Source organism: Georgenia subflava (assembly GCF_009193155.1).
Taxonomy (GTDB): Bacteria; Actinomycetota; Actinomycetes; order Actinomycetales; family Actinomycetaceae; genus Georgenia; species Georgenia subflava.
Genome location: NZ_VUKD01000005.1, coordinates 114,406 through 170,941, shown reverse-complemented (window position 1 = coordinate 170,941; position 56,536 = coordinate 114,406). Strand labels below are relative to the sequence as shown.

The 56,536-nt window shown below is 73.7% G+C and carries 51 protein-coding genes, 1 tRNA gene and 3 pseudogenes (2 of these 55 running past the window's edge); 35 read left to right on the top strand and 20 right to left on the bottom strand.

Annotated elements, in window-relative coordinates:
- Both GD748_RS16730 and GD748_RS16725 read right to left on the bottom strand, forming a co-directional pair.
- Positions 1-483, bottom strand: the 5' portion of a protein-coding gene (locus tag GD748_RS16730; RefSeq protein ID WP_152196370.1) for an Rv3235 family protein. Its footprint begins 51 nt before the window's first position; only the first 483 of its 534 coding nucleotides appear in the window; its start codon is at positions 481-483; its stop codon lies off the left edge, out of view.
- Positions 480-1,454: a LysM peptidoglycan-binding domain-containing protein gene (locus GD748_RS16725; protein ID WP_152196369.1), complete on the bottom strand. Its 975-nt coding sequence runs from the start codon at positions 1,452-1,454 to the stop codon at positions 480-482. The genes GD748_RS16730 and GD748_RS16725 overlap by 4 nt, the downstream gene beginning before the upstream one ends.
- Positions 1,455-1,623: 169 nt before the next feature.
- On the opposite strand from GD748_RS16725, the gene GD748_RS16720 reads away from it, so the two are divergent.
- Positions 1,624-2,145, top strand: a complete 522-nt coding sequence (locus GD748_RS16720; protein WP_152196368.1) for a hypothetical protein — start codon at positions 1,624-1,626, stop codon at positions 2,143-2,145.
- Positions 2,146-2,150: 5 nt separating this feature from the next.
- On the opposite strand, the gene GD748_RS16715 is transcribed toward GD748_RS16720, so the two are convergent.
- Positions 2,151-2,363 carry a helix-turn-helix domain-containing protein gene (locus tag GD748_RS16715; protein WP_193312991.1) on the bottom strand — a complete coding sequence of 71 codons (213 nt, stop codon included), beginning with the start codon at positions 2,361-2,363 and terminating at the stop codon, positions 2,151-2,153.
- A gap of 126 nt (positions 2,364-2,489) precedes the next feature.
- On the opposite strand from GD748_RS16715, the gene GD748_RS16710 reads away from it, so the two are divergent.
- Genes GD748_RS16710 through GD748_RS16700 form a run of 3 tightly spaced genes read left to right on the top strand, consistent with a single transcriptional unit; the run spans position 2,490 to position 5,120 of the window.
- Positions 2,490-3,197 (top strand): hypothetical protein, encoded by a 708-nt coding sequence (locus GD748_RS16710; RefSeq protein WP_193312990.1) that lies wholly within the window; start codon positions 2,490-2,492, stop codon positions 3,195-3,197.
- A complete protein-coding gene (locus GD748_RS16705) occupies positions 3,194-4,651 on the top strand; it encodes an AAA family ATPase (protein ID WP_193312989.1) in 1,458 nt (485 codons plus the stop codon). The genes GD748_RS16710 and GD748_RS16705 overlap by 4 nt, the downstream gene beginning before the upstream one ends.
- A gap of 4 nt (positions 4,652-4,655) precedes the next feature.
- Entirely contained in the window at positions 4,656-5,120 is a 465-nt protein-coding gene (locus GD748_RS16700; protein ID WP_152196366.1) for a DUF6912 family protein, read from the top strand.
- 114 nt (positions 5,121-5,234) lie between these two features.
- On the opposite strand, the gene GD748_RS16695 is transcribed toward GD748_RS16700, so the two are convergent.
- From GD748_RS16695 to GD748_RS16685, 3 genes are all read right to left on the bottom strand, one after another.
- Positions 5,235-8,234, bottom strand: coding sequence for an AAA family ATPase (locus GD748_RS16695; protein ID WP_152196365.1), 3,000 nt, complete (start codon positions 8,232-8,234; stop codon positions 5,235-5,237).
- On the bottom strand, positions 8,234-9,445 hold the full coding sequence (locus GD748_RS16690; protein WP_152196364.1) for an exonuclease SbcCD subunit D: 1,212 nt from the start codon (positions 9,443-9,445) through the stop codon (positions 8,234-8,236). Before GD748_RS16690 ends, GD748_RS16695 begins: the two co-directional genes overlap by 1 nt.
- A 129-nt stretch (positions 9,446-9,574) precedes the next feature.
- Positions 9,575-10,144: a DnaJ family domain-containing protein gene (locus tag GD748_RS16685; RefSeq protein ID WP_152196363.1), complete on the bottom strand. Its 570-nt coding sequence runs from the start codon at positions 10,142-10,144 to the stop codon at positions 9,575-9,577.
- 95 nt (positions 10,145-10,239) lie between these two features.
- Here GD748_RS16685 and GD748_RS16680 point away from each other — a divergent pair, with 95 nt between their 5' ends.
- A complete protein-coding gene (locus tag GD748_RS16680; protein WP_152196362.1) occupies positions 10,240-10,656 on the top strand; it encodes a nucleotidyltransferase domain-containing protein in 417 nt (138 codons plus the stop codon).
- Complete coding sequence (locus tag GD748_RS20150; RefSeq protein ID WP_264372486.1) at positions 10,653-10,778, top strand: hypothetical protein; 126 nt, start codon at positions 10,653-10,655, stop codon at positions 10,776-10,778. The genes GD748_RS16680 and GD748_RS20150 overlap by 4 nt, the downstream gene beginning before the upstream one ends.
- A gap of 38 nt (positions 10,779-10,816) precedes the next feature.
- On the opposite strand, the gene hisN is transcribed toward GD748_RS20150, so the two are convergent.
- The 5 genes from hisN to GD748_RS16655 all read right to left on the bottom strand — a co-directional run bounded on the left by hisN (position 10,817) and on the right by GD748_RS16655 (position 15,016).
- Complete coding sequence (hisN, locus tag GD748_RS16675) at positions 10,817-11,623, bottom strand: histidinol-phosphatase (RefSeq protein WP_152196361.1); 807 nt, start codon at positions 11,621-11,623, stop codon at positions 10,817-10,819.
- A gap of 67 nt (positions 11,624-11,690) precedes the next feature.
- A complete protein-coding gene (locus GD748_RS16670) occupies positions 11,691-12,089 on the bottom strand; it encodes a hypothetical protein (RefSeq protein WP_152196360.1) in 399 nt (132 codons plus the stop codon).
- A 14-nt stretch (positions 12,090-12,103) separates the two neighbouring features.
- A complete protein-coding gene (rsgA, locus tag GD748_RS16665; protein ID WP_226921501.1) occupies positions 12,104-13,132 on the bottom strand; it encodes a ribosome small subunit-dependent GTPase A in 1,029 nt (342 codons plus the stop codon).
- Between the two features lie 11 nt (positions 13,133-13,143).
- On the bottom strand, positions 13,144-14,505 hold the full coding sequence (aroA, locus tag GD748_RS16660) for a 3-phosphoshikimate 1-carboxyvinyltransferase (RefSeq protein WP_152196359.1): 1,362 nt from the start codon (positions 14,503-14,505) through the stop codon (positions 13,144-13,146).
- 13 nt (positions 14,506-14,518) lie between these two features.
- Positions 14,519-15,016, bottom strand: a complete 498-nt coding sequence (locus GD748_RS16655) for a DoxX family protein (protein WP_152196358.1) — start codon at positions 15,014-15,016, stop codon at positions 14,519-14,521.
- A gap of 233 nt (positions 15,017-15,249) precedes the next feature.
- Between GD748_RS16655 and GD748_RS16650 the strand changes: the two genes are divergently transcribed.
- The 8 genes from GD748_RS16650 to GD748_RS16620 all read left to right on the top strand — a co-directional run bounded on the left by GD748_RS16650 (position 15,250) and on the right by GD748_RS16620 (position 20,347).
- Positions 15,250-15,870 carry a sigma-70 family RNA polymerase sigma factor gene (locus tag GD748_RS16650; protein WP_152196357.1) on the top strand — a complete coding sequence of 207 codons (621 nt, stop codon included), beginning with the start codon at positions 15,250-15,252 and terminating at the stop codon, positions 15,868-15,870.
- Positions 15,867-16,190: a mycothiol system anti-sigma-R factor gene (rsrA, locus tag GD748_RS16645; protein ID WP_152196356.1), complete on the top strand. Its 324-nt coding sequence runs from the start codon at positions 15,867-15,869 to the stop codon at positions 16,188-16,190. The genes GD748_RS16650 and rsrA overlap by 4 nt, the downstream gene beginning before the upstream one ends.
- A gap of 343 nt (positions 16,191-16,533) precedes the next feature.
- Positions 16,534-16,608: a 50S ribosomal protein bL37 gene (locus tag GD748_RS20280; RefSeq protein ID WP_405002699.1), complete on the top strand. Its 75-nt coding sequence runs from the start codon at positions 16,534-16,536 to the stop codon at positions 16,606-16,608.
- A 449-nt stretch (positions 16,609-17,057) separates the two neighbouring features.
- Positions 17,058-18,029 carry a zinc-binding dehydrogenase gene (locus tag GD748_RS16640; protein WP_152196355.1) on the top strand — a complete coding sequence of 324 codons (972 nt, stop codon included), beginning with the start codon at positions 17,058-17,060 and terminating at the stop codon, positions 18,027-18,029.
- A gap of 9 nt (positions 18,030-18,038) precedes the next feature.
- The gene (locus GD748_RS16635) at positions 18,039-18,857 is read left to right on the top strand and encodes a DUF4097 family beta strand repeat-containing protein (RefSeq protein WP_152196354.1); all 819 of its coding nucleotides are present in this window, start codon (positions 18,039-18,041) and stop codon (positions 18,855-18,857) included.
- Positions 18,854-19,480 (top strand): hypothetical protein, encoded by a 627-nt coding sequence (locus GD748_RS16630; RefSeq protein ID WP_152196353.1) that lies wholly within the window; start codon positions 18,854-18,856, stop codon positions 19,478-19,480. The genes GD748_RS16635 and GD748_RS16630 overlap by 4 nt, the downstream gene beginning before the upstream one ends.
- A gap of 94 nt (positions 19,481-19,574) precedes the next feature.
- On the top strand, positions 19,575-19,892 hold the full coding sequence (locus tag GD748_RS16625; RefSeq protein ID WP_152196352.1) for a DUF6457 domain-containing protein: 318 nt from the start codon (positions 19,575-19,577) through the stop codon (positions 19,890-19,892).
- On the top strand, positions 19,889-20,347 hold the full coding sequence (locus tag GD748_RS16620) for a molybdenum cofactor biosynthesis protein MoaE (protein WP_226921500.1): 459 nt from the start codon (positions 19,889-19,891) through the stop codon (positions 20,345-20,347). The genes GD748_RS16625 and GD748_RS16620 overlap by 4 nt, the downstream gene beginning before the upstream one ends.
- A gap of 15 nt (positions 20,348-20,362) precedes the next feature.
- Here GD748_RS16620 and GD748_RS16615 read toward each other — a convergent pair whose 3' ends face one another.
- The 4 genes from GD748_RS16615 to GD748_RS16600 form a co-directional block, all read right to left on the bottom strand.
- Entirely contained in the window at positions 20,363-20,665 is a 303-nt protein-coding gene (locus tag GD748_RS16615; RefSeq protein WP_152816288.1) for a MoaD/ThiS family protein, read from the bottom strand.
- A 1-nt stretch (position 20,666) separates the two neighbouring features.
- Positions 20,667-21,776: a GTP 3',8-cyclase MoaA gene (moaA, locus tag GD748_RS16610; protein WP_152196350.1), complete on the bottom strand. Its 1,110-nt coding sequence runs from the start codon at positions 21,774-21,776 to the stop codon at positions 20,667-20,669.
- 410 nt (positions 21,777-22,186) lie between these two features.
- Positions 22,187-22,783: a GDSL-type esterase/lipase family protein gene (locus GD748_RS16605; protein WP_226921498.1), complete on the bottom strand. Its 597-nt coding sequence runs from the start codon at positions 22,781-22,783 to the stop codon at positions 22,187-22,189.
- Between the two features lie 151 nt (positions 22,784-22,934).
- Positions 22,935-26,750: a multifunctional oxoglutarate decarboxylase/oxoglutarate dehydrogenase thiamine pyrophosphate-binding subunit/dihydrolipoyllysine-residue succinyltransferase subunit gene (locus tag GD748_RS16600; protein WP_152196349.1), complete on the bottom strand. Its 3,816-nt coding sequence runs from the start codon at positions 26,748-26,750 to the stop codon at positions 22,935-22,937.
- Positions 26,751-27,244: 494 nt separating this feature from the next.
- Between GD748_RS16600 and GD748_RS16595 the strand changes: the two genes are divergently transcribed.
- From GD748_RS16595 to GD748_RS16560, 8 genes and pseudogenes are all read left to right on the top strand, one after another.
- Positions 27,245-28,564 (top strand): hemolysin family protein, encoded by a 1,320-nt coding sequence (locus GD748_RS16595; protein WP_152196478.1) that lies wholly within the window; start codon positions 27,245-27,247, stop codon positions 28,562-28,564.
- Positions 28,561-29,628, top strand: coding sequence for a hemolysin family protein (locus GD748_RS16590; RefSeq protein WP_152196348.1), 1,068 nt, complete (start codon positions 28,561-28,563; stop codon positions 29,626-29,628). Before GD748_RS16595 ends, GD748_RS16590 begins: the two co-directional genes overlap by 4 nt.
- 189 nt (positions 29,629-29,817) lie before the next feature.
- A complete protein-coding gene (locus tag GD748_RS16585; RefSeq protein WP_152196347.1) occupies positions 29,818-31,314 on the top strand; it encodes a peptidoglycan DD-metalloendopeptidase family protein in 1,497 nt (498 codons plus the stop codon).
- A gap of 216 nt (positions 31,315-31,530) precedes the next feature.
- Entirely contained in the window at positions 31,531-32,298 is a 768-nt protein-coding gene (locus tag GD748_RS16580; RefSeq protein ID WP_152196346.1) for an ABC transporter ATP-binding protein, read from the top strand.
- Positions 32,291-32,983 carry an ABC transporter ATP-binding protein gene (locus tag GD748_RS16575; protein ID WP_152196345.1) on the top strand — a complete coding sequence of 231 codons (693 nt, stop codon included), beginning with the start codon at positions 32,291-32,293 and terminating at the stop codon, positions 32,981-32,983. The genes GD748_RS16580 and GD748_RS16575 overlap by 8 nt, the downstream gene beginning before the upstream one ends.
- Positions 32,984-33,042: 59 nt before the next feature.
- A complete protein-coding gene (locus GD748_RS16570) occupies positions 33,043-34,296 on the top strand; it encodes an ABC transporter substrate-binding protein (RefSeq protein ID WP_152196344.1) in 1,254 nt (417 codons plus the stop codon).
- Positions 34,297-34,368: 72 nt separating this feature from the next.
- Positions 34,369-35,238, top strand: coding sequence for a branched-chain amino acid ABC transporter permease (locus GD748_RS16565; RefSeq protein ID WP_152196343.1), 870 nt, complete (start codon positions 34,369-34,371; stop codon positions 35,236-35,238).
- A pseudogene (locus tag GD748_RS16560) lies at positions 35,235-36,233 on the top strand (branched-chain amino acid ABC transporter permease); the annotation flags it as partial. The gene GD748_RS16565 and the pseudogene GD748_RS16560, both read left to right, overlap by 4 nt.
- Positions 36,234-36,890: 657 nt before the next feature.
- Here the strand turns inward: GD748_RS16560 and GD748_RS16555 are convergent.
- Positions 36,891-38,753 carry a GAF domain-containing protein gene (locus GD748_RS16555; RefSeq protein ID WP_152196342.1) on the bottom strand — a complete coding sequence of 621 codons (1,863 nt, stop codon included), beginning with the start codon at positions 38,751-38,753 and terminating at the stop codon, positions 36,891-36,893.
- A gap of 67 nt (positions 38,754-38,820) precedes the next feature.
- Positions 38,821-39,318: pseudogene (locus GD748_RS16550) on the bottom strand (SDR family oxidoreductase); the annotation flags it as partial.
- 223 nt (positions 39,319-39,541) lie between these two features.
- On the opposite strand from GD748_RS16550, the gene GD748_RS16545 reads away from it, so the two are divergent.
- Positions 39,542-40,639 carry an IS110 family RNA-guided transposase gene (locus GD748_RS16545; protein WP_152196340.1) on the top strand — a complete coding sequence of 366 codons (1,098 nt, stop codon included), beginning with the start codon at positions 39,542-39,544 and terminating at the stop codon, positions 40,637-40,639.
- Between the two features lies 1 nt (position 40,640).
- On the opposite strand, the pseudogene GD748_RS16540 reads toward GD748_RS16545, so the two are convergent.
- A pseudogene (locus tag GD748_RS16540) lies at positions 40,641-40,919 on the bottom strand (SDR family NAD(P)-dependent oxidoreductase); the annotation flags it as partial.
- Between the two features lie 112 nt (positions 40,920-41,031).
- Here GD748_RS16540 and GD748_RS16535 point away from each other — a divergent pair.
- Positions 41,032-41,802 (top strand): glycerophosphodiester phosphodiesterase, encoded by a 771-nt coding sequence (locus tag GD748_RS16535; RefSeq protein WP_152196338.1) that lies wholly within the window; start codon positions 41,032-41,034, stop codon positions 41,800-41,802.
- Between the two features lie 34 nt (positions 41,803-41,836).
- Positions 41,837-42,409: a TetR/AcrR family transcriptional regulator gene (locus tag GD748_RS16530; RefSeq protein ID WP_152196337.1), complete on the top strand. Its 573-nt coding sequence runs from the start codon at positions 41,837-41,839 to the stop codon at positions 42,407-42,409.
- A gap of 190 nt (positions 42,410-42,599) precedes the next feature.
- Here GD748_RS16530 and GD748_RS16525 read toward each other — a convergent pair.
- Positions 42,600-42,672 (bottom strand) — tRNA-Arg (locus tag GD748_RS16525).
- A 190-nt stretch (positions 42,673-42,862) separates the two neighbouring features.
- Between GD748_RS16525 and GD748_RS19640 the strand changes: the two genes are divergently transcribed.
- From GD748_RS19640 to prmC, 10 genes are all read left to right on the top strand, one after another.
- Entirely contained in the window at positions 42,863-44,116 is a 1,254-nt protein-coding gene (locus GD748_RS19640; protein WP_193312988.1) for a hypothetical protein, read from the top strand.
- A 103-nt stretch (positions 44,117-44,219) separates the two neighbouring features.
- Complete coding sequence (gene argS / locus GD748_RS16515; protein ID WP_152196336.1) at positions 44,220-45,866, top strand: arginine--tRNA ligase; 1,647 nt, start codon at positions 44,220-44,222, stop codon at positions 45,864-45,866.
- Complete coding sequence (lysA, locus tag GD748_RS16510; RefSeq protein WP_152196335.1) at positions 45,863-47,269, top strand: diaminopimelate decarboxylase; 1,407 nt, start codon at positions 45,863-45,865, stop codon at positions 47,267-47,269. Before argS ends, lysA begins: the two co-directional genes overlap by 4 nt.
- 366 nt (positions 47,270-47,635) lie before the next feature.
- Positions 47,636-48,955 (top strand): homoserine dehydrogenase, encoded by a 1,320-nt coding sequence (locus GD748_RS16505; protein WP_226921492.1) that lies wholly within the window; start codon positions 47,636-47,638, stop codon positions 48,953-48,955.
- Entirely contained in the window at positions 48,955-50,055 is a 1,101-nt protein-coding gene (gene thrC, locus GD748_RS16500; protein ID WP_152196476.1) for a threonine synthase, read from the top strand. The genes GD748_RS16505 and thrC overlap by 1 nt, the downstream gene beginning before the upstream one ends.
- Positions 50,056-50,063: 8 nt before the next feature.
- Complete coding sequence (gene thrB / locus GD748_RS16495; protein ID WP_152196334.1) at positions 50,064-50,954, top strand: homoserine kinase; 891 nt, start codon at positions 50,064-50,066, stop codon at positions 50,952-50,954.
- 455 nt (positions 50,955-51,409) lie between these two features.
- Positions 51,410-53,395, top strand: a complete 1,986-nt coding sequence (gene rho / locus GD748_RS16490) for a transcription termination factor Rho (RefSeq protein WP_226921551.1) — start codon at positions 51,410-51,412, stop codon at positions 53,393-53,395.
- Positions 53,396-53,570: 175 nt separating this feature from the next.
- Positions 53,571-53,783, top strand: coding sequence for a 50S ribosomal protein L31 (rpmE, locus tag GD748_RS16485; RefSeq protein WP_152196332.1), 213 nt, complete (start codon positions 53,571-53,573; stop codon positions 53,781-53,783).
- A 92-nt stretch (positions 53,784-53,875) separates the two neighbouring features.
- The gene (gene prfA / locus GD748_RS16480; protein WP_152196331.1) at positions 53,876-54,970 is read left to right on the top strand and encodes a peptide chain release factor 1; all 1,095 of its coding nucleotides are present in this window, start codon (positions 53,876-53,878) and stop codon (positions 54,968-54,970) included.
- Positions 54,967-56,004, top strand: a complete 1,038-nt coding sequence (prmC, locus tag GD748_RS16475) for a peptide chain release factor N(5)-glutamine methyltransferase (protein WP_193312987.1) — start codon at positions 54,967-54,969, stop codon at positions 56,002-56,004. The genes prfA and prmC overlap by 4 nt, the downstream gene beginning before the upstream one ends.
- A 478-nt stretch (positions 56,005-56,482) precedes the next feature.
- Here prmC and GD748_RS16470 read toward each other — a convergent pair whose 3' ends face one another.
- Positions 56,483-56,536 carry the end of a VanZ family protein gene (locus GD748_RS16470; protein ID WP_226921491.1) on the bottom strand. The gene runs 375 nt beyond the window's last position, so the window shows 54 of its 429 coding nt (coding positions 376-429); its start codon lies beyond the right edge, outside the window — the gene reads right to left on this strand; its stop codon occupies positions 56,483-56,485.

The window sequence follows — 56,536 nt, the reverse complement described above, 5'->3', positions numbered from 1 at the left end:
CCGTACGGCGGCCGCGCGCATGTGCTGCCCGTCGTGGACGACCACGGCGGCCTCGACCGTGCCCGGGCCGAGCCGGCACACGTGCACCCGGCGGATCATCGCGCGGTGGGCGACGGTCGGTCGGCCCAGCACCCTGACCGCCAGCCCGGCTCGGCGTGCGAGGGAGTCGTACAGCTCTGCCGACAGCCAGCGGGCGAGCTGGGCTGCGGGTCGGATGCCGCGCAACGCCTCCACCGCGGAGCGCACCAGCGCCCCGGCCCACTGGGCCGGGTCGGGCAGGGTGTCGGCGTCGACCTCGGCGTCGGCCGGGTCGGCGTCGGCAGCCGTCGGCGGGGAAGTCGGGCCGGCGAACCTGACCCGGTCCCACGGCTGGGCGACCGACGTGCGGGGCACCTCCGCGGTGCCCACCGAGTGAGCAGGGCGCCGGGTTGCGGTCTGGGGTCGTCCGGCGACGGCGGGGCGGACCAGCGTGGTGGTGCTCATGACTTCTCCTCTGTCGGGGCCAACAGCTGCTGACCGGGGTGGATGACGTTCGGGTCCGCACCCACGAGGGCGCGGTTGGTGCGGTACCACTCCGGCCAGGCGGCGGCGACGTCGGCGTCCGCCGCATCCGGTCTGAGATGGGCTTCCGCGATGGCCCAGAGCGAGTCGCCAGGCCGGACCGTGTAGGTGGCGGGCGTGTCCCGGTCGGCCGTCCGTCGTGCTCCGGCGGACGTCGCAGAGGCCGGTGCCGTGGCGGTGGAGGGCCTTGCCGCGGGCAGGGCTTCCGGAGGCTGCGGCGCACCGGTGGCGGGCTCGCCGGTCGCAACCGGCGTGACCGTCGCAGCCGTCCGGGTCGGTAGCGGTGTCGCCGCCGCAGTCGCTGTGGCCCCCGGTGTTGCCGCTGCGGTCGCGCTGGTCTCCGGTGTCGCGCTTGCGGCAGGCGGCGCGTCGGTCGCAGTCGTCCCTGCCGTCGGTGTGGCGGGAGCCGCCGGGTGCGTCGTCGCCCCCGGCTCCGACGTCGCCGGGGCCGTGGCGACGGTGGCTCCGCCCCAGCCGAGGTCCAAGGGCAGCGGGTCCTGACCGTCGGTCGCCACGGCACCCGCCGGGCCGGCCGTGAGGGCCGCGCCCATCCCGACGGCCGCCGTCGTCAGCGCCAGGCGCCGGACCACCGGGAAGCCCCAGCGACGCAGGGCACGCTCGAGCTGGTCGGTCCGGGTGCCGACGGCCCGGCCGGCGTGCACGACGACCACGAGAGCGCAGGTGCCGGAGTACCAGGCAGCCACCGCGGCGCCGACGCCGAGCAGGACGAGGGACGCCACCTCGTCCAGCTGTCCCGCTCCGAGGTGCGCCGACGGTGCGTCGAGCAGGAACCGCGCCGCCTCGAGCGACAGGTGGCCGAGCCAGAGGCCGAGCGTTCCTGTGCCGAGCATCAAGGTGAGGGCGATGAGGGTGTGCCGTCGCGTCGTCGTCATCGACTTCTCCAATCAGACGGTTAGGTGATTGACGATGTCGGATGATGCCGTTTGATGATGAATCATGACACTAGGCGTCGCGCCCCGCGGTGTAAACCGGTGCGGCCGGGCGGTGGACAACGCCCGCGATCGTTGCGCTCGTGACAGGTGGTTGCCCTACGGTGCGGGGATGCGGTGGGAATCCCTCTTCGACGACCTGCAGAGCCAGTTCGACGCCGCCGTGCGGGCCGAGGAGGAGGATCTGGTCGCCGAGCTGGCCGAGGCGGAGGCCGGTGGCACCAGGATCGGCGACCGGTTGCGAGCACAGCTCGGGCACGACGTCAGCCTGCGGCTGCGCACCGGGCTGGACGTGCGCGGGACGATCCTCGACGCCGCCCCGCAGTGGGTGCTGGTGGGATCGGGAGAGCGCCGGACGCTGGTGCCTCTCGAGGCGGTGCACCTGGCCTGGCCGCTCGGGCCCGTCGCCCCCGAGGCGGGGCAGGTCGAACAGCGCCTGCGCATCACGCACGTGTTGCGCGGGCTGGCCCGCGAGGGGAGCCGGGTGCGGGTGACCTGTGACGCCGGTGCCTACTCCGGCCGGCTCACCCGGGTGGGCACCGACCACCTGGACCTGCGCGACGACGGCGCAGGCCAGGCGCCGGACGTGATCACGGTGGCGCTGGCGTCAGTCGTCGCGGTGGCGACGGCGTGACCGGCTCAGCCGCCCTGCTGGGTCTCGATCCGGGCACGCGTGCGCGCGTACTGCTCCTGGATGTACTCCTCGAGCGCCGAGGACTCCACGCGCCACTGGTTCCGGCCACCGACCTGGATGGCGCGCAGCTCGCCGGTGCGCACGAGCACACGCGCCTGGGCCACCGAGACCGCCAGCTCCTCGGCGACGTCGGCCAGGGTGAGGAATCGCTGCGCCATGCCGCCCATCATCCCATCATCACCGTGGATCGACCGTCACTACGCGGCACCTGTGGACAACGACGGGCACCCAACGCGGTCCACCGGCACGATGGTGGCCCGGACCGCCGACCAAGGAGGGGCTGAATGAGCCCGGACGACTCGCCCCAGGCCCGCCGGCTGCGTCGACCGACGTGGCGCGACCCGCGGCTCGGCGTCGGCGTGCTTCTCGTGGCCGGTGCGGTGGCACTCGGTACGTGGGCGGTGCGGGACGCGGCCGAGACCGTGGAGGTCTACGCCGCCCGTGACGCGCTCACACCGGGGGACGCCCTCGGCGGCGACGCGCTCGTGGTGCGCGAGGTCCGCCTCGGCGCCGGCGAGGAGCTCTACCACCTCGTCGCCGACGGTCTCCCGGAGGACTCCGTCGCCGTCCGCACGGTCGGGGCGGGGGAGCTCGTGCCCCGGACGGCCGTCGGGGATGCCGCCGACGTCGACCTGCGCCCGGTGGTGGTGCCGGCGGGGCTGTCGGTCCCCGCGGACCTGGGACCGGGCTCGGTGGTCGATCTGTGGATGACGCCGCCACCGGAGACGGGCCGAGCGGATGACGAGGGCGCGGAGGCGGCGGAGCCGCTGCTGCTGGCCGCCGACCTCGTCGTCGCCGAGCTGGTCGAGGACAGCTCGATGTTCGCCGGCGGGTCCGGCACATCGGTGGAGCTCCTGGTACCGCGTCTCGACCTGCCCGACGTGCTGGCCGCGCTCTCCGGCGAGGGGCAGCTGGTCATCGTGCCGACCTTCGCCGGTGCCGGCTCGGGCACGCCGGCCCGAGACGGGGTCTCGGCGGAGGGCGAGGCGTGAGCGTCGGTGTCCTGCTGGCGCTGACCGGCCCGGTGGAGAGCAGCCTCGTCCAGGTGCTCGACGGTTCCGGCTCCGGGGTCCGGGTCGTACGCCGGTGCGCCGACGTGCCCGAGGTCCTCGCCGCCGCGGCAGCCGGTCTCGGTGCGGTCGCCGTCCTGTCCGCCGACCTGCCCGGCGTCGACCGCACGGTCGTCTCTCGCCTGCGCGCGGCAGGGGTCCGCACCGTCCTGGTCGCCGAGGCGGTCGACGTCGATCGCTGTGCTGCCCTCGGGGCCGACGCCGTCGAGGTGCTCCCGCAACCGGTCCAGGCGCTCGCCGACGTCGTCACCGCGGTGGCTAGCGCCGTCGGAACCGGCGGCGGCGTGCCGCCCACAGGGCGTCGTGCCACCGCGGACGGAGCCGGCGACGGCGCAGGTGCGGGCCGCGCTCCCGGAGTCCGCACCGGTGAGCCCGGACCACTGCCCGTGGCACGGGGAGCAGCCACGGACCGGTCCGCGGACGGCCCCGCCGCGGACGGTCCGCCCGTGGACGTCCCGGCCGCCGCCGACACGGAGGCGCCCGCCGACGGCCCTGACGGGGGAGCGTCTGCGCCCCCGCAGCGCGGACGACTGGTCACCGTCTGGGGCCCGCCCGGCGCCCCGGGCCGCACCACCCTGGCGGTGACCCTGGCCGCCGAGCTCGCGACGCTGTCCGGCTCCGCCCTGCTGGTGGACGCCGACACGGAGGCACCCGCCATCACCCAGGTGCTCGGCATCCTGGACGACTCGTCGGCGGTCGCGGCGCTCGCACGTCACGCCGCCAACGGTCGTCTCGACCGGGCGACGCTCCGGCGGTTGTGTCCGGTCGTGGACGACACGCTCCGCGTCATGACCGGCCTGACCCGGGCCGACCGCTGGCGCGAGCTGCCGGAGGCGGCGCTCGAGGTGGTGTGGGACGTCGCGCGGGAGTCGGCGCCGTGGACGGTCGTCGACACCGGGGCGGCGCTGGAGACCGGTGCCGGTGACGGCACCTTCGGGCCCCGCCGGCACCAGGCGACGCTGTCGGCGCTCCGTGCCGCGGACGTCGTCGTGGTGGTCGGTGCCGGGGAGCCCGTCGGGATGCGACGCCTGGTGATGGCGCTCGGCGAGCTGACCGACGAGGTGCTCCTGACGCCCGGGACGGAACGCGTGGTGGTCGTCAACCGTGTCCGCGCCTCGGCAGCGGGTCCGTCGCCCGCCCGGTCGATCCACGAGGCGCTCGTGCGCTTCGCCGGGGTGGACGACGCCGTCCTCGTCCCGGACGACCGCCCGGCGCTCGACAAGGCCGTCCTGCAGGGCCGGACCCTGACGGCCGTCGCGCCCGCCTCGCCGGCCCGGCTTGCCGTCGAGCAGCTCGCCCGGCGCCTGGCCGGGGAGCGGGAACGACGGGGGCGGCGCCGCCGCACGGGTGCCTGGCCAGCAGGTGCGAGACACTGACGGCATGCGGATCTACCTGCCTGCCACTGCCGGTGACCTTCGCGGCGACGGTCTCGACCTCGACTGGGCGCACGCCGTCACGGCGGCCCTGCGTGCCGAGCTCGCCGACGAGGACGACGAGGGGCTGGAGATGACGGCGACCCTGGCCGCCGCGGACGACTCGGTGCGGCGGATCGCGTCGGACGCCTCCGTGCCCCGGCGCGTGGTCGTGGTGGCCGACCTGCCCGACGCGCTCGTCCAGGTGCCCGAGGTGCTCGGGGAGGAGCAGCTGCCTTCGGCCGTCGAGGTCGTGGGCCCGGTCCGGTGGACCGACGTGGTCGCGCTGCTCGTGGACGAGCCGGCGGCGGCGGACGACGTCCGGGCCGCGGCCGCCGGCGACGACGGTGCGCTGGACCGGTCGGCCGAGCGGGACCTGCTCTGGTACGACGTCGTCGAGCTGGACGACCTGCGCGCGGAGCTCGGCGGCTAGGCGATTCAAGCCGCCGAGGAGCCCGCGGCCGTGGTCGAGCAGAGCCGCCAGGGAGCCGCGGCCGTGGTCGTGCAGAGCCTCATGAGGGCTCTCACCGCTCTCGCCCGCCGTGGGTCACGACCGCACAGCGAGCGTCGAGGCGCCCGAGGGAAGTCGCCGGACCTCGATCCGCTCCGGGATGCGGTCCTTGAGCTCGGTCACGTGGGAGACGATCCCGACCGACCGCCCGCCCTCGCGCAGCCGCCCCAGCTCGGTCATGACGGTATCGAGCGTGGCGGGGTCGAGCGAGCCGAACCCCTCGTCGACGAAGAGGGTGCCGAGCTCGACGCCCCCCGCCTCGGAGCGCACGACGTCGGCCAGCCCGAGCGCCAGGCACAGCGAGACGTAGAACGTCTCGCCGCCCGACAGCGTGTGCGGGTCGCGCGGGGACTCGGTGACGTGGTCGCGGACCTGGAGCCCGAGGCCGGCCTTGCGCGAGCGCTGCCCACCCTCGCGCTCGTCGATGCGTTCGAGGGCGTAACGGCCGTCCGACATCAGCGACAGACGGTCGTTGGCGGCCGCGACGACGTCCTCGAAACGCCGCAGCAGCACGAAGGTCGCCAGGGTCGTGTCGAGCTCGTTGCCCTCGCCCGCGGTGGCCAGGGCCGCGGTCCGCAGGACCGGGGCCGCCTGCCGGAGCCGTTGCTCGTGCGCCGTCAGGGTGGCGAGCAGCGTGTCGGCGGCCGCCCGCACCTGCCGCGCCCGCACGCGGTGCTCGCGCGCCGCCCCGGTGGCGTCGGCGAGGACGGCCATGGCCTGCTGGTGCGCCGACTCCGCACCGGGGACGTCGGCCTTCTCGTCCCCGGACAGCGCCGCGACCGCCGGTTCGCCGAGGCCGGCTCGGACTCGGGCCGCATCGTTGTCGTGGCGTCGGACCCGCTCGGCGAGGACGCGCTGGTCATCGGCGGTGAGGATCGCCCCACGGACGGCGGCGACGTCGGCCAGGTCGGCCTCGGTGAGGGCCGCGGTCAGGCGTGCGGCGGCATCGTCGGCGGCCTCGGCCGCGCTGGTCCGCTCCTGGGCCGCCTCCAGCAGCGCGTGGGCGGTCTCGGCCCGCTGCTGCAGCTCCGCCGCTCGGTGGGTGACGGACGTGGACCCGCCGCGGCCGCGCTCGCACCGCGCCCGGTCGGCGGCGAGCTGCTGGTCCTGCTGCGCCAGCCGCGCCGTGAGGCCGGCCTGGTCGGCGCGGGCGGCTGCGAGACGTCCCGTGAGGCTCGCCGTCTCGGCGTCGTGGTCGGAGAGGTCCTGCTCGAGCTGCGCCGAGCGCAGGATGGCTGCCATCGCCGCGTCGACGGCACCTGCCGCCGTCATGCACCGCTCCTGGGCGGCCTCGACGTCCAGCCCCTCGGCCGCGGCTCGCAACGCGTGCAGCTGCTCGGTCACGGTGGTGAGCCGGGTGCGTGCCTCGCCGAGGGAACGGTCTGCCTCCTCGCGGGCCGTGGTGGCGACCTCGACGTCCTCGTCGGTCGCGTGCTCCGGCGACGGGCGGGCGGGCGCGGGGTGCTCGGGCGAGCCGCACACGGCGCAGGGCCGGCCGTCCTGCAGGGTCCCGGCCAGGGCACCGGCGATCCCGGCGACCCAGCGCCGACGCACGGTGTGCTCTGCGTCCGCCGCGGCGGCGCACCGGGCGGCAGCGGCTGCCACCGCTGTCTCGGCCGTGGCGACGTCCCTCGCGCGCTCCCGGGCTGCCCGGGCGGCCTCGAGCACGGCGTTCGCGGCTGTGGCGTCCGCCTGCGCCCCGGAGTGCCGGGCGCCGGCGTCCCGGTAGCCGCCGAGCTCGTCGTCTATCTTCGCCCGGGCGGCCGGGCGTAGCTCGAGCGCCGCCTGGTCCTCCGCCGTGCGGGCGAGCGCTCTCTCCAGGCCGGCACGGTCCGCGGCGAGCCGCTCCTGCCGTGCGGGGAGGCCGGCCTCGAGGGTGACGAGCTCGGTGACCGCACCCAGCTCGGCGGTTGCCGCGTCGCACGCTGCGCGCAGCGCGAGGGAGTCCAGCGGAGCGAGGTCTGTGTGCGTGCCGGACCGGACGGTGGCCAGAAGGGAATCGTGCTGCTGCTGGGCGCGCTCGACGCGTGCGGTGGCGCGTTCGTAGGCACCGGCGGCCCCGGTGACGGTCGCCGCGCGGCGGGCGAGCTCCAGGCGTTCGGTGTCGGACCTGATGCCGGGCTCGGCCGCGGTCAGCGTCTCCAGCTCGACGAGGAGCGCGGACCGACGTCGCAGCTGCTCGGCGAGGGCACGCTGGGCGTCGAGCCGCGACCGGGCGGAGCGTTCGGCGGCGGCCGCCGCCGTGCACCGGGCGTCCTCCTGGTCGGCCCGTTCCTCGACCTGCTTGCACACGGTCCCGGTGAGGGCGGTGAGGGTGTCGCCGTCGAGCGTCGCGGGGTCCTCGAGTGCGGGCCCCTCCTCGAGCGCGGCTGCCGACGCGAACGCGCGCGCCGCCGCGCCGATGTCGTCGGTTGCCCTGTCGAGCTCGGTGCGGGTGGTTCGAGCCATCTCGGCGAGCTGCTTCTGGAGCTTCTCGTACACCTCGGTGCCGAAGACGTCCTGCAGCACCGCCCGCCGGTCCTCCGGCCGTGCGCGCAGGAACGACGCGAACTGCCCCTGCGGGAGCACGACGGTCTGGGTGAACTGGGCCCGGTCGAGCACCACGATGCGTCCGAGCTCGCCACCGACCTCCTGCACCTGCGCGGAGACCGGCTCGCCTACGTCATCCGCGCCGCTCAGGCGCCACAGCTTGGCGCGGGCGTTCTGCGTGGTGAAGCCGCCGCCACGCTTCTTGGGCCGGAGGAACTTCGGCGAGCGCCAGACGCGGTATATCCCGGCCGCGGTGGAGAAGGTCAGCTCGACGAACGGCTCGACCTCGGGGTCGGCGTGGTCGGAGTGGAGGCGGTCGTCGGACGACTCACCGCCGGCGACCCCGCCGTACAGGGCGAACACGACGGCGTCGATGATGGTGGACTTGCCCGCCCCGGTCGGCCCCTCGAGCAGGAAGAGCCCGCCGGCCGAGAGCGCGTCGACGTCGACCGTGTGCCGGCCGGGGAAGGGACCGACGGCCTGCAGGGTGAGTCGATGGATCCGCATCAGGCGCTCCGTTCCGTTGCCAGGACCCGTTCGTACGCCTCTCGCACGACCGCGAGCTCGGCCTGCTCGGCGGGACGGCCACCGGCGGCGAGCAGGAACTGTGCGGCCACCTCGAGCGGGTCCTGCGCCGCGGTGACGGCGACCGCCCCCGCCCGCTCACGCAGCGTGGCCGGGACGTGCTGGACGACCAGGGCGTGGGGGAAGCGTGCGGCGACCCGGGCCCACATCTGCTCCGGGCGCACGTCATCGGTCACGGTGACCCGCAGCCAGTCGTCGGTGCGGTCGTCGAAGGTGCGGCCGAGGAGCTGCTCCAGCGTGCCCGTCACGTCGCCGAGCCGTCGGGCCACCGGGGTGGGGACGAGCTCGGTCCCGCGGACGCCGTCGGGTCCGAGCTCCACCAGCGCGGTCGACTTGTGGTGGCGCGCCTCGGAGAAGGAGAAGGCCAGCGGGGAGCCTGCGTAGCGCATCACCGGGTCGACGCCGTCCCGGCCCACCCGCTGCGGGCCGTGCAGGTGGCCGAGCGCCACGTAGTCGAGGCCGGACGGGTCGCCGAACACGCCGGACGGCACCTGGTCGACCCCGCCGACGCGGATGTCCCGCTCCGACTCGCTGGCGTCGCCCCCGGTGACGAACGTGTGCGCGAGCAGCACCGCCGGCACCCGGGCGCCGCCGCCGGCGCGGCGCGGGTCCAGGTCCGCCCGGACGCGGCGCAGGGCGGCGGCCGTGACGGCCTCGTGCGACCTGGCCGGGCGGACCTGGCGGCCGTGCTCGTCCCGCTCCGGCCCGGCGAGCGCCTCGCGCGTCATGTCGGGGTCGAGGTACGGAAGGGCGTAGACGAGGGCGCCGGTGGCGCCGTCGACGTCCGGCAGCGCAACCGGCCTTCCCAGATCGGCGACGGCGGATCGCACCACGAGACGGTCGCGGAAGAGGCCGGCACCGAAGCCGAGCCGGGTGGCGGAGTCGTGGTTGCCGGGGGTGAGCACCACACGGGTGGTCTCGGTGAGCCTGGTGAGCGCGTCGGAGAGTAGCTCCACCGAGGCCACTGGCGGGACCGCCCGGTCGTAGACGTCTCCCGCGACCAGCACCGCGTCCACCTTCTCGGCACGCACGAGCTCGACGAGGTGGTCGAGGAACGTGGCGTGGTGCTCCTGGAGGTCGACCCCGTGCAGGGTGCGGCCCAGGTGCCAGTCCGAGGTGTGCAGGATCCGCATGACACCGAAACTAACCGCGGGTACCGACATCGCCCGTGAGGCTGTGGAGGAGTGTCGCCCACAGCTGCCCTGTGGTCGCAACGGGCTCCCGCACGCGGCGTGATCCAGACGGTCGACCAGTGACTCGGCTCAGTCCCGGTGTGCGCGCCGCCGAAGGACTCGTCGCCACCACGGCGGCCGGGTCTTGCCCGTCGCGTTCTCGCCGCCGTCGGGGCGTGCGGGTGACGTGGCGCCGTCGGGAGGTGCGGGTGACGTGCCGCCGTCGGGTTGTGACGGGGTGGCACCGGCCGCGGCAGCGGTCCGCCCGGCACGCCAGCCGCGGACGACCGTCTCCACGTCGGCCGGGCCGACGGGCACCACCGGCCCCGACGGCGTGCGGATCCACGCGGCCACGCGCTGGTTCACCTCGCGGACCGTCTCGCGCACGGCGTCCTCCGACGGCAGGTCCCGGACGGTCTCCGGCAGGGCGGCGACCTCCTTGCGCAGCTGCAGCGCCGGCGGGAGGAGCGCGTCGGCGGGCAGGCCCTCGTCGGCGAGCTTTCGCCGGATCCACCAGTTCTCGTCGTGCGGACCGTCGACGTCGGGCAGCGGTTTGCCGGCGCCGGGGAGGTTGTCGAACTCCCCGCGCTCCTGCGCCTGGCGGACGAGCTGGTCGACCCAGTTCCCCACCGGCAAGTCGGCGGGCCTGCGCTCGGTCATACCCCGAGTGTGCCGCCCGAGCCCGACGCACCGCGACCCAATAGGCAATGCCGCTGTCCGGCGTCGGCGAGGTCTCCGAGGCTACGCTTGTGGCTATGGCCACCTCGATCGACGCCGGTCTTGCGCGGCTTCGTGCCGCTGCCGACCAGGGCGAGCTTGAACGGCTATGCATCCGCCGAGACGTCGATCTTGTCGTGCTTTTCGGTAGTGCCACGCGCCAGCCCGCGACCGCGGCGGATATCGACCTGGCCATCAGGTTCGAGCACGGCCGCACCGGCGATCCGGCGGCCGTCGTCACCGACCTGATCCATCTCACCGGCTCCGACGCGATCGACGTCATGGACCTTCGCCGTGCGGGCCCCGTGGCCCGGTTCGAGGCTCTGGGCCGGGGTGTCGAGCTGCTTTACGAGGCGGATCCGAGCATTTTTGCCGAGGCCCAGATGTTCGCCGTCCGCGACTATCTCGATACGAAGCCGCTGCGCCGCGCCCAGCTGGAGCTGATGGGCGCGTGAGCCCCAAGGACCTCCGGCCGGACGTCCTGGCAGTGCGTCTGCGCACCATGAAGGAGCTCATCGCGGACCTCGATGCTGCCGGAGAGATGTCCGTCGCCAGGTCGGGTTCGTCCGGCACGTGAGCCGGTGGCTCAGTGCCCGGTCGTCGGACGCGTAGCGGTCAGTCCTCCTGCGCGGCCAGCTGCTCGAGCACCGCGTCGTGGAGCAGGCCGTTGGTCACCACGGCGCTGCCGCCCCAGGGGCCGTCCGCGCCGTCCAGGCTCGTGAACCGTCCGCCGGCCTCGGTGACGATGGGCACGAGCGCGGCCATGTCGTACACCTCCAGCTCAGGCTCGCACGCGATGTCGACGGCGCCCTCCGCGGCGAGCATGTAGGACCAGAAGTCGCCGTACGCGCGGGTGCGCCACACCTGCTGCGCGAGCCCCAGGAACGAGCGGAGTGAGCCGCGCTCGGCCCAGCCGTCGAGCGAGGAGTAGCTCATCGAGGCGTCGGCCAGCTGCGAGACCTTCGAGACGTGGAGCTGGCGAGCCGCGGAGAGCGACCGTCCGGTCCACGCGCCCGAGCCGAGCGCCGCCCACCAGCGCCGGTTCAGCGCAGGTGCCGAGACGACGCCGAGCACCACCTCACCGTCCTCGACGAGACCGATGAGCGTGGCCCACACCGGCACGCCGCGCACGAAGTTCTTGGTCCCGTCGATGGGGTCGACGACCCACTGGCGCTGGGAGTGCCCGGTGGTCCCGAACTCCTCGCCGAGCACGGAGTCGCGCGGCCGGGTGCGGCTCAGCTGCGCCCGGACGATCTCCTCGGCGCTGCGGTCCGCGTCGGTGACGGGGCTCAGGTCGGGCTTGGTCTCCACCGTGAGGTCCTGGGCGCCGAAGCGGTGCATGGTCTGCCCGTCGACCTGGTCGGCGATGACGTGCGCCAGGCGCAGGTCGTCGGTGTGGCGGCTGGCGCCTTGCACAGTCATGACGGGCACCGTATCGCGGCCCCGCGCCGCAGCGGCGACGGCGCTCCGCCGCCCGGGCGGCACGTGCTCAGTGCGCGCCCCACACGGTCCCGACCGCGTCGAGCACGGTCACCTCCGCCTGGTCCGTGGGGCAGTCCGCCCCGGCGTCGACCTCGTCGGCGGGCACGGGGATGCCCGTGCCCGACAGCTGCTGGCCGACCGCGACGTTGCGGAGCTCGGGGAGCATGATCCGGCCGTCGGTGCCGAGCCCCGTCCCCGCGGGCCACACGACCAGCCGGAGCTCGTCGCCGTCCTCGAGGCCGACGCAGCCGGCGTCGTCGACGGCCACGGTGCCGCTCACCGCGTTGCCGGGCTCGCCGACGAGGTCGGTCGCGGTCAGGACGGTCAGGCCGCCGGCGCTCACCGAGGTGTATCCCTGCTCCGCCTCGGCGCAGCCGGCCAGGGCGAGCAGTCCGACCACCAGCACGACCCGGCAGCGTCTCACTCCGACGCACCGATCTTGGCCGCCAGCAGCCGCCGGAAGGAGGCGAGCCGAGCCCTCCCGGCCGGTCCCGCGTCCCCGCGGGCCGCCCACTCGTCCAGGGCGCAGTCGGGTGCGTCCTCGGCGTGGCTGCAGCCGCGTGGGCAGTCCGCGGCGACGGCCGAGAGGTCCGCGAAGGCCGCCAGCAGGTCGTCGGCGCCGATATGGCTCAGACCGAAGGACCGCACGCCCGGGGTGTCGATCGCCCAGCCGCCGTCCGGCAGCGCCAGCGCGACGGCCGAGGACGACGTGTGCCGGCCCCGTCCGGTGACCACGTTGACGCCGCCGGTCGCCCGTCCGGCGTCGGGCACCAGGGCGTTGACGAGGGTGGACTTGCCGACCCCGGAGTGACCGATCAGCACCGAGGTGCGCCCCGCGAGATGCTCCTGAACCGCCTCGAGCCCGCGGATCTCGTCCCCGACGATCGAGGTCACCAACGCCGGCACCGCCAGCGCCTCGTACTGGGCCAGGAAGGCGGCTGGATCGGCCAGGTCGGCCTTCGTCAGGCACAGCACCGGCTCCATGCCCGCGTCGTAGGCCGCGACCAGGCACCGGTCGACCATGCGGGGACGCGGCTCCGGGTCGGCCAGCGCGGTCACGATGAGCAGCTGGTCCGCGTTGGCGACGATCACCCGCTCCACCCCCGCGCCCTCGCCGTCCTCGGCCGAGCGGCGCAGCGCGGAGCTGCGCTCCTCGACCCGCACGATCCGGGCCAGGGTGTCCTTGCGGCCGGAGACGTCACCGACCACCCCCACCCGGTCCCCGACGACGACGGCGGAGCGGTCGCCGCGCCCGAGCTCTCGTGCCTTCATCCCCACCACGGGCGTGCCCGCGTCGGTCAGCAGCTGGTAGCGGCCGCGGTCGACGCCGGTGACCATCGCGCCGACCGCGTCGGCGTGCTCGGGACGGGTCTTCGTCCGGGGCCGGGTGCCGCGGGGGTTGGGGCGCACCCGCACCCGTGCGTCGTCGGTGCCCGTGTCGCGTGCCACCGGCAGGGCCCTCAGTCCGCCCTGACCCGCTGCGCGACCATCGCTTCCCACATGACGGGGAAGTCCGGCACGGTCTTGGCGGTGGTCGCGATGTCCACCACCTGCACGCCGGGTACACGCAGGCCGAGGATGGTCGCGAACGTCGCCATCCGGTGGTCGGCGTAGGTCTGCACGATGCCGCCGTGCAACGGCGCCGGGTCGATCTCGATGCCGTCGTCGGTCTCCCGGGCCCGGCCACCGAGCCGGGTGATCTCGGCGACGAGGGCGGCCAGGCGGTCGGTCTCGTGCCCGCGCAGGTGGGCGATGCCGCGCAGCCGTGAGGGGGTCTCGGCGAGCGCGCACAGCGCGGCGATCGTCGGGGCGAGCTCGCCCACCTCGTGCAGGTCGGCGTCCAGGCCCAGGATCGCGCCGTCGGCCGGGCCGGTGACCGCCAGGACGCCGTCGTCGCCGAGCACGACGCCGGCCCCCATCCGCGCGAGCAGGTCCCGCAGCGCGTCCCCGCCCTGGGTGGTCGTCGCCGGCCACCGGGGCACCCGCACCGTCCCGCCGGCGGCGAGCGCGGCGGCGAGGAACGGCCCGGCGTTCGACAGGTCCGGCTCGACGACGACGGTCCCGCCGGCGACCGGTCCGGGATGGACACGCCAGCGGGTGGGTGCCGTGCCGGTCTGCCCGCCCGCGGGGCCGCCGTCGGCGTCGAGCTCCTCGACGGTGACGCCGCGCTCGCGAAGGACCGCCACCGTCATGTCGATGTGGGGGAGCGACGGCAGCGTCGCGCCGGTGTGCCGCAGGTCCACCCCGAGGTCGTAGGCGGGGGCGGCGAGCAGCAGGGCCGAGACGAACTGGCTGGAGCCGGACGCGTCGACGTCGACCGAGCCGCCGGGCAGCGAGCCGGTGCCGTGGACCGTCAGCGGCAGGACGGCGGCGCCGCCCGGCCCCTCCGCGGCCTCGATCGCGGCGCCGAGGTCCCGCAGCCCCTGGACGACGGGTGCCATCGGGCGCTCGCGTGCGCGCTCGTCGCCGTCCAGGCGCACCTCGCCGTCGGCCAGGACGGCCAGGGCGGGGACGAACCGCATGACCGTGCCGGCGAGCCCGCAGTCCACGGTGGCCGGGCCGCGCAGCGGGCGTGCCGTGACCCGCAGGTCGGCCCCGTCCGCGCCGGTGGCCTCGACCTGTGTGCCCAGCGCACGCAGCGCACCGACCATGAGGTCGGCGTCGCGCGAGTGCAGCGGTGCGACGAGCTCGGTCGGGGTCTGCGCGAGCGCGGCCAGCAGCAGGTAGCGGTTCGTCAGCGACTTCGAGCCGGGCACGTCCACGACGGCGTCCAGCGGCCCGGCGGCGACCGGGGCGGACCAGGGATCTTCAGCGCGGGTCATGCCCCGAGCGTAGTCAGTCCTTGTAACGCTCCTTGAGCGCGGTGCGGGTCTCGCGCAGATCGGCCCGGTGCTCGCGGGCGTTGCCGATCCGCCAGCCCAGCGAGGGCTTGCCGGCGAGGTCGGCCGCCGCGAGGAGGAGACCGCCGCCGAGCCCGACGCCCCGCAGCAGGCCGGACAGGTAGCGCTTGCGCTCCTCCTTGTCCTTCGCGTCCCACACCGGGTTGTTGATCACGGTCATCGGGATGTTGACGATGGCCAGCGTCAGCGCGGCGGACCGCGGACGACGCCCGGTGGCCAGCAGGAGACCGGAGACGACGGAGACGGCGCCGGCGACCCTGGTCAGCATCTTCGCGTCCCCAGCCAGCGCCGGGGGCACACCCGCCTTCTCGAGGTAGCCCTGGACCTTCTTGAACCTCGCCGCGTGCTCGTCGGGATGCCGGAGCGCGTCGATCCCGTCGACCACGAAGACGGAGGCGAGCATCGGTCGGGCGAGGAGTCGTGTGGGGCTCATGTCACATTGCTACCGCAAACGCGGCGTCGGGGCGAGCGCTGGCGGGCCCCCTCCGGGGCCGTCGAGAGCGCGGGCGGGAATCAGCCGCGCGGGTCCGGAATGCATGGCCGGTCGCAGTGGTTGTACCCGTCGTGACCGTCATCGCCCTGGACCCGACCCCGCGTACCGCGACCCTGCTCGCGCCGTGGGCGCCCGACCTGCCGAAGTCGCGACGCGGACTAGGCTCGTGGGTGATGACCGAGAGCCACGAGGGAGACCTCGACCGAGCGCCCGAGGGTGAGTCCGACGCCGAACGGTCGCTGCGCTTCGAGAACGAGGCGCTGCCGTTCCTGGACCAGCTCTACGGCGCCGCGATGCGCATGACGCGCAACCCCGCGGACGCGGAGGACCTGGTGCAGGAGACCTTCGCCAAGGCCTACGCGTCCTTCCACCAGTACCGGCCGGGCACGAACCTCAAGGCGTGGCTGTACCGGATCCTGACGAACACCTTCATCAACACCTACCGCAAGAAGCAGCGGGAGCCGCTGCAGTCCGACGCCGAGCAGGTGGAGGACTGGCAGATCCACCGTGCGGCGTCGCACACCTCCTCCGGGCTGCGCTCGGCGGAGGCCGAGGCGCTGGACCTGCTGCCCGACTCGGAGATCAAGGACGCGCTGAACCAGCTCCCCGAGGACTTCCGCATCGCGGTGTACCTCGCCGACGTCGAGGGCTTCGCGTACAAGGAGATCGCCGAGATCATGGGCACACCTATCGGGACCGTGATGTCCCGGCTCCACCGCGGCCGACGACAGCTCCGCGAGCTGCTCGTCGACCACGCCCGCGAGCTGGGGATCAGGACGGAGGCCAAGGCATGACCGACGAGAACGCCCACCTCGTCGACCGGGCCGAGGAGGCGCTGCGCCGCCGCGCCCGGCCCGGCTCGGTGTGCAGCTGCGAGGAGCTGCTCGATCACCTCTTCGAGTTCCTCGACTCCGAGCTGGACGAGGACCAGTACGCTCGTTTCCGCGCGCACGCCGCCGAGTGCCCCACGTGCACCGAGGCCGCGGACGCGGAGCAGCACATCAGAGCACTCGTGCGCCGGTCGTGCGCCGAGGTGGCGCCGAGCTCGCTGCGCGTGCGCGTGCAGTCCCAGCTGACGGTGCTGCGGGTCAACGGCATCCGCACCGCCGACTGAGCGCCCCCTCTGACGCCACCGGCCGCACCAAGTCTGACGCGTCACGGGCCGCGCCTGCTCTGACGCGCCACGGGCCGCGCCTGCTTGACGTGCCACGGGCCGCGCCCGGTGCGAGGCGCCACGGGCCGCGCCCGGTGGGAGGCGCCGCTGGCCGGTCTGACGTGCCAGGGCTGCGCCCGGTGCGAGGCGCCGCCCTCGGCAGCCAGACCGGCAGGTCGAGCTCCGGGCAGCCGGGGATGGCGACCAGCGGCGCGCGCTGCGTTGGCCCGCCGATCTGTGGGACGATGGGCGGCGAGAAACGGCCGTCCGCCGGCGGCCGAGACGAGAGATCCGGGAGATCACCATGAGCAAGCGCGGTCGCAAGCGCCGGGCCCGCAAGAGCGGCGCCGCCAACCACGGCAAGCGCCCCAACGCCTGAGTCCTGCCGGGCGTACGCCCACAGGCTCGACGGGCCGGTCACCGCACGGTGGCCGGCCCGTCGGCATCCCCGGCCGACGGCCCGCCGTCGCGTTCCGCACACCGACCGTCGCGTTGTCCGCGCCGTCGTCGGGTTCCTCCCACCGACGGTCGCGTTGTCCGCGCCGACGTCGGGTTCCTCCCACCGACCGTCGCGTTGCCCGCGCCCACCGGAAACTTGACCGCCGATCTGGTCGCTATAGCGACCAGATCGGCAGTCAAACGGCCCGGCGCCTCGGTGGGCCACGCACCGTGACGGCACGGCCGAGCGCGTTCGGTGGCCGCGCATGGTCGGGGTGCCACCATGCACCGCGCCGTGATGGCACGGCCCAGCGCCGCGCATGGTCGGGGTGACAGCGCTGCGCGCCGTGCAGGGAAGGCCGAGCGCCGTGCCTGGTTAGGGTGTCGGCCATGCGCTGCGCCTACGCCCGGAGCCAGGACCCCGACGACCCGCTCGCCGGCCTCGTGGTCGGTGACCTGCCCGAGCCCGCCGCGCCCGAGGGCTGGACGAGCGTCACAGTGCGCACCGTCGCCCTCAACCACCACGACCTGTGGTCGCTGCGCGGGGTCGGTCTGCCCGGCGACCGGCTGCCGATGATCCTCGGCACCGACGCCGCCGGAGTCCTGGACGACGGCACGGAGGTCATCGTCCACTCGGTGGTACCCAGCCCCGGTTGGCAGGGCGAGGAGACCCTCGACCCCCGGCGGACGCTGCTCTCGGAGCTCCATCCCGGCACGCTCGCCGAGCGGGTCAGGGTCCCCGCCCGCAACGTGGTGCCGAAGGACCCGGCGATCTCCTGGCCCGAGGCGGCCTGCCTGCCGACGGCGTACCTGACCGCCTACCGGATGCTCTTCGACGCCGCGGCGCTGCGCCCCGGGCAGACGGTCCTGGTCCAGGGCGCCGGCGGCGGGGTCGCGACCGCCGCGACGGTCCTGGCCCGTGCGGCAGGGCTGCGCGTCTGGGTGACCTCGCGCAGCGACACCAAGCGCGCCCGCGCCCTCGAGATCGGGGCGCACGAAGCCTTCGAGACCGGGGCGCGGCTGCCGGAGCAGGTCGACGCCGTCCTCGAGACCGTCGGCGAGGCGACCTGGTCGCACTCCCTCAAGGCGCTGCGCCCGGGCGGCACCGTGGCGGTGGCCGGTGCGACGTCGGGCGCCATGCCACCCGCGGACCTCAGCCGGATCTTCTTCCGCTCGCTGCGCGTGGTCGGCACGACCATGGGCACCCGGGACCAGCTCGTCGCGCTCCAGCAGATGCTCCTCGCGACCGGCGCCCGGCCGGTCATCGACTCCGTCGTCCGCCTCGACGACGTTCCCGCGGCGCTGGGCCGGATGGCCGACGGCGACGTCGTCGGCAAGGTGGTCGTCGAGCTCGACGCGTAGGGTCGGAGCATGGCTACCCGCTCCTGGATCGTCCCCGGCCCCTCCCAGCACGACGTCGAGCACGTCGCCTCGCTGCGCGTCCAGCTCGTCGCCGGCGCCGTCACCGTCGTCGGTCACGACGCCGAGCACGTGCACGTCGAGGTCACCGAGGTCGCCGGCAACCCGCTCGAGCTCGACGTCGAGGGGGACCGGCTCACGATCGGCTACCCCTTCCTGGGCTGGGACGGCTGGGTCAAGCGGCTGCGCTCGTACCGCTCGGCCGACACCGCCCGGCTGACCGTGCACGTCCCGCGCGGCACCGCCGTCGCCGTCGCCACGGCCGTCGCCGACGCCACCGTGAGCGACCTGACCGAGGACACCTCGCTCATCACCGCCAGCGCCCACCTGCGGGTCACCGGGTGCCAGGGCGCCACCTCGTTGAAGTCCGCCTCCGGTGCCGTGGACGTCCTCGGGCACGACGGGCCGGTGCGCGTCTCCACCGCCGCCGGGCGCACCACGCTCAGCGGCGAGCTGCCGCGCGTCGAGGTCACCAGCGTCGCCGGCGCCGTCAGCGTCAGCACCACGGCACCGACCTCGATGGTCGACCTCGCCACGGTCTCCGGTGCCATGCGCGTGAACCTCCCGGCCGGTGCGGGCGTGTCGCTGACGGCGCGGGGCGTCACCGGACCGGTGCGCCTCGACGGCGTCGACCACCGTGCGGGCGGGCTGTCGGCCACCACCGTCGAGGAGCGATCCGAGGCGGGCATCTGCTTCCTCACCACCCGCACGGTCGCGGGATCGCTGGACGTCACCCGGATGCCGGCGGCCGTCACCGACGCACCGGCATGACGGCCGACGACGGCCGGCTCGCCCCCGTCGAGGGCGTCGCCGACGACACCGTCGCCTCCTTCCGGGCCCAGGTGTCCCAGGCGGCCCGCGACCGGGCGGGGAGCTGGGACGCCGTCGCCGCCGTGCTCGAGCCGCCCGACGAGCGGCTGGCCGAGCTGCTGCGCAGCGGTGAGCTGTCGACCACTTGGCGCCTGGGCGCGCGGTGGCTGGGGGAGGACGCCGAGCTGTTCACGTCCGACCTCATGAGCCTCGACGTCTACGCCCGCGGGTCACGTCGGCGCAGCGTCGCGGACGACCTCGCCCGGCTGCGCGCCGATCACGCGGAGCTCGTGGGTGCCGGCGCCGCCGTCGCCGGGCACGTCCGGGCCGTCGCGGAGCTGTGCCGGCGCGAGGCGGACGCCTGGTCCGCGGGTGACATGGCCGGTGGCAAGGAGCTGCGGGCAGCGGAGCGTGCCCTGATCGAGGAGCAGCTGGTCACGGTGCTGCCCGACCTGGCAGGGCGCCTGGCCACCGGCGCGAGCGCGAAGGTGTGGCGCACGCTGGGCCGCGTGGTCCTCGCCGTTCTGTCCGTCGAGAGCGGACGCGACTACCGCCGGGAGGTCCTCGGCGGGGACGGCGACTGACCGTCGTGCCCGCCGCCGGCTGCGCCCCGGGCACCAGGGCGCGGCTGTGCCACGATGGCCGGGGGCCCGCGCCGCGGCCCCGGAGAGGAGCAGCATGAGGGACGACGAGACCCGCAAGATGGCGGTGATGAACCGTTGGCTCGACGAGGTCTGCACCGAGCTCGGCGTGGACCGGACGCTCATGACGTCGAGCACCTCTCCGCTGCTGCGCCTGATCGGCGAGGTCGCGCACGGGCCGAGCCGCCCGGGTGCCCCGCTGACCGCCTTCCTCGTGGGGCTCGCCGCCGCCACCGCAGCGACCGACCGGGCCGGCCAGGAAGCCGCCGTCGCCGAACGTATCGACGCGGTGTCCCGTCTCGTCGAACGATGGACCGCCGAGAACGCGCCCGAGGACGAGGACGGCGGCCGGTGAGCACGCCCGACGGCTCCCGCGTCAGCCCGCCCGCCCGCCGGGTCGTGCTCGCCGAGGTCCGGACCGCGCCGGTCGACGTCGCCGAGTGCGCCGCCGCCGTCGAGGACGCGGCGGCCGGCGCCGTCGTGACGTTCGGCGGCGTGGTGCGCAACCACGACCTCGGCCGCCCGGTGACCGGTATCGAGTACGTCGGTCACCCGGGCGCCGGCGACGTCGTCAAGCAGGTCGCCGCCGACGTCGCGGTGCGCTTCCCGGTCGACGCGATCGCCGTCGTGCACCGGGTGGGAACCCTCGGGGTCGGGGACGTCGCGCTCGCGGCCGCCGTGTCCGCGGCGCACCGGGCGGAGGCGTTCGAGGCGACGGCGGAGCTCGTCGAGGAGATCAAGAAGCGGCTGCCGGTGTGGAAGCGGCAGGTCTTCCCCGACGGCAGCCACGAGTGGACCGGAAGCGCCTGATCCCGGCCCCTCGGCTCAGCCCCCGGCGAACGGAGGCAGGACGTCGACCCGCACGTCCGTCGTCGAGGCTGAGCGCAGCGGTGCGGCGAGGTCCTCCCGGACGACGTCGTCGACCAGCAGCGACGAGATCGTCAGCACCCGCGCGACCTGGGGTCCGCGCGAGGCGACGACGGCGGCACGCAGGTCCAGCGCCGTCGCGGCCGCGGGCAGGACGAGCTCCTCGGCGGGAGTGCCCGCCGCCTCCGCCGCGCCGGCGAAGTACCGCACGTGGACCGTCACCGTCGTGGTCGTCGGCGTGGTGTCGACTCCTGTGCTCAACTCATCCTCCGATGGCGCTCATGGGTCGCTGCGGCTGCAGGAACCCCTCGTCGTCGATGCCGTGGCCGGCCTTCTTGCCCCACATGGCCACCCGCCACACGTCGGCGATCTCGGCGTCCGACGCGCCGCCGCGGAGGAGGGCTCGCAGATCGGTCTCGGTGCGGGAGAACAGGCACGTGCGGACCTGGCCGTCGGCGGTGAGCCGGGTGCGGTCGCACGCACCGCAGAACGGCTGGGTCACCGAGGCGATGACACCGACGGTCCCGCCCGGGTGGCCCTCGCCCGGCTCGACCGTCCACCGCTCGGCGGGAGCCGCGCCGCGCTCGGCGGGGTCGTGCGCGCTGAGGGTGAAGCGGGCCTGCAGGAGGTCGAGGATCTCCGTCGCCGTGACCATCTCGCCGCGCTTCCACATCTCGGGCGGGCCGAGCGGCATCTGCTCGATGAAGCGCAGCTCGAAGCCGCGGCGCAGGGCGTAGGCGAGCAGCTCGGGCGCCTCGTGGTCGTTGAGGCCTCGCATGAGAACCGCGTTGATCTTCACGGGCAGCAGGCCGGCTGCCTCGGAGGCGTCGACGCCGGCGAGCACGTCGGGCAGACGGTCCCGGCGGGTCAACGTGGCGTAGGTCTCGCGGTCGAGCGAGTCGAGGGAGATGTTCACCCGCTCCAGGCCGGCGGCGGCGAGCCCGGCGGCGCGGCGCTGCAGGCCCAGCCCGTTGGTCGTCAGCGACGTCTCGGGGACCAGGCCCTGGTCGGTGCGCAGGGCGGTGGTGGCGGCGACGATCTGCTCCAGTCCCTTGCGCAGCAGCGGCTCGCCGCCGGTGAAGCGGATCTCGCGGATGCCCAGGTGCTCGACCGCCACAGTGATCAGCCGCACCACCTCGGCGTCGGAGAGCACCTGGGGCGTCGGTAGCCAGTCGAAGCCCTCGGGGGGCATGCAGTACTCGCAGCGCAGGTTGCACCGGTCGGTCAGCGATACCCGCAGGTCGCGGCCGACGCGGCCGAAACGGTCGACGAGCTCGGGGGTGTCCGGGCGCGCGCTCGCCTCGGGCGCGACGGCATCGCCGGCCGCGGGCGTCGGGCGGGCGCTCGGCAGTCCGAGCTCGGTCAGAGGCATACGACCACTGTAACCACGGAACTCGGAACCGCCGCCACCACGGGTCGTCGGTGGTCGGTCATCGGTAGTCGGTCGGCAGGTCGGCAGCCGCCTGGGGAACATTCGTCAGGCCTATCCTGACGAATGTTCCGTGCCCACGGCTGGTCGGCGGTTCTGCGCCGGCGGGTCGGTGTTGGTGAGCAGGCGGGCCGTGACGGTGAGGCTGGGGGCCGTGACGGTGAGGCTGGGCCGTGACGGCGAGGCTGGGGGGCGTGACGGTGAGCCTGGGCCCTGGGTGAGGCTGGGGGGCGTGACGGTGAGCCTGGACCGTGACGGCGGGCAGCGGGTCCGTGATGGTGCGGCTGGACGGTGACGGCGAGCAGAGGGTCCGTGATGGCCAGGCTGGACGGGGACGGCGAGCGGTGAGCTGCTCAGCTCGCTGTCGGCACGCCGAGCCAGTCGTGCCAGCCGTTGTGCAGGACCAGCCACGCGAGCAGCCCGTAGCCCGCCTGGCCGGGGTGCACGCCGTCGCCGGCGGCGACGTCAGCGTGCCAGTGCTCGTGGGTCCGCAGCGGCTCGAACGTCTCCACGTAGGGCACGTGCCGGCGCTGGCAGACGTCGGCGAAGGCGCCGGAGAGGCTGGCGAGGGCGTCGGCGTCGACGTCGGGACGGGGCGGCGGACCGACGACGAAGCAGCCGATGCGCGAGGCCGCGGCGCCGTCGAGGATGTTCGCGAGGTTGAGTCGCGAGCGGGCCAGGGACAGGCCCTCGTCGAGGTCCGTCGAGCCGAGGCCGATGACGAGCCGGTTGTCGCCGTGGGGCTGGTGGCGGCGCCGGACCTCCTCCTCCCACCGGGCGGACAGCGCCGTGGTGGACTCGTGCGGCACCGCGAGCTGCGCCACGAACGCCGGCTCCTCGGTCTGTGTCCGGGCCATCACCCGCCCCACCCAGCCCAGGCCGCGGGCGTCGCCCGTACCGGCGGTGAGCTCGTCACCGATCACGCAGATGCACAGCTGGCCCTCGCCCACTCCGGCTCCTTCGTCTCGACTCCTGCCATCATCCTGCCTCGTCCGGGCGCGAGGGGTCCGCACGCGCGCCGGAGGCCCGGCGCCCACCACGGCCGAGGGGCCGGCCCTGGGCGTGATGCCCGGACCGGCCCCTCGGTGGTGGCTGCCTGCGTCAGCGGGCGAAGGCCCGCTCCATCAGGTCGCCGTTCTCCTCCTTGTGGCGCTTGCCGGAGCCGGTGGACGGCGAGGCGGCGGCCGGTCGGGAGACCACGCGGAGCTCACGTCCGTCCAGGGCGTCGCCCAGGTGGTCCGACACGAAGGTCCACGGCCCCTGGTTCTGCGGCTCGTCCTGCACCCACACCACCTCGGCGTTCGGGAAGGCGGCCAGCTCGGCGCGGATCTGGTCGAGCTCGAGGGGGTAGAGCTGCTCGAGCCGGACGATCGCGGTGCGCGAGTCGTCGGTCTTGATGCGCTGCGCGGCGAGGTCGTAGTACACGCGGCCCGAGCACAGCAGCACGCGCTCGACCTGGTCGGCCGCGTCGCGCACCCGCGACTCGACCTCACCGATGACCGGGCGGAACGTGCCCGAGGTGAACTCCTCCAGCGGCGAGGCCGCGGCCTTGAGGCGCAGCAGCTGCTTCGGCGAGAACACGATCAGCGGCTTGCGTGGCCGGGCGTAGGCCTGGCGGCGCAGCATGTGGAAGTGGTTCGCCGGGGTGGAGGGCTGGGCGACCACCATGTTCTCCTCGGCGCACATCTGCAGGAAGCGCTCGATGCGCGCGGAGGAGTGGTCCGGCCCCTGGCCCTCGTAGCCGTGCGGCAGGAGCAGCACCAGCGAGGAACGCTGCCCCCACTTCTGCTCGGACGAGGAGATGAACTCGTCGATGACGGTCTGGGCGCCGTTGGCGAAGTCGCCGAACTGCGCCTCCCACAGCACCAGGGCGTCCGGGCGCTCCACCGAGTAGCCGTACTCGAAGGCCATCGCCGCGTACTCGCTCAGCGAGGAGTCGTAGATCCAGAACTTCGCCTGGTCCGGCGTCAGGTACATCAGCGGCGTCCACTCCGAACCGGTGGTGTGGTCGTGAAGGACCGCATGGCGCTGGACGAAGGTGCCGCGGCGGGAGTCCTGGCCGGCAAGCCGGACGGGGGTGCCCTCCATCAGCAGCGAGCCGAACGCGAGGATCTCGCCGAAGCCCCAGTCGATACCGCCCTCGCGGGCCATCTTGTCCCGCTTCTCGAGCAGCTGCGCGAGCTTCGGGTGGACGTGGAAGCCCTCCGGCGGGCGAACGTGCGCCTGCCCGACGCGCTCGAGCATGCTGCCCGGCACCGCCGTCTGCCAGCCCACCATGGTCCCGGCGTCCTCGAGCTGGGACTCCGGCCGGTCCAGGCCGGCGACCTGCTCGGAGCGCTCCGGCGGGTTCCAGCCGCCCTCGCGGGTCTCGGTGAAGACCTTCTCCAGCTCGCGCTGGTAGTCCTTGAGCGCCTGCTCGGCCTGCTCGGCCGTCAGGTCGCCGCGCCCGATGAGCGACTCGGTGTAGAGCTTGCGCACCGAGCGCTTGTTCTCGATCAGGGAGTACATCACCGGCTGGGTCATCGAGGGGTCGTCACCCTCGTTGTGCCCGCGACGGCGGTAGCACACCATGTCGACGATGACGTCCTTGTGGAACTCCTGGCGGTACGCGAACGCCAGCTCGGCGACCCGGGCCACCGACTCGGGGTCGTCCCCGTTGACGTGGAAGATCGGGATCTGCAGCCCCTTGGCCACGTCGGTGGTGTAGTACGACGAGCGCGAGCTCGACGGGCCGGTGGTGAACCCGATCTGGTTGTTGACGACGATGTGCACGGTGCCGCCGGTACGGTACCCGCGCAGCTGCGAGAGCTGCAGGGTCTCGACGACGACGCCCTGGCCCGAGAAGGCGGCGTCGCCGTGGATCAGCACGGGCAGCACGGAGAAGCCCTGCGAACCGAGGTCGATACGGTCCTGCTTGGCGCGCGTGACGCCCTCCAGGACGCCGTCGGCCGCCTCGAGGTGCGAGGGGTTGGCGGCGAGGTAGACCTTGGTCTGCTCGCCGTCGGGGGAGGTGAACTCCCCGACGGTGCCCAGGTGGTACTTCACGTCGCCCGAGCCCTGCACGGTGCGGGGGTCCTCGTTGCCCTCGAACTCGGAGAAGATCTGCCCGTAGGACTTCCCGGCGATGTTCGCCAGGACGTTGAGCCGGCCGCGGTGCGCCATGGCGATGGTGACCTCGTCCAGGCCCTCCTGGGCGGCGCCGGTGAGCATCGCGTCGAGCAGCGGGATGAGCGACTCGCCGCCCTCGAGCGAGAAGCGCTTCTGCCCGACGTACTTCGTCTGCAGGAACGTCTCGAAGGCCTCGGCGGCGTTGAGCTTGCTGAGGATCCGCAGCTGCTGCTCGCTCGACGGCTTCTCGTACGGCGTCTCGAGACGGTCCTGGAACCAGCGGCGCTGGGCCCGGTCCTGGATGTGCATGTACTCGATGCCGATGGTGCGGCAGTACGCGTCGCGGAGCTGGCCGAGGATGTCACGCAGCGGCAGGCGCGAGGCCCCGCCGAACCCACCCGTCGGGAACTTGCGGTCGAGGTCCCACAGGGTCAGGCCGTAGTTCGCGACGTCGAGGTCCGGGTGCCGGCGCTGACGGTAGGCCAGCGGGTCGGTGTCGGCCATCAGGTGACCGCGGGAGCGGTACGCGTGGATGAGCTCGGCGATGCGGGCCGGCTTGCCCAGCTCCGTCTCCGGGTCGTACTCGACGTCCTGGAGCCAGCGCACCGGCTCGTAGGGCACGCGCAGTGCCGCGAACACCCGGTCGTAGAACCCGTCGGTGCCGAGCAGCTTGCCGTGGATCAGCTTGAGGTACTCGCCCGACGCCGCGCCCTGGATGATGCGGTGGTCGTACGTCGAGGTCAGGGTCAGGACCTTCGACACGCCCATCCGGGCGAGGGTCTGCGGGGAGGACCCGGCGAACTCGGCCGGGTAGTCCATCGCCCCGACGCCGATGATGGTGCCCTGGCCCTGCATGAGCCGCGGGATGGAGTGCACGGTGCCGATGCCGCCGGGGTTGGTCAGCGTGATCGTGGTACCCGCGTAGTCCTCGAGCGTGAGCTTGTTGTTCCGGGCCTTACGCACGAGCTCCTCGTACGCGGTCCAGAACTGGGCGAAGTCCATCTCGTCCGCCTTCTTGACCGAGGGCACCACGAGGGAGCGGGTGCCGTCCGGCTTGGGCAGGTCGATGGCCAGGCCGAAGCCCACGTGGGCGGGCTGGAAGACGGCGGGCTTGCCGTCCTCCGTCTGGCTGTACGAGTAGTTCATGTCCGGCATGTCCGCCAGCGCCTCGACCATGGCGTAGCCGATGAGGTGCGTGAACGAGATCTTGCCGCCGCGCGAGCGCGCGAGGTGGTTGTTGATGACGATGCGGTTGTCCACCATCACCTTGGCCGGGACGGCTCGCACGCTCGTGGCCACGGGCAGCTCGAGGCTGGTCTCCATGTTCTTGACGGTGCGTGCCGCCACGCCGCGGAGCTTGACGGTCTCGTCCTGGTCCTCGCCGTACCCGTCCTCGGCCCGCCGGGCGAGGCGCTCGGCGTAGGGGTGCGTCGGTGGCTGGGCGGCGACGGGCGGCGCCGGCGGCAGGTCGGCGCGGACCTGCTCGGTGGCCGGCTGCTCCGTGCGCGGGTCGAGCCGGTCCACCGGGGTGCGCTCCTTGCTCACCGCGGCGTCCGGGCGGCTGGTCGGCTGGGCCGACCCGGCCGTCTCAGCGCCCGCGGCGCGCGGCGCGCCGGACGTCGTCGGCTCGGCCGTCGGTGCGGCGCCGTTGCCCGCCCCGTTGGCGCCACCGTCGTAGTCCTCGAAGAAGTCCCACCAGGCGGGGTCGACCAGCTTCTTGTCCTGACGGTATTTGTCGTACAGCTCCTCGATGAGCCATTCGTTGGCGCCGAAGGCAGCCATGGGGTCGTGGTGCTCCTGCGTGGACACTCGGAAATCGCCCTCTTCCAGGGGGTGTGACGAAGATCCCTACAACCCTACGGTCTAGCCCCGGCCCGTCTCGCATCGGCAGGCCTCTGAGTACCCAAATTCACTTCCGGACGGGCCTCGGGCGGCGCGCCGACCAAGCCCGGGTCAAGGCGTCGTCACCCCCAGGTACGAGCGCCGCCTGTGGTGGTCGACGTCGGCCGGCACCTCCGGGTCGACGTCTGGAGCCACTCCAGGTAGGTATCGACGGCCCCGACGCGGCTCTCCCGCCACCGGGCTCGGGCGGGCGCTCGTGGGCCGTGCGCCGCGTGGGTGTCGTGTGCAACTCGTGCGTCGCGTCGGCGTCGCGCACAACCCGCTGGACGGCGCCCGGCGCGCTCGTACAATCGACCCACCATGCGACGATCACGCCGCGGTCGACATCCCGCCGACCCCCCTGAACCTGCCCCGTCCCCGAGCCCCCGACGAGCCGGCCCCCAGGTGCGGTGGCCCGCGTGCTGACCGAGTGGTTGCTCATCCTCCTCGGCGTCGTCCTGACCGCCGGGACGGCCGTCTTCGTGGCGGCCGAGTTCTCCCTCGTCGCCCTCGACCCGGGCACCGTCGACCGGCGGATCGCCGCCGGCGACAAACGGGCCGTCGGCGTCGGTGCCGCGCTGAAGCGGCTGTCCCTGGAGCTCTCCAGCGCCCAGGTCGGTATCACCCTGACCACGATCCTCCTCGGCTACACCGCCCAGGCGGCCCTCGCCACGCTGCTCACCGGACCGCTCGGCAGCGCCGGGCTCGCCGGCGCCGCCGCCACGGGCGCGGCGGTCGTGCTCTCGCTGGTGCTCGTCAACACCTTCTCCATGGTCTTCGGCGAGCTCGTCCCGAAGAACCTCGCGCTGGCCGACCCCCTCGCCACCGCCGGGTTCGTCGCTCCCGTGCAGGGCGTCTTCACCCGGGCTCTCCGCCCGGTCATCGCCGGTCTGAACAACTCGGCGAACGCGATCCTGCGCCTCTTCGGCGTCGAGGCCGCCGAGGAGCTCTCCGGCGGCCGCTCGGCCTCCGAGCTGGCGGCGCTCGTGCGCCGCTCCGCCGAGCACGGCACCCTCGACCTGGGCACCGCCCGGCTGCTCACCCGCTCCATCGGGCTCGGCGCGCTCACCGCCGTCGACGTCATGACCGACCGCGGCCGTGTGCACACGCTCACGCGCGAGCACACGGCGGCCGACGTCGTGAGCCTCGCCCGCACCACCGGCCACTCCCGCTTCCCCGTCATCGGCGACGACAACGACGACATCGTCGGCCTGGTGCACCTGCGCCGGGCGATCGCCGTGCCCTACGAGCGCCGCGGCGAGGTGCCGGTCGCGTCCTCCTCCATCATGGTCGACGCCCCCCGGGTGCCCGAGACCGTGGCGCTGGCGCCGCTGCTCGTCCAGCTGCGCGACGAGGGCCTGCAGATGGCCGTCGTCGTCGACGAGTACGGCGGCACGTCGGGCATCGTCACGCTCGAGGACGTCGTCGAGGAGCTCGTGGGTGACGTCGCCGACGAGCACGACCGGCGGCGCTCCGGCGCCCACGCCGGCCCCGGCGGCAGCTGGGTCGTCCCGGGCGTCATGCGGCCGGACGAGCTGGGCCACCAGGCCGACCTGCACGTACCCGACGACGGCCCGTTCGAGACGCTCGGCGGCCTCGTGATGGACCGGCTGGGTCGCATCCCGCGCGTCGGCGACGAGGTCACCGTGGCCGACGTCGTCCTCCACGTGGAGCAGATGGACGGGCGCCGGGTCGACCGGCTGCGGGTGTGGGCGCTGCCCACCGCGGGGGAGGAGCAGTGAGCACCGGGACCGCGCTCGTCGTCGGCCTCGTGCTGCTCGCGCTCAACGCCTTCTTCGTCGGTGCCGAGTTCGCCGTGATGTCCGCCAGGCGCTCACGCATCGAGCCGCTCGTCGCGCAGGGGTCGCGCCCCGCCCGCACGGTGCTGTACGCGATGGAGAATGTCACGCTGATGCTCGCCTGCGCGCAGCTGGGCATCACCGTGTGCTCCACCGGGCTGGGGGTCGTCGCGGAACCGGCGATCGCCCGCCTGGTCGAGGGCCCGCTCGTCGCGGTCGGGCTGCCCCCCGAGGCGAGCCACGCCGTCGGTTTCGTCGTCGCCCTGGCGCTCGTGGTCTACCTGCACGTGGTGGTCGGCGAGATGGTGCCGAAGAACCTCGCCGTCACCTCGCCGGAGCGGGCTGCGCTGATCTTCGCCCCGCCGCTCGTGCTGGTCTCCAAGGTGCTCCACCCGGTCATATCCGCCCTGAACTGGTTCGCGAACCTGCTCCTGCGCATGGTCGGCGTCCAGCCCAAGGACGAGGTCGCCTCCGCCTTCACCGCCGAGGAGGTGGCCTCGATCGTCGAGCGCTCGCAGGCCGAGGGAGTGCTCCAGGACGACCTGGGACTCCTCACCGGGGCGATCGAGTTCTCCGAGGAGACCGCGGAGCAGGTCATGATCCCGCCCGGCGAGCTGGTGACGCTGTCCGTGGCCTGCACCCCCGAGGACGTCGAGCGGGAGGTGGCTCGTACGGGCTACTCACGGTTCCCGCTGGTCGACGACGACGGCGCGCTGGCCGGCTACCTGCACGTGAAGGACGTGCTGTACGCCGAGGGGGAGGCGCGCGAGCGCCCGGTGCCGAGCTGGCGGATCCGCGCGCTCGCCTCGGTGGCGCCCACCGACGAGGTCGAGGACGCGTTGGCCGCGATGCAACGCTCGGGCGCCCACCTCGCGCGTGTCGTCCGACCGGGTCGCGAGGGCGCTACGGGCACGGACACCGAGGTCGGTGTGGTGTTCCTCGAGGACATCCTCGAAGAGCTGGTCGGTGAGGTCCGCGACTCGATGCAGCGCGACGAACGCCGGTGACCGGCGCGGTCCGGCAAAGGCGGTCGTGCGACCGGTTGCCGTGAGACCGTCACCACGTCCACAGGATGTTGGACGCAGCCCACGTCGTCCGTTACTGTTTCGTGACAGCCACTGGTGCGGGACCTCGTCCCGATGGTGGTGCCGCTCGGCCTCGAGCGGGTCGTACTCCACCCTCCGGAGGTTTGATCGATGGCTGGTAGCGCTGTGCCCGCGCCTGCGGCACCGCTGACCCGTCGTCAGATCCGTGAGGCAGAGCGAGCCCGTGCCGCCGCCGAGGAGCGTGCGGCCCGCGAGCGCGCTGCCGAGGAGCGTGCGGCCCAGGAGCGTGCCGCTGAGGAGCGTGCGGCGCAGGAGCGTGCTGCCGAGGAGCGTGCGGCCCAGGAGCGTGCCGCTGAGGAGCGTGCGATCCAGGAGCGTGCCGCTGAGGAGCGTGCGATCCAGGAGCGTGCCGCCGCCCAGGAACCTGCCGCCCCGACAGGAGCGCCGCTGACCCGTGCGGCCCTTCGCGCGGCCGAGCGTCAGCGGGCGGAGCGCATCGCTGCGAGCAGGACGTGGACGATCGACGTCCCGCCCGTCGCCGCACCGGCCCGCACCGTCGTCGCGGCCGCGCCCACCGTCGTCGGTGTGCTCCCCGCCCCGGTCGTGCCCATCGTCGTCGGTGTGCTGCCCGCTCCGGTCGTGCCCACCGTCGTCGGTGTGCTGCCCGCCCCGGCGTCGCCCGAGTCCCGCGCGGCCGACGAGGCCGAGACCGCACCCAGCCCCGCCGAGCCCGCCGACACGGTCCACGACGCCGACAGCACGGCGACCGAGGTCCTGACCGGCCAGTGCTCCCTGCCGTCCCGCCGAGAGCTGCGCGGCGCACGCACGGGCACGACCCGGCCGGCCGACTCCCGGCCGCCTGCCCGGGCATGGGCACCGCGTGCTGCCGTCCTGGGAGCGATGGGCGTGCTGACGATCGTGGCGCCGCTGGCCGGCTTCGGCGCGCCGGAGAACTCGGCGTTCGCAAGGTCGATCTCCGGTGTGCAGGCCGACGCGTCGGTGCTCGCCATCCTGGACGAGCGGGGCGCGGGTGCCGGGACAGCAACCGTCCCGGAGAGCCTCCTGAGAGACCCGGCGGCGTCGAGCCGGGCGACGATCCTGCAGACCTCGCGCGCGGCCGACCGCAACGCGCTCGAGTGTGCCCCGCTCGACGGCGCCAGCGGTACCCGTGCCGCCGTGACCGACGAGGTCGAGGACCAGGTGGTGCGGCCCGTCGCCGACGGCACCTACCGCAACTCGTCACGCTACGGCTATCGCGTGCACCCCATCAGCGGGGCGTACAACCTCCACACCGGCACCGACTTCGCCGCCTCGCTCGGCACGCCGATCCACGCCATCGCCGACGGCACGGTCGAGTACGTCGGACCGGGCAAGGACGGCCGGTCGAGCATGCTCGTGATCCTGCGCCACGAGATCGGCGGTGAGACGGTCTACAGCTGGCACGTGCACATGTACGCCAACGGCATCAAGGTCACCGAGGGCGAGCAGGTCCGCGCCGGCGAGGTGATCGCCGAGGTCGGGAACAACGGCAACTCGACCGGCCCGCACCTGCACTTCGAGCTGCACCTCGACGAGGACGGCACCACCGTCGACCCGCTCGCCTGGCTCGAGGAGCGCGGCGCGGTCGAGGTTTCCGCGCTCTGCTGAGCAGCACCCCGCGCCACCGCGTCGGCCGTCCCTGATCGGGACCGCCCCGTCCCGTCCGGGCGGGTGACCGGCCCACCCCGCACGCCCCGGGTAGCCCGGTCCACCACACCTTCCGTGCCCTTTGTGGGTGCCTCGACATGGCTGCACCGGGCAGGCCTTTCCTAGCGTTCACTGCACCGCACTCGTAGCGGCAACGTAGCCAGGGGAAGGAGTGCCGTGACGCCGTCGTCACAGCAGATCGCTCTGCAGGCCACCGGTCTGACCAAGGACTTCCGCGGCTTCCGTGCCGTCGACAACGTCGACCTCACGGTCGTCGCGGGGGGAGTGCACGCCCTGGTCGGCCCCAACGGTGCCGGCAAGACGACGCTCTTCAACCTGCTCAGCGGCTTCCTCACACCCACGGCCGGCACCATCACCGTGCGCGGTGAGGACGTGACCGGGCTGCAGCCCGAGCAGATCGCCCACAAGGGCGTCGCCCGGTCGTTCCAGATCACCAGCCTCTTCGAGAACCTCAAGCCGCGGGAGCACGTCGAGCTGGCGCTGCAGAGCCGCACGAGCCTGGGGCGGAGGTTCTGGCGCTCCGAGAAGATCATGCGCCAGTTCCGCCCCCGTGCGGACGAGCTGCTCGCGGAGGTCGGTCTCAGCCATCTGGCCGAGAAGCCGGCCGGCGAGCTCGCCTACGGCCAGAAACGTGCGCTGGAGATGGCGCTCGTCCTCGCCCTGGACCCCGCGATCATGCTGCTCGACGAGCCGACCGCCGGCATGGGCATCGAGGACGTCACCCGGACCATCGAGCTCGTCAAGAGGATCGCAGTCGGCCGCACGGTCGTGTTCGTGGACCACAACATGCACGTCGTCGGCAGCCTCGCGGACCGCGTCACCGTGCTCCAGCAGGGCAAGGTCCTGGCCGAGGGGTCCTACGAAGAGGTCCGCCGGGACCCCCGCGTGATCACCGCCTACCTCGGGGAGGCAAGCCATGCTTGAGGTGCGCAACCTGAGCGCCTGGTACGGCGAGGCCCAGGCCGTGGTCGACGTCAGCATCGACGTCGCCGAGGGCGAGGTCGTCACGCTCGTCGGCCGCAACGGCGCGGGCAAGACGACGCTGCTGCGCACCCTCATCGGCCTGCACCGCCACGTCAGCGGCACCGTCAGCCTCGACGGTGCCGACATCACCCGCCTGCCCACCCACCGGCGGGCCCGGCTCGGGATGGGCTGGGTCCAGGACGACCGCGGCATCTATGCCTCGCTCTCCGTCGAGGAGAACCTGCTGCTCCCGCCGGTCGTCTCGGACAGGGCGTGGCCGCTCGCCCGGGTCTACGAGACCTTCCCCGTGCTCGCGGACCGCCGCCGGGCGGCCGGCACCACCCTCTCGGGCGGTGAGCAGCAGATGCTGGCCATCGCCCGCGTGCTGCGGACCGGCTCGCGGCTGCTGCTCCTGGACGAGCCCACGGAGGGCCTCGCCCCGGTGATCGTGGCCGCCATCGGCGACATCGTCCGGGAGGTCAAGGCGATCGGCGTCACGGTGCTGCTGATCGAGCAGAACGTGAAGTTCGCGGCCACGGTCGCCGACCGCCACTACCTGCTGTCCCAGGGACGCGTCGTCGAGCACCTCGACAACGCCCAGTTCACCGCCCGGGAGCACGAGCTCCTCGAGCACCTCGGCGTCTGACGGCCTGTGTGCCGCCCACATAACCACGCACCACCCGGAACGAGAGAACAGGAACTCGGATGACCAAGAAGCTTGCGGGCGGCGCGGCCGCACTGATGTCCGGGGCGCTCCTGCTGAGCGCGTGCGGCGGAGGTGGCCCTTCCGCCGCGGACGGCCCCTTCACCGACGACAAGGTCGTCATCGGCGTCCTCAACGACCAGTCCGGCGTCTACAAGGACCTCTCCGGCCCGAACAGCGTGATCGCCGTGGAGATGGCGGTGCAGGACTACCTCGAGAAGTACGGCGACGACGCCGTCCTCACCGAGGAGCAGATCGAGGTCATCACCGCGGACCACCAGAACGAGCCCGACGTCGCCAACACCAAGGCGCAGGAGATGTACGACCGGCAGGGCGCCGACATCATCCTCGACGTCCCCGCCTTCTCCGCGGCGCTCGCCGTCGCCAGCCAGGCCGACCAGAAGAAGAGGCTGCACTTCAACATCGGGGCCGCCACCACGGAGCTGACCGGCGCGCAGTGCAGCCCGTACGTCTTCCACTGGGCGTACGACACGTACATGCTCGCGAACGGCACCGGCACGACCGTCACCGAGAACGGCGGCACGGACTGGCAGATCATCTACCCGGACTACGCCTTCGGCCAGGACATGGAGAAGTCCTTCACCGAGGCGGTCGAGGAGGCCGGCGGCACGGTGAGCGGCTCGATCGCCACGCCGTTCCCCAACGACAACTTCTCGACCTTCCTCACCCGTGCGGCCTCCGGTTCGCCGGACGTCATCGGGACGATGCAGGCGGGCGGCGACCTCATCAACCTCGTCAAGCAGTACAACGCGGCGGGGTTGCGTGATCAGGGCATCGGCCTCGCCGTCGGCCTGATGTTCATCACCGACATCCACTCCCTGGGCGTCGACCAGTTCGAGGGCACCACCTTCACCGACGCCTGGTACTGGAACATGGACGAGGAGTCCTGTGCCTGGGCGGACCGGTTCCTCGAGGAGACCGGCACCCGGCCGTCGTTCGCCCACGCCGGCAACTACTCCGGCGCGCTGCAGTACCTCGAGGCCGTCCAGGCCACCGAGACCGACGACGCCGACACGGTCGTCGAGGATCTCGAGGGCAAGGAGATCGAGGACGTCTTCCTGCGCAACGGGAAGATCCGCGCCGAGGACCACCGGGTCATCCACGACGTCTACCTCGCCGAGGTCAAGGCACCGGGCGACGTCACCGAGGACTGGGACTACCAGAACATCCTCAACACGATCCCCGCGGAGGACGCCTTCCGCCCGGTCGCCGAGTCCGGCTGCGAGATGGGCTGACCGAGAGGCCGCACGGTGCGCCGGGTGCCCGCGTGGCACCCGGCGCACCGCACGAGGAGGGAGGAACGGGTGATGAACGAGATCCTGCAGTACACGATCCAGGGCCTGGCGGCCGGCAGCTTCTACGCGGTCGCCGCGCTCGGGCTGGCGGTGATCTTCGGCGTGCTCGGCGTCGTCAACTTCGCCCACGGCGCCTGCTACATGCTCGGCGCGGTGGTCGCGGCGGTCCTGCAGGACCTGCTGGGCCTCAGCCTGTGGTGGGCGTTGCTCGTCGTCCCGGTCCTGCTCTTCGTCTTCGGGGTGGTCATCGAGCGGCTGTTCGTGCAGTGGCTGCTCCGGCTGGAGCCGCTGTACAACTTCCTGCTCACCTTCGGCCTGTCGCTGTTCCTCGTCGACCTCGTCAAGCGGCAGTACGGCGTCTCGGGCCTGCCCTACGAGCTCCCCGACGTGCTCGCCGGCCAGCTCGCGCTCGGGGGCGTGCGCCTGCCGACCTACCAGGTGTTCGTGTTCGTGGCCTCGCTGCTGGTGTGCGCGGCCGTCTGGCTGGTCATGACCCGCACGCGCGTCGGCATGATCGTGCGGGCCGCGACCGAGCGCCCCGACGTCGCCCGGGCGCTAGGCGTGAACGTCGGCCGGTGGATCACCCCGGTCTTCGGCTTCGGCATCGCACTCGCCGGTCTGGCCGGGGTGCTCGCGGCGCCGTTCCGAGCCATCACGGCCGACATGGGCTCGAGCTTCATCATCATCCTGTTCGCCGTGGTGGTCATCGGCGGGCTCGGGTCCATCGTGGGGGCGGTCGTGGCCGGCTTCCTCGTCGGCCTCGTCGAGGCGTTCGGTCAGGCCTACGCCAGCGCGTTCTCCCAGATCGTGGTCTTCGTGCTCATGGCCGTCGTGGTGCTGCTGCGCCCGGCCGGCCTGTTCGGACGGGAGGAGCGGGCATGAGCTCGACCCCACGCACCCTGCTGGAGGAGCGGGCATCCAGCGGGATCGTTCCCCACCGCATCGCCCGCCGGTCGCTGAAGACGTGGGCCCTGCTCGCCGTCGGCCTGCTCGTCGCGGTGGCGCTGCCGTGGATCATCTACCCGCCCGTCGCGATGGACATCGTCTGCTGGGCGCTGTTCGCCATCGCCCTGGACATCCTGCTCGGCTACACCGGTCTGCTCTCCTTCGGGCACGCGGCCTACTGGGGCGGCTCGGCGTACGTGACGGGACTCGTGGCGGTGCACCTCGGGGTGCCCTTCCCGCTCGCCGTCCTCGCCGGCATGTTGGCGGCCATGCTCATCGCGCTGCCGGTGGGATACCTTTCGGTCCGGCGCGCCGGCATCTACTTCGCCATGGTGACGCTGGCCTTCGCCCAGATGATCTTCTTCCTCGCCAACCAGTGGAGCGACGTCACGGGCGGCGAGAACGGCCTGCAGTCCGTGCCGAAGTCGTTCTTCGGGATCGCGGCCGTCGAGACCGACGCGTTCTACTTCTACTACGCGGCACTGCCGATGATCCTGCTCGGGATGTGGATGGCGTGGCGGATCGTGCACTCGCCGTTCGGGCGGGTGCTGGTCTCCATCCGCGACAACGTCCCGCGTGCGCGGGCGCTCGGCTACGACGTCGAGAAGTACAAGGTCGCAGCGTTCGTGCTCTCCGCCGGCCTGGCCGGTCTGGCCGGCGGCCTGTTCGCGATCAGCCACGGCTTCGTCTCCCTGCAGGAGGTCAACTGGACCACCTCCGGCAAGGTCGTGCTCATCACCGTCCTCGGCGGCATCGGCACCCTGTGGGGCGGGATCGTCGGCGCGGCCATCATCATCATCCTCGAGGACCAGCTCGCCTCGGCCGGGTTCGACGGCATCGGCATCATCACCGGGTCCGTCTTCGTCGTCGTGGTCCTGCTCTTCCGCCGGGGCGTCTGGGGGACGGCGCTCCACGCGCTCCGGCTGCGGCGCGAGAAGAGAGACGCCGCGGCCGAGGGCCGGGACGGACCGGGCGACGGCGGACACGGTGACCACGGTCCCGGCGACGGGAGTTTTGGCGACGGCGGCGGGCCCGGCGACCGCGGGCCCGACGACGACGGTCCCGGCGACGACGGACCGGACAGGCCCGCCGGCGACGGTCCGAGCGAGCACCCCGCGACGGCCGCGGACCCCCGTGTCGTCGACCCGGCGCACCGGTCGCAGCCGCTGCGCGCGGAGTAGCGCCCCGCACGCCGGTCCCGCCCCGCGTGCCGGTCTCGCCCCGGCGCCCGCCGTCGCGACGCGCACACGCCTGCGTGGCGGGCGCCGCCAATGATCGGTGAGGAAACGGTGCGTTAACTGCATCGAATCCTCACCGATCGCGTGGAGTGGGCGGCCCCGGCGCCCGCCGTCGCGACGCGCAGACGCCCGCGTGGCCGGCGCCGCCAAAGATCGGTGAGGAAACGGTGCGATAACTGCATCGAATCCTCACCGATCGCGTGGAGTGGGCGGCCCTGCGATCGCGTGGAGTGGGCGGCCCTGCGACCGCCTGGAGTGGGCGGTCCTCACCGATCGCGTGGAGTGGGCGGCCCTGCGACCGCCTGGAGTGAGCGGTCCTCACCGATCGCGTGGAGTGGGCGGTGTGGCGGCTCAGCGGGGGAGCAGCGCGTGCAGCCGGAGCGCGAGCTGGACCTCGAGGAGGCGCTCCGGTGCGTTCCACCCCTCGCCCAGCAGGCTCGTGATCCGCTCGAGGCGCTGGGTGACCGTGTTCGTGTGCACGTGGAGCGCCGTTCCCGTGCGCCCGAGATTCGCGCCCTGGGCGAAGTAGGTGCGGAGCGTGTCGGCCAGCGCCGTGCCGCGCGCGGAGTCGTACTCGAGGACCGGCCCGAGCACCGACCCCACGTAGGCCGGCACGTCGCGGTCCTCACCGAGGAGGAGCCCGACGAACCCGAGGTCCGCCGCGCCGGCCACCTCACCGGTGCGGCCGAGCACGAGGAGGGTGTGCAGGCAGCGCGCCGCCTCGGCGTGGGCCACCGTGATCTCCGCCGCGCCGCACGTCGGACCCGCGACGCCGGCGGTCACCGGTCGGCCCGCCACGCGGCGGAGCTCCGAGATCACCGTGCGGGCGGCCTCGCGCGGCTCGACGGCCGGCAGGACGAGGACGATCCGCCCGTCGTGGACGGTGGAGAGGCCGTGGTGGCTGCCGGCCAGGAAGGCGGCCGCCTGGGTCGTCCGGGCCCGGTCACCCACGATGTCGGCGACGACGACGGCGTGCGGGGCGTCCAGATCGGCCCCGGCCAGCCTGATCCGCTCACGCAGGCCGTGCGGGTCGCGCCCGAGCAGGACGTCGTCGAGGAGCTCCCCGCGCATCCGCTCCTCGGCGCTCGCAACCGAGCGACGGAACAGCAGCAGCAGCGCGGTGACGAGTGCCGCGCGCTCGAGGATGCGCCGGTCGGCCTCGTCCAGCGGCTCGGCCCGGCGCAGCACCAGGGCACCCAGCGTCTCGCCGCCGGCCAGGACCGGCGCCGCGACGACGCCGTCGCCCGTGCGGGTGCGGTGGGTCCGCACCGCCCGCTCGACCGTCTCGGCCTCCGCGGCCGGAGCGTGCGTGCGGTCCTCGGCCGGCAGCGACCCGTCCTTCTCGGTCATCACGACGGTGCCCCCGAGGACCTCGCCGACCTCCCGGGCGACGTCCTCCACGTCGCCGCCCCGGAGCACCAGCTCCAGCAGGCGGTCGTGGGCGTCGGTGGCGCGCTCCACGCTCGTGGTGCGCTCCCGGAGCTCCTCGCCGGCCGCCCGCAGGTCGTGCAGCGCGAGCTGGGTCTCGCTCAGCAGCCGCGCGTTGTCCAACGCGATGGCGGCGTGCGCGGCGAACGAGCTCAGCAGTGCGATCTCGGAGCGGCCGAACGGCCGGACGGTGCGGTTGGCCGCGTACAGCACGCCGATGACCTGGCGGCCGAGCAGCAGCGGCACACCCACGATCGAGGTGATGCCCTCGTCCCGGACCGCCGAGTCGATGCCCTCCGTGTGGTTGAACCGGTCGTCCTGGAAGTACGTCGCCGCGGCGTACGGCGTCGCCGTCTGGGCGACGAGCCCGCCGAGGCCGGCGCCCATGGGCAGCCGGACCGCGCGGAAGAGGTTCGAGGAGCATCCGACCGTCACCCGCATGTACGTGTCGCCGGCGTCCTCGTCCATGAGCGACAGGTAGGCGACGTCGCTGCCGAGCAGCTGCCGGGACCGTCGCACGATGGCCTCCAGGACGGCGTCGACGTCGGTCAGCGACGCCAGGTCGCTCGCGGTCTCGAAGAGCGCCGTGAGCTCGGTCGCCCGGCGCCGGCGCGACTCCAGCACCGCACGCACCTGCAGCGCCAGGGTCTTCGCGCGCTCGAGGCGCTCGATCGTCTCCGCGTCAGCGGCCGCGCTCCGCGCCGCGAGGAGCGGCGCCTCGAACTCGACCGGCGAGGCGTCGCGCGCCAGCAGCTCCAGGTACTCCGTCCCCCTCACGCCCGTCATTGTGACTGACGTCCGCACGACGGTGGGAGGAGCGGCAGGGCGAGCCCCGGCGGTGGCATCCATGGCGTCAGCTGGCCGACCAGCCGCCGTCGAGGACGATGTTGCTCCCGGTCACGAACGAGGCGGCGGGGGAGCAGAGGTAGGTGACGGCCCGGGCCACCTCCGTCGGGTCCAGCAGGCGCTTGATCGCCGAGCTCTTGAGCATGACCTGGGCGAGGACGTCCTCCTCGGAGAGGCCGTGCACCCGGGCCTGGTCACGCACCTGCCTCTCCACCAGGGGCGTGCGCACGTAGCCGGGGTTGACGCAGTTGCTCGTGACGCCGCGCTCCGCGCCCTCCAGCGCGATGACCTTGGAGAGCCCCTCCAGCCCGTGCTTGGCCGCGACGTACGCGGACTTGAAGGCGCTCGCCCGCAGCCCGTGCGCGCTCGAGATGTGCACGAGGCGGCCCCACCCGCGCTCGTACATGTGCGGGAGCGCCGCCCGGGTGAGGAGGAACGGGGACTCGAGCATCAGGCGCAGGATCCGTGCGAAGCGGTCCGGCGGGAACTCCTCCACCGGGCTGACAGTGATGATGTGTGTGGTGGTTCCTCGGGTGGGGTCTGACTCACGGGCTGACCGACGCCTCGGCTGTCTTGTTTGCGATCTGTCGGCTCGCTCGAGGGACCATCACGCACGCGACCGGACGGGCGCTGTGACCTCATAGGAGCTTGGTTCAGAAGCCCCGCCACTGTCTTGTCCGCCCGCCCGGCCGGCGCGTGCTGCCCACCGGATCAGCGAGAGGACAGCAGTGACCAGCATGACGGATCAGCACCTGGAAGTCATCGCCGGGGTGGACACCCACGGCCAGACGCATCACGCCGCGGTGGTCGACGGGCTCGGCCGGCACCTGGCCGACAAGGAGTTCGCGGCGACCGGCGCCGGCTACCGGCAGCTGATGACCTGGCTCGGCTCCCACGGCACCGTGGCCGCGGTGGGAGTCGAGGGCACCGGCGCCTACGGTGCCGAGCTCGCCCGGGTCCTGACCCGGTCCGGGCTGAGAGTGGTCGAGGTCGACCGCCCCGACCGCAAGACCCGACGGCTGCGGGGCAAGTCCGACCCGATCGACGCCTACGCCGCCGCGACCGCGGTGGCCTCAGGCCGCGCCACCGGCACCCCGAAGACCCGCGACGGGATCGTCGAGGCCATCCGCGCCCTGCGGGTCCCGCGACGCTCCGCGATCAAGGCCCGCACCCAGGCCATCAACCAGGCCCGTCAGCTCCTGGTCACCGCCCCCGAGGCACTGCGCGCGCAGCTGCGCGGCCTCTCCGCCACCGAGCTGGCCCGGACCTGCGCCCGGCTACGCCCCGACGACCTGGCCGACCCGACCGGGGCGACCAAGGCCGCGTTGCGCCGCCTTGGCCGGCGGATCCTGGCCCTGGCCGAGGAGATCGCCGAGCTCGACGCCGAGCTGAAGACCCTGACCACCCAGGCCGCCCCTGCACTGCTCGCCCGCATGGGCGTCGGCACCGACGTCGCCGGCCAGCTCCTGGCCACCGCCGGGGACAATCCCGACCGGCTACGCTCCGAGGCCGCGTTCGCGCACCTGTGCGGCGTCTCCCCGATCCCCGCCTCCTCCGGGCGTCGGGACCGCCACCGCCTCAACCGCGGCGGGGACCGGGCCGCGAACCACGCCCTGCACACCATCGCCCTGTCCCGCATGCGATGGGACTCGCGCACCAAGGCCTACGTCCAGCGCCGCACCAAGCAAGGACTCTCGAAGAAGGACATCATGCGTTGCCTCAAGCGCCACATTGCCCGCGACATCTACCGAGCCCTGATCCACGATCTTCAGGCCCGAGGCGCGCACCCCTCATCCCTTGCCGCCGACCTCCCACAGGCCGCTTGACATCCATAGGAGCATCGTGCTGGATGCCCGCGTTGTTCACCACGACGTCGACGTCGAGGCGCAGGTCCGCCAGCGCCGCGGTGTCCGACAGATCCACCGCCCACGCCTCGCCGCCGATCTGCGCCGCCAGCGCCTGGGCACCGTCCGCGTCGACGTCGCAGACCACCACGTCGGCGCCGTGACCGGCCAGCTCGCGCGCCACGGCCGCGCCGATGCCGCTGGCGGCACCGGTCACGAGCGCCTTCCGGCCGGTCAGGCCGACGCCGTCGTCGTCTCTCATGCCTTGCAACCTATGTAGCCGACGACGGCGCCCCGATGGCTGATGTCCACATAGTTCGTGCCGTCGAGGTGTGGGAGAGAGGTATTCGCTGCGCGTAGGGAAGGATGGCCGCGTGAGCGACTACCTCTCCGGACCCGGCCCCATCGCCCTCGCGCACCGCGGCGGCGGGCGCGAGGTCCCCGAGAACTCCCGGGCCGCCGTCGAGCACACCCTCGCGCTCGGCCTGGGCTACCTCGAGACCGACGTCCACGCGACTGCCGACGGGGTGGTGGTGCTCTCGCACGACCCGACCGTCGACCGCGTCACCGACGGCACCGGGGCGGTCGGGGAGATGGACTGGGACCGGCTGGCGACGCTGCGTGACGCCTCCGGCGAGCGGCTGCTGCGGCTGGACGAGCTGTTGAGCGACTACCCGGACCTGCGGGTGAACATCGACGCCAAGGACGACGCCGTCGTCGGGCCGCTGGTGGACACGCTCCGCGCGGCCGGTGCCCTGGACCGGGTGTGCCTGGCCTCCTTCTCGGACGAGCGGCTGCGGCGGCTGCGCGCGGAGCTCGGCCCTGGCGTCGCCACCAGCCTTGGCCGGCGGGACACCGCCCGGCTCGTGGCCGCGGCGCGGCTGGGCGCCCGGGTGCGCCGCTCGGTGGCCGGTCCGGCCCAGGGCGCCGTGTGCGTCCAGGTGCCCCCGCGCTACCGGGGCGTGCCGATCGTCACCCGACGCTTCGTCGCCACGGCCCACCGCCACGGGCTGGCCGTGCACGTCTGGACCGTCGACGAGCCCGCCGAGATGGTGCGCCTGCTCGACCTCGGCGTGGACGGCCTCATCAGCGACCGGCCCCGGGTGCTGCGCGAGGTGCTGACCGCACGGGGCGCGTGGCACTGAGACGCCCGGCCTGGCGGGGCGTCATGATGGCCCCATGAGCGTCGACGTCCGCACCGACCCGCGCAGCCTGCGCACGCTCGACGCCCTGCAGCACGCGCTGACCGAGACGGTCCGGACGACGCCGCTCAGCCAGGTCTCGGTGGCCGAGCTGTGCCGGCGTGCCGGGGTGCACCGCACCACGTTCTACAAGCACTTCGCGACGGTCACCGAGCTCGCGCGGGAGACCCTCGCCGACCTGCTCGCCAGGCTCGAGGTCCCGGACGGGCGCGACGACTACGACGCCTGGCTCACTGCCCTCCTGGACCACGTCGGTGCCCACCGGCGCACGTACGCCGGTCTGATCGGGCCCGACGGCGACCCCGCCCTCGTGCGGGCGGTGTGCGACCGGCTCGTCGTGCGTTCGGAGGAGGCGCTGCGCGCCCGCGTCGGCGCCGAGGTACCCGACGCGGACGTCGCCGTCGGCGCCCGCGTCCTCGGGTTCGGCGCGTACGGCGCGCTGGAGGCGGTGCTCCTCGAGGCGGACCCGGCCGGGACCGCGGCGGCGTTCCTCCGCTCGCTGTCGCTGCCGTGGTCCGACCGACGCGCGCCGGACCGGTCGTCTGTCTGAGCCGTTCGGCCCGGCCCGGGCAGGGACACGAGCTTCCCGCTCGGAACGCGAACCTCCACCCGGGAAGCGAGAGTCCCGACCCGGGACGCGAGCTCCCCGCCCGGGAAGCGTGAGTCCCCACCCGGGAAGCGTGAGTCCACACCCGGGAAGCGAAAAGTCCCCGCCCTGTGACAGGACGAGGACTCGGCCGTGCCCCCTACTGGATTCGAACCAGCGACCTTCTGCTCCGGAGGCAGACGCTCTATCCACTGAGCTAAAGGGGCGCCGCTGCGGACAGCGCTTGGCGATGTTATCAGCCGCGGGGACTGCTCTTCACCCTCCGTCCGGAGACCGGCCCCGTGGGGGAGCACTCCCCATCGGATCGGCGGATCCGGGCGCGACACGCCGGTCGGCCGAGACCTAACCTGGCAGGAGAGCATCGGGGGCACGAGCCTCCGCCGAGGAGGAGCAGCCATGTCCCAGACGCCGCCGCAGGGGCGCGACGACCAGCCGGACGGGCACCCCGCCGAACCCACGGACGACGTCGAACCTCCGGCAGGCGAACGGTCGACCGAGGCCAAGGACCGGCAGCCGACGCAGGTCTTCCCGGCGCAGCAGCCGCCTGCCGTCGGCCCGGACTCCCAGGACACGCGGGCCCTGCCGGTACAGCCTGAGTCCGCCGTCGGGCCGGACTCCCGGGCCACGCAGGCCTTCCCGGTGCAGCCGCCGTCCGCCGTCGGGCCGGACTCCCGGGCCACGCAGGCCCTGCCGGTGCAACCGCCGTCCGCCGTCGAGCCGGACTCCCAGGCAACGCAGGCCTTCCCGGCACAGCAGCCGCCCGCCGTCGGCCCTGACTCCCAGGCCACACAGACCCTGCCGGTGCAGCAACCACCCGCCGCCGTTCCTGGCGGCTACGCCGGCCCGCCCACGCCCGGAGGACCGGCAGGCGGTCCGCCGTACGGCGGTGCCGCGTACGGCGCCCAGGTGCCGTACGGCCAGGAGCCCGAGAAGAGAAACACCTGGCTGGTCCCGGCCGTCATCGGCGTCGCGGTGGTCGTGCTCGTGGCGGCCGCCGTGTTCTTCCTCACCCGTGGTCCTGGCGCCGAGCCGATCGCCTCGCCAACCGCGACCGCCGGGCAGCCCGAGAACGCCACCGACGGTGCGGCGCAGGACCCCACCGGCGACGCCGCGCAGGACTCGGACGCCGCGCAGGACCCGAACGACGGGACCGTCCAGGACCCTGCCGGTGACGCCACCGCGCCCGCAGCGGGCAGTGAGCCGACCGGGCAGACCACCGAGGACACCCGCGTGGTCAGTGCCGACCCGCTCGAGCCGAGGGTCGACACCACCGTCACGGAGACCGAGTTCACGCTGACCGACGCCGGCTGGACCGAGCACGGCGACGCCATGGCCGCCGGGGCGCGTGAGGCCATCAGCGGCACCTACTCCGACGGCTCGGTGGACGTGCCCGTCACCGCCGCCGCCTTCGAGAGCATCGAGGACCAGGACGCCTACAGCCAGCAGCTGATCGCCGAGCTCGACGAGTCGGGCGCCACGCAGCTGGAGGACGGTCCCGTCTACCCGGACGAGACCGGGCACTTCTGGGCGTACCTGCTCGCCGACGGCGTGACCACCACCGTCGTGTGGCAGACGGACGACGGCGTGGTGCTCAGCCTCACCGGCGACCCCCAGGCCGTCCCGACGATCTACTCCAACATGCTCATCTGACCTCGCCGCCGCGCAGGCGCCCGAGGCGCTGTGACGAGGGCCGCACCCCGAGGCCTGGGGTGCGGCCCTCGCCCGCTCCCGTCCGCCTACTACCCTGACCCACGTGACACCTGCCGAGCTCGCCGCACTCATCCGCTCCGTCCTCCTCGAGGTCGTCGCCGCCGGCGACGTCGCACTGAACGCCGAGGACGTCCCCGAGCCCCGGGTCGAGCGGCCCCGTCAGCGCGAGCACGGCGACTGGTCCACCAACGTCGCCATGCAGCTGGCCAAGAAGGCAGGCACCAACCCGCGCGCCCTCGCCGAGCTCCTCGCCGAGCGTCTGGGTGCGGCCGACGGCGTCGCGGCCGCCGAGGTCGCGGGCCCCGGCTTCCTCAACATCCGTCTCGAGGCCGGCGCGGCCGGGGAGCTGGCCCGCACCATCGTCGACGCCGGCAGGGACTACGGCCGCAACGAGGCGCTGGCCGGTCACGTCATCAACATGGAGTTCGTCTCGGCGAACCCCACGGGCCCGCTGCACATCGGCCACACCCGCTGGGCCGCCCTCGGCGACGCCCTCGTGCGCCTGCTGCGCGCCTCCGGCGCCGAGGTCACGCCCGAGTACTACATCAACGACGCCGGCGCCCAGATGGACAAGTTCGGCGCCTCGATCCTCGCCCGCGCCGCGGGCAACGAGGTCCCCGAGGGCGGGTACCGCGGCGAGTACGTCGCCGACCTGGCCGCCAAGGTCGTCGCCGAGCGCCCGGACCTGCTCGACCTGCCCGCCGAGGAGGCCGTCGCCGTCGCCCGCGAGGCCGGCTACCGGCTCCAGATGGCCGAGATCCGGCAGACCCTCGAGGCGTTCAACGTCCACTTCGACGTCTGGTTCTCCGAGCGCGAGCTGCACGCGGGCGGCGCCGTCGAGGCGGCCGTCGCACGGCTGCGCGAGCAGGGCCACGTCTTCGACGACGGCGGCGCGGTGTGGCTGCGCACCACCGACTTCACCGACGACAAGGACCGGGTGATGGTCCGCGCCGACGGCACGCCCACCTACTTCGCCGCAGACGCCGCCTACTACCTGTCGAAGAAGGACCGCGGCTTCACCGGGAAGATCTACCTGCTCGGCGCCGACCACCACGGCTACGTGAACCGGCTCAAGGCGCTTGCCTCCTGCGCCGGGGACGACCCCGAGCGCAACATCGAGATCCTCATCGGCCAGCTCGTCTCCGTGGCCGGTGCCCGGATGAGCAAGCGCGCGGGCAACATCATCGAGCTGCGCGACCTCATCGAGTGGATCGGCACCGACCCGGTCCGCTACACCCTGGCCCGGTTCCCGGCGGACTCCCCGCTGACCCTGGACGGGGAGAAGCTGCGCGAGCAGAACATGGACAACCCGGTCTACTACGTCCAGTACGCCCACGCACGCACCCGCAACGCCTCCCGCAACGCCGCCGAGCACGGTGTGCCGCGCGCGACGTTCGACCCGGCCCGGCTGGACCACCCCGCCGACGCCGCCCTGCTCGGGTCGCTCGGTCAGTTCCCCGAGGTCGTCGCGCACGCCGCCCGGCTGCGCGAGCCGCACCGCGTGGCGCGCTACCTCGAGCAGCTCGCCGCGGCCTACCACCAGTGGTACGGCCAGACCCGGATCTCCCCCCGCGGGGAGGATCCCGTCGACGCCGGGCACACGGCGCGTCTGTGGCTCAACGACGCCACCACCCAGGTGCTCGCCAACGGCCTCGACCTGCTCGGCGTCTCCGCCCCGGAGCGGATGTGAGCGGCGCGCACGCGGCGGGCGCAGACCGGCGTCCCCTCCCGGCCCCCGAGCCCGACGGCACCCCCGGCGGGGTGTGGTCCACCGGCGTGCGCAGGGGCGACGACGGTGCGCTCGCCGTCGCCAGCCTCGACCTGAGCGACCTGGCGGCCGAGCACGGCACACCCGCCTACGTCCTGGACGAGGCCGACGTGCGTGCCCGGGCGCGCGCCTTCGCGTCGGCGTTCGACGCGGCCTTCGCCGAGGACGCCGGGCTGGCTGGTGCGGACGTCTACTACGCCGGCAAGGCCTTCCTCTCCCTCGCCGTCGCCCGGTGGGTTCACGAGGAGGGCCTGCGGATCGACACGTCCACCGACGGCGAGCTCGCGGTGGCGATCCGCGCCGGTGTGCCCGGCGAGGCGATCGGCCTGCACGGCAACAACAAGTCCGACGAGGAGATCCGGACCGCGCTGGCGCACGGCGTCGGACGCATCGTCGTCGACTCCCTCGTGGAGATCGAGCGGGTCGGTGCGCTCGCCGCCGCGGCCGGGGTGCGCGCCCCCGTCATGGTGCGGGTGACGACGGGCGTCCACGCCGGCGGCCACGACTTCATCGCCACCGCCCACGAGGACCAGAAGTTCGGTCTCTCGCTGGCCTCGGGCGCCGCGGGCAAGGCGGTCGAGCAGATCCTCGCCGACGACGACCTCGAGCTGGTCGGCCTGCACTCCCACATCGGCAGCCAGATCGTCGACCTCGCCGGGTTCGAGGTCGCTGCCCGCGCCGTCCTCGGCCTGCGCGCCGACGTCGCAGCCAGGACCGGGTACCTCGTGCCCGAGGTCGACCTCGGCGGCGGCTACGGCATCCGGTACACCGCGGCGGACGACGTCCCGCCCACCCCGGAGCAGATCGCGACCACCCTCGCCGACGCCGTCCGCCGGACCTGCGCCGACCTCGGCACCCCGGTGCCGCGCATCTCCGTCGAGCCCGGCCGCTCGGTCGTCGGTCCGGCCGGGCTGACGCTGTACACGGTCGGCACCGTCAAGGACGTCGCGCTCGACGACGGCGGCACCCGAACGTACGTCAGCGTCGACGGCGGGATGAGCGACAACATCCGCCCGGCCCTGTACGACGCCGCGTACACCGCGGCCCTGGCCGGGCGGACCTCCGACGCCCCGGACGTCACCGCGCGGGTGGTGGGCAAGCACTGTGAGAGCGGGGACATCGTGGTGACGGACGTCGCACTGCCCGCCGACGTCCGCGCGGGCGACCTGCTCGCGGTGCCCGCGACCGGGGCGTACGGCCGCTCCATGGCGAGCAACTACAACATGGTCGCCCGCCCGCCGGTGCTCGCCGTGCGCGACGGCCGGGCCCGGGTGCTCGTGCGTCGCGAGACCCTCGAGGACCTCCTCGGCCTCGACCAGGGCTGACCTGCTCGGCCCGCCCGGTGCCCGGAACCTCGACCGTCCGGTGCCGCGTCCGGTGCCCGGCGCCTCGACCGGCCGGTGCCGCGCCCGGCGCACCCAGCGCCTCGACGGCCGGTGCCGCGTCCGGTGCCCGGCGCCTCGACGGCCGGTGCCGCGTCCGGCGCAGCCGCCGACGCGGCCCCTCAGCGCCGGAGGGGCGCGGTCCGTCCGGCAGTGCACCCGGCAGCGGGCCCATCCGGCGGACAGCGTGCGGGTCCGCGGCCCCTGACCCCTATCCTGACCAGCGTTACCGCCCGACGTGGCCCAGCGCCACTGACCGATTCGGCCAGTTCGGCCAGGCACGTCGGCGACAGTCGAGAGGAGAAGCCGGTGAGCACACCGACCGACCGGAAGGACGACGTCGCCGGCGGCGTCGTGCGCATCGCCCTGCTCGGCTGCGGCACGGTGGGCAGCCAGGTGGTGCGCCTGCTCGGTGAGCACGCCGCGGACCTGCAGGCCCGCGCCGGTGCCCGCCTGGAGCTGGTCGGCATCGCGGTGCGCGACACGGCTGGCGAGCGGGCGCCCTGGGTGCCGCGCGAGCTGCTCACCGACGACGCCGCGGGCCTGGTCGCCCGCGCGGACGTGGTCGTCGAGCTCGTCGGCGGCATCGAGCCCGCGCGCACGCTCGTGCTCCAGGCGCTGGAGTCCGGCGCCACGGTCGTGACGGGCAACAAGGCGCTGCTGGCCGCCCACGGTCCCGCCCTGCACGGCGCGGCCGCGAGGGGCGGCGCGGACCTGTACTACGAGGCCGCCGTCGCCGGGGCCGTGCCGGTCGTCTACGGCCTGCGCGAGTCCCTCGCCGGCGACAACGTCAACGCCGTCCTCGGCATCGTCAACGGCACCACGAACTTCATCCTCGACGAGATGGCGACCAACGGCCTGAGCTTCGACCAGGCCGTTGCCCTCGCCCAGGAGCTGGGCTACGCCGAGGCCGACCCGAGTGCCGACGTCGACGGGCACGACGCCGCGGCGAAGGCGGCGATCCTGGCGTCGCTCGCGTTCCACACCCGCGTGAGCATCGACGACGTGCCGGTCACCGGCATCCGCGACGTCACCGCGGAGCAGATGGCCCAGGCGGCCGAGTCCGGCCACGTCATCAAGCTGCTCGCGGTGGCCCGGCTGAACCGGGACGCCCGCGGCATCAGCGTGCGGGTGCACCCTGCCCTCCTGCCGGCCACCCACCCGCTCGCCGCCGTCCGCGGAGCCTTCAACGCCGTCGTCGTCGAGGCCGAGTCCGCGGGACGGCTGATGTTCTACGGCCAGGGGGCCGGCGGCGCCCCGACCGCGTCCGCCGTGCTCAGCGACGTGGTGGCCGCCGCCGGGCACAAGGTGCACGGCGGGCACGCCCCGCGCGAGTCGACCTACGCCCAGCTGCCCGTGCTCGGACCCGAGTCGACGGCGGCCCGCACCCAGGTCCAGATCGGCCTGGCGGACGAGCCGGGCACCCTGGCGGCGGTCGCCGGCATCTACGGCGACAACGGGGTCTCGATCGAGAGCGTGCACCAGCAGCGCTCCGACGACGGCGTCGCCCGCATCACCATCATCAGCCACGTCTCCACCGAGGCGGCGCTGGAGCGGACCGTGGCGGGGCTGGCCGAGGAGCCCCGCGTGCACGAGGTCATCTCGGTGACGAGAGTCGAGGGAGAATGATGGCCCACCTGTGGCGAGGCGTGATCGAGGAGTACCGCGCACGGCTGCCGATCGGCGACGGCGACCCGGTCGTCACCCTCGGCGAGGGCGGCACGCCCCTGGTGCCCGCGCCGGCCCTGAGCGCACGCGTCGGCGCCGAGGTCCACGTCAAGGTCGAGGGGGCGAACCCCACCGGCTCCTTCAAGGACCGCGGCATGACCATGGCGATGTCGAAGGTGGCGGCGACGGACACCGAGCTGGTCGTCTGCGCCTCGACGGGCAACACCTCCGCCTCGGCCGCGGCTTACGCGGTCGCCGCCGGGCTGCGCTGCGCCGTCGTCCTGCCCGCGGGAAAGATCGCCGCCGGCAAGCTGGCCCAGGCCATCGTGCACGGGGCCACCCTGGTGGCGGTGGACGGCAACTTCGACGACTGCCTGCGCATCGTGCGCGAGATGGCCGAGAGCCACCCGGTCGCGCTGGTCAACTCGGTCAACCCCTTCCGCCTGCAGGGCCAGAAGACCGCCGCGTTCGAGGTGGTCGACGCCCTCGGGGACGCCCCGGACATCCACGTGCTGCCCGTCGGCAACGCCGGCAACATCTCCGCGTACTGGATGGGCTACAACGAGTACGCCGGGCGCACCACCGCAGCCTCCGTCGACGACGCCGCCACCCGGCTCGCGCCGGTGGCCACGAAGGTCCCGCAGATGTGGGGCGTGCAGGCCGAGGGCGCCGCGCCGTTCGTGAAGGGCGCCCCCGTGGAGCACCCCGAGACGGTCGCCACCGCGATCCGCATCGGCAACCCGGCGTCGTGGGCGTACGCCGAGGCGGCCCGGGACGACTCCGGCGGCTGGATCGACGCGGTCAGCGACGCCCAGATCCTCGACGCCCAGTCAGTCCTCGCTGCGGAGGTGGGGGTGTTCGTCGAGCCCGCGTCCGCCGCCTCCGTGGCCGGCCTGCTGCAGGCCGCCGAGCACGGCAAGGTCCCCGCCGGCGCGAGGGTGGTATGCACCGTCACCGGCAACGGGCTCAAGGACACCGCCACCGCGCTGGGCTCCACCGAGGTCGAGCCGCAGGTCATCGCCCCGACCCTCGAGTCCGCCGTCGCGGCTCTCGGCCTCTAGAGACGCCGATGCGGCTCGTGCGCGACGAGGTGCGGGTGCGCGTCCCGGCCACCTCCGCCAACCTCGGACCCGGGTTCGACTCCTTCGGCCTGGCCCTGGGGGTCTGGGACGAGGTGACCGTGCGCGCGGTCGCCGGAGCCACCACGGTCACCGTCGTGGGGGAGGGGGCCCAGGGCCTGCCCGACGGCGAGGAGCACCTCGTCGTCCGGGCGGTGCGGCTCGGTCTGGACGCGGTCGGCGCACCGCAGGCCGGGCTGGAGCTGACCTGCCACAACGCGATCCCGCACGGTCGGGGGATGGGCTCGTCCGCGGCGGCCGTGGTCGCCGGGCTGGTGGCGGCCCGCGGGCTCGTCTCCGAGCCGGAGTCGCTCGACGACGACGCCGTCCTCGCCCTGGCGTGCCGGCTCGAGGGACACCCGGACAACGCCGCACCGGCGCTGCTCGGCGGGGCCACCGTGGCCTGGGAGGACGCCGACGGCGCCCGCGCCGCGAGCGTCCCGGTCGCACCCTCGCTGCGCCCGACCGTCCTCGTGCCCGCCACGCAGCTGCTGACGCGCACCGCCCGGGCCGCGCTGCCGACGCAGGTGCCGCACGCCGACGGTGCGTTCAACGCCGCGCGCGCGGCCCTGCTGGTCCTGGCACTCGGCGGGCGCAACGAGCTGCTGATGGCCGCCACGGAGGACCGGCTCCACCAGGCCTACCGGGCGGAGGCGATGCCGGCGACGCTCGAGGCCGTGCGCGCGATGCGCGAGGCGGGCTGGCCCGCCGTGGTCTCCGGCGCCGGCCCCAGCGTGCTCGTCCTCGACCGGCTCGACGCCGCGACGGCCCGTGCGCTGGAGCAGCACGGCTGGCAGGTCCTCGACCCCGGGGTGCCACCGCGGGGTGCGCACCTGCTCTGACACGGGGGCGCGGGCTCGCCGACCGCCGGTAGCGGCCGCCTCCGGGCGCGAGCTCGCCCGCCCGCCGGCTCGCCGACCCGGGCGCCGGCCTTGCCCCGACCGCCGGTAGCGGCCGTCTCGAGCGGCGGCGTCCCACCGGCGATTCGTGCGTCGAGACCCCAGTGGACTGCTACGATTGGCGTGCACCGACTCCCTGCGGACGTCTTCCGCGCACCTGGGTGCGTCTACCGCGTCTTCGTACAGACGGAGCAACTGCCCCGACCGCCGCGCACTGTCGTGCCGCGTGCTTCCCCGGGGCCCTCACAACCTCCCAGCCATCCCGGTTGGGTACCCCCACCCGCGTCCGTGCACCCGGACGTTGCACCGAGGGAAGGAACCTCGTGACCGAATCTGTCGACGCCCCCCAGAGCGCTGGCGCCACCGCCCCGGCCGCCAAGGGCGGCTCGTTGACCACCATGCGTCTGCCCGAGCTCCAGGCCGTCGCCACCGAGCTCGGCCTCAAGGGCACCGCGAAGATGCGCAAGAGCGACCTGATCGCCGCCATCCGCGAGGCCCGGGGCAGCGCGCCCGCGAACGGCGCCGGCCGGACCCGCACCCCGAAGGCAGCCCCGGCCGAGGGCGAGCGCGCGCCGCGCACCAAGGCCCCCGCCCGGACCGCCGCACCGGCCGCGGAGCGCACCGCACCGGCTCCGGAGCGGACCGCCCCGGCCTCGGAGCGGACCGCCGCCCCGACGCACACCGAGCAGACGCTCCCGTTCGAGACCCCGGAGGCCCCTGCCCGCGCGGAGAGCGCCGAGCGGCCCCGTCGCGCCTCTCGCCGGGCCACCGCACCGGCCAGCGCCCCGACGGGTGCGCCGTCGGGTGCCGAGACGCAGGGCGCCCCGGCACCGAACGACGACGCCAAGGAGGCGCTCAAGCGTGAGCTGGCCGAGCGCGCCGCACGTGTCGACCCTGCCGGTGAGTCCGAGGAGGAGCGCGCCCGCCGTGCCCTCGACGCGCTCGGGGAGGCGGCCTCGCGCCGTCGTCAGGACGACTCCGGTCAGGACCGTCGCGGCCAGGACGGCCACGACCGTCGCCAGGGCGAGGCGGACCGGCGCGACGGCGGCCAGGACGGCGGCCAGAACGGCCAGCAGGGCAACCGCACCCGTCGGGACGACGACGACGGCAGCGGCCGCGGACGCCGGCGCAGCCGGGACCGCAGCCGCGGCGACCGCAAGCGTCGCGGTGGCCGGGGTCAGGACTTCGGCTACGACGAGCCCGTCGAGGTGGGCGAGGACGACGTGCTGCTGCCGGTCGGCGGCATCCTCGACGTCCTCGACAACTACGCGTTCGTGCGCACCTCGGGCTACCTGCCCGGCGCCAACGACGTCTACGTGACGCTGGGGCAGGTCAAGAAGAACGGTCTGCGCCGCGGCGACGCGATCACCGGCGCCGTGCGTCAGCCCCGCGAGGGCGAGCAGCAGGGCCAGCGGCAGAAGTTCAACGCCCTGGTCCGCCTGGACACGGTCAACGGCATGAGCGTCGAGCAGGCCCGCAGGCGGCCCGACTTCGCCAAGCTCACGCCGCTGTACCCGCAGGACCAGCTGCGCCTGGAGACCACCCCCAAGGCCATCACGCCCCGCGTGATCGACCTCGTCGCCCCCATCGGCAAGGGTCAGCGCGGCCTGATCGTCTCCCCGCCCAAGGCGGGCAAGACGATCATCATGCAGCAGATCGCCAACGCCATCGCGATCAACAGCCCGGAGGTCCACCTCATGGTGGTGCTCGTCGACGAGCGCCCCGAGGAGGTCACGGACATGGAGCGGATGGTCAAGGGCGAGGTCATCGCCTCGACCTTCGACCGTCCGGCCTCGGACCACACGGTCGTCGCCGAGCTGGCCATCGAGCGGGCCAAGCGGCTCGTCGAGCTGGGCCAGGACGTCGTGGTGCTGCTGGACTCCCTCACCCGCCTCTCGCGGGCGTACAACCTCGCCGCGCCCGCGTCGGGCCGCATCCTCTCCGGCGGTGTGGACGCCTCGGCGCTGTACCCGCCGAAGAAGTTCTTCGGTGCAGCGCGCAACATCGAGAACGGCGGCTCGCTCACCATCCTGGCCTCGGCCCTGGTGGAGACGGGTTCGAAGATGGACGAGGTCATCTTCGAGGAGTTCAAGGGCACCGGGAACATGGAGCTGCGCCTGTCGCGGAACCTGGCGGACAAGCGGATCTTCCCCGCCGTCGACGTCAACGCCTCGGGCACCCGCCGCGAGGAGCTGCTCATGGGCTCCGAGGAGCTCAAGATCATGTGGAAGCTGCGTCGGGTCCTGGGCGCGCTGGACCAGCAGCAGGCGATCGACCTGCTGCTCGGCAAGCTCCGGGAGACGAACTCCAACGCGGAGTTCCTCATGACGGTCCAGAAGACCACCCCGACGCCGTCGCACGACCCCGAGCTGGCGATCCGCTGAGAGATCGCTCACAACCGGTGGCCGCACGCCCCGGCAGGAACAGGGCGGGCGGCGCCGGTGTTGCACCACCGGTACCGACCCGCGGGCACGGTCTGGCACAATGTCTCGTCGGCCTCCGGTTCACGTGCGCGAGCGGCGTACGACCCGGGGCACTCACGAACCTAGGAGAACAGTCATGAAGCAGGGCATCCACCCCGAGTACGTGACCACCACGGTCACCTGTACCTGTGGGAACACCTTCACCACCCGCAGCACCGCCACGTCGGGCGAGATCCACGCCGACGTGTGCAGCGCCTGCCACCCGTTCTACACGGGCAAGCAGAAGATCCTCGACACCGGTGGTCGCGTGGCCCGCTTCGAGGCCCGCTACGGCAAGAAGCAGAAGTAGCGACCCACCAGCGCCGGCGGTGACGCCGCGGACCAGCTCCGCGGCTCCCGCCGGCGTTGTCGTATGCCGGGGCGAGCGAGAGGGACTGGACCATGAGCGAGGACGTCGCGGGGATCGAGCCGCTGCTGACTGAGCACGCCGAGATCGAGCGCGCCCTGGCCGACCCGGCCGTCCACGCCGACGCCGGCCGCGCCCGCACGCTCGGTCGCCGCTACGCCGAGCTGGGGCGCATCGTCCACGCCTACCGCGCGTGGCAGGAGGCCGACGGCGACCTCACGGCTGGTCGCGAGCTCGCTGCGGCAGACGAGCCGTTCGCCGAGGAGCTCCCGGCCCTGGAGGCGGCGGCCGAGGAGGCCGCCGAGACCCTGCGGCGGGTCCTCGTGCCCACCGACCCCGACGACGCCCGGGACGTGATCCTCGAGGTCAAGGCGGGGGAGGGCGGGGAGGAGTCGGCACTCTTCGCCGGCGACCTCCTGCGCATGTACCTGCGCTTCGCCGAGCGCCAGGGCTGGGCAGCCCAGATCATCACGGCAACCGAGTCCGACCTCGGCGGCTACAAGGACGTCTCGGTGGCCATCAAGACCAAGGGCGTGCCGCAGGACCCGACCGAGGGCGTGTGGGCGCACCTGAAGTACGAGGGCGGCGTGCACCGCGTCCAGCGGGTGCCGGTGACGGAGTCCCAGGGCCGCATCCACACCTCCGCCGCGGGCGTCCTGGTGCTGCCCGAGGTCGACGACCCCGGCGAGGTCGAGATCGACCCGAACGACCTGCGCATCGACGTCTACCGGTCCTCCGGGCCCGGCGGCCAGTCGGTCAACACGACCGACTCGGCGGTACGCATCACCCACGAGCCGACCGGGATCGTGGTCTCGATGCAGAACGAGAAGTCCCAGCTGCAGAACCGCGAGCAGGCCATGCGGGTGCTGCGCGCCCGGCTGCTCGCCGCCCGGCAGGAGGAGGCCGCCGCCGCGGCGTCGGAGCAGCGCCGCTCGCAGGTGCGCACCGTGGACCGCTCCGAGCGGATCCGCACCTACAACTTCCCGGAGAACCGGATCGCCGACCACCGCACCGGGTACAAGGCCTACAACCTCGAGGCGGTGCTCGACGGCGACCTCGGCCCGGTCATCGCCTCGGCCGTCGAGATGGACGAGGCCGAGCGCCTCGCCGCTGCCGCTGCGGGCCAGTGAACCCCCCAGACCCCGCGGAGCGGCCGGCGCGCCCCTCGCGCGACGGTGCTGGGCGGCCGGAGCCCGTCTGGCGTGAAGGGCCCGGGACGGAGCCCAGCCGACGCGACGGCGCCGGGCGGCCGGAGCCCAGCTGGGGCGACGGCGCCGGGCGGTCCGAGCCCAGCAGACATGACGGTGCCAGGCGGCCGGAGCCCAGCTGGCGCGACGCCGTCCGCGGCGCCACCGACCTGCTCACCGACGCCGGAGTGCCGTCCCCCGCGGTGGACGCACGGCTGCTCGCCGAGCATCTCCTGGGCGGCCCGCTCGTGCTCGCCCCGGCCGTCGACACCGAGCTGCTCGCTCGGTACGCGGAGCTGGTCCGCCGGCGCGGTCGGCGCGAGCCGCTGCAGCACATCACCGGCACCATGGCGTTCCGCCACCTGGTGCTGCACGCCGCTCCCGGTGCTTTCGTCTCTCGGCCTGAGACCGAGGTCGTCGCCGGTGTCGCCGTCGACGCCGCTGGTGCGGTCGCGGCCGGCGGGCGCATCCCCGTGGTGGTCGACCTGTGCACCGGCTCGGGCGCGATCGCCCTCGCCGTGGCCACCGAGGTGCCCGGCTCCGTGGTGCACGCCGTCGAGCTCTCGGACGCCGCCCTGGCGGTGGCCCGTCGCAACGTCGCCGACCTAGCCCCGGACGTGCACCTGGTGGCCGGCGACGCCGCCACCGCGCTGCCCGAGCTCGACGGGACGGTGGACGTCGTCGTGTCCAACCCGCCGTACATCCCCCCGGACGCCGTCCCGGTCGACGTCGAGGTCCGCGAGCACGACCCCGACGTCGCGCTCTACGGCGGCGGTCCCGACGGGTTGACCGTGCCGCGCGCCGTCGTCGCCACCGCCGCCCGGCTGCTGCGCCCCGGCGGGGTGCTCGTGATGGAGCACGCCGAGGTGCAGTCCGCGGCGGTGCGCGAGATCGTCCGCGCGGCCGGGCTGGGGCAGGTCACCACCGGGGTGGACCTGACCGGCCGCGACCGGTACGTCAGCGCCCGGCGCGGCTGAGGGCTCGACTGGATGCGTGTGCGCTCGGCGCGGCTGAGGTGCTTGACCGGCGCGTGTGCGCTCGGCGCGGCTGAGGTGCTTGACCGGCGCGTGTGCGCTCGGCGCGGCTGAGGTGCTTGACCGGCGCGTGTGCGCTCGGCGCGGCTGAGGTGCTTGACCGGTACGTCGGAGCGTGCGGGGCTGAGGTGCTTGACCGGCGCGTCAGCGCGTGCCGCCCCTGAGGCTCCCTGTGCCTCCGCTCGCCGAGGTGCCACCGCTTGCCCGTGCTGGGCGCAAACTTCACTGCCGATGTGGTCGCTATAGCAACCACATCGGCAGTGAAATTACCGGGATCAGGCGCATCGACCGGGGATCAGGCGCATCGACCGGGGTCTGGCACATCGCGCGGTGATCAGGCGCATCGACCGTGGGTGAGCCACATCGACCAGTGATCAGGCACATCGACCAGAGGTCAGGCACATCGACCGTGGCTGCCGAGTCAGGTGCGGGCGATCCGACGGGCGAGGATGAGCCCCAGCGCCACGCCGACCAC

Coding starts and splice junctions, on each gene's coding strand:
- GD748_RS16655 (WP_152196358.1), bottom strand. CDS start 15,016: ATGAGCCCCACACGACTCCTCGCCCGACCGATGCTCGCCTCCGTCTTC.
- GD748_RS16565 (WP_152196343.1), top strand. CDS start 34,369: ATGAACGAGATCCTGCAGTACACGATCCAGGGCCTGGCGGCCGGCAGC.
- GD748_RS16575 (WP_152196345.1), top strand. CDS start 32,291: ATGCTTGAGGTGCGCAACCTGAGCGCCTGGTACGGCGAGGCCCAGGCC.
- thrC (WP_152196476.1), top strand. CDS start 48,955: ATGGCCCACCTGTGGCGAGGCGTGATCGAGGAGTACCGCGCACGGCTG.
- aroA (WP_152196359.1), bottom strand. CDS start 14,505: ATGACCCGCGCTGAAGATCCCTGGTCCGCCCCGGTCGCCGCCGGGCCG.
- GD748_RS16555 (WP_152196342.1), bottom strand. CDS start 38,753: ATGACGGGCGTGAGGGGGACGGAGTACCTGGAGCTGCTGGCGCGCGAC.
- GD748_RS16695 (WP_152196365.1), bottom strand. CDS start 8,234: ATGCGGATCCATCGACTCACCCTGCAGGCCGTCGGTCCCTTCCCCGGC.
- GD748_RS16585 (WP_152196347.1), top strand. CDS start 29,818: ATGGCTGGTAGCGCTGTGCCCGCGCCTGCGGCACCGCTGACCCGTCGT.
- moaA (WP_152196350.1), bottom strand. CDS start 21,776: ATGCCTCTGACCGAGCTCGGACTGCCGAGCGCCCGCCCGACGCCCGCG.
- GD748_RS16700 (WP_152196366.1), top strand. CDS start 4,656: ATGCGGATCTACCTGCCTGCCACTGCCGGTGACCTTCGCGGCGACGGT.
- GD748_RS16685 (WP_152196363.1), bottom strand. CDS start 10,144: ATGACCGAGCGCAGGCCCGCCGACTTGCCGGTGGGGAACTGGGTCGAC.
- GD748_RS16725 (WP_152196369.1), bottom strand. CDS start 1,454: ATGACGACGACGCGACGGCACACCCTCATCGCCCTCACCTTGATGCTC.
- prfA (WP_152196331.1), top strand. CDS start 53,876: ATGAGCGAGGACGTCGCGGGGATCGAGCCGCTGCTGACTGAGCACGCC.
- GD748_RS16690 (WP_152196364.1), bottom strand. CDS start 9,445: ATGCGGATCCTGCACACCTCGGACTGGCACCTGGGCCGCACCCTGCAC.
- GD748_RS16710 (WP_193312990.1), top strand. CDS start 2,490: ATGAGCCCGGACGACTCGCCCCAGGCCCGCCGGCTGCGTCGACCGACG.
- GD748_RS16650 (WP_152196357.1), top strand. CDS start 15,250: ATGACCGAGAGCCACGAGGGAGACCTCGACCGAGCGCCCGAGGGTGAG.
- GD748_RS16640 (WP_152196355.1), top strand. CDS start 17,058: ATGCGCTGCGCCTACGCCCGGAGCCAGGACCCCGACGACCCGCTCGCC.
- rpmE (WP_152196332.1), top strand. CDS start 53,571: ATGAAGCAGGGCATCCACCCCGAGTACGTGACCACCACGGTCACCTGT.
- GD748_RS16680 (WP_152196362.1), top strand. CDS start 10,240: ATGGCCACCTCGATCGACGCCGGTCTTGCGCGGCTTCGTGCCGCTGCC.
- GD748_RS16625 (WP_152196352.1), top strand. CDS start 19,575: ATGAGGGACGACGAGACCCGCAAGATGGCGGTGATGAACCGTTGGCTC.
- hisN (WP_152196361.1), bottom strand. CDS start 11,623: ATGACTGTGCAAGGCGCCAGCCGCCACACCGACGACCTGCGCCTGGCG.
- GD748_RS16715 (WP_193312991.1), bottom strand. CDS start 2,363: ATGGCGCAGCGATTCCTCACCCTGGCCGACGTCGCCGAGGAGCTGGCG.
- rsrA (WP_152196356.1), top strand. CDS start 15,867: ATGACCGACGAGAACGCCCACCTCGTCGACCGGGCCGAGGAGGCGCTG.
- GD748_RS16635 (WP_152196354.1), top strand. CDS start 18,039: ATGGCTACCCGCTCCTGGATCGTCCCCGGCCCCTCCCAGCACGACGTC.
- GD748_RS16570 (WP_152196344.1), top strand. CDS start 33,043: ATGACCAAGAAGCTTGCGGGCGGCGCGGCCGCACTGATGTCCGGGGCG.
- thrB (WP_152196334.1), top strand. CDS start 50,064: ATGCGGCTCGTGCGCGACGAGGTGCGGGTGCGCGTCCCGGCCACCTCC.
- GD748_RS16530 (WP_152196337.1), top strand. CDS start 41,837: ATGAGCGTCGACGTCCGCACCGACCCGCGCAGCCTGCGCACGCTCGAC.
- GD748_RS16720 (WP_152196368.1), top strand. CDS start 1,624: ATGCGGTGGGAATCCCTCTTCGACGACCTGCAGAGCCAGTTCGACGCC.
- rho (WP_226921551.1), top strand. CDS start 51,410: ATGCGTCTGCCCGAGCTCCAGGCCGTCGCCACCGAGCTCGGCCTCAAG.
- GD748_RS19640 (WP_193312988.1), top strand. CDS start 42,863: ATGTCCCAGACGCCGCCGCAGGGGCGCGACGACCAGCCGGACGGGCAC.
- GD748_RS16630 (WP_152196353.1), top strand. CDS start 18,854: ATGACGGCCGACGACGGCCGGCTCGCCCCCGTCGAGGGCGTCGCCGAC.